This is a genomic window from Microbacterium pullorum (genome assembly GCF_014836535.1).
Classification (GTDB): Bacteria; Actinomycetota; Actinomycetes; order Actinomycetales; family Microbacteriaceae; genus Microbacterium; species Microbacterium pullorum.
Window position 1 is genome coordinate 1 of sequence record NZ_JACSQP010000011.1, and the last position, 57,671, is coordinate 57,671.

A 57,671-nucleotide genomic window follows, 5' to 3' on the forward strand; every position below is an offset into this window, starting at 1 on the left:
AGCACCGCCGCCAACTCCGCCATGCCATCGTCGAGGTCCCGCACCCACACCCGCCGGCCCGTGGCGGCGTCGGTGTGGCGTTCCTCGAGTGGGACGGGGTGCAGTTTCTGGGCGATCATCGCCACGATCGGTCGCGCCCGCCCCGGGGATTCCCGCTCACACACCACCAGCGCCGCCTGCTCGAACCGGGCCCGGGCCTCGGGGTCGGCGATGCGGGCCCCGGCATCCTGAATCAACCGCACATGCCCCATATCGATCCGCCCCGCCCGCAACGCACCGACGGTCGCCGCGAACCCGGTGACCAGCACCGTGGCATGGTGCAGCCGGTCCTGCATCACCCGGTCGGATCGCTGCAGCACGGCACCGACCTCGGCCGCGACCGCCCGCAACGGCATCTCCCGTTCCCGACCCGCCGACGACGGCACCCGGGCGGTCTGCTCCGCCGCGATGGCATCCAACCGCGCCAGCGCGTGCAGCACATCGGCCTCCGCCGCCGCCACCCGGCGCCGCGCGGCGGCCAGGTCGGACAGCACCGCACCCGGAGACCGGGTGTCGCTTCGGGGGCTGACCGACGAGGTGTTCATACCTCTAATGCTGCCGACCCCCTCCGACATTGCAGCCGCGCAAACCCCAGCCCAACAGCCAAATAAGACGAATCTGTGGACGACTCAGGAAGGTTGCACGCTGGGGAGGAGACGCGGCCACGGCCGCACACTCCGGCATCCCAGGCGAGGGCGAGCGGGATGATGTGGTCGATCTGCACCTTCGCGTTGGTGGCGGCACCACGCTCGAAGGTGATGGTCTTCCCGGTGTACGGGTCGTCGAGGGTGCCGGTGAGGATCTTGCACCCGCCCTTGTCAGCAGCCACCGAGGTGAGGTCGCGGCGGAGGATGTCATTGCGGGTGTCGCAGCCGTTGCCGTCGGTGTCGAGCCAGCCGTCACCGAACGCGGCGCGCTCGTACGCGGGACGCCGCTCACTGGTGGGCTTGGTGATCCCGCCCAGCAGGCTGTCCAGCGTGGGTTGTGGAGGTGCCCGAAGGCCCGTCGTCGTGCCGTGCCCGCGCCGGCGGTCGGGGTGCTCGGGGTCAGCGGGCCTCTCGGCGGCCGGCGCGCGCGGCGAAATCGTCGATGGCGGTGAGCACCTCGTCGCTGCGGTAGAACGGTCCGAGCTGGTGCTCGGCCTTCGACTGGACGATCTTCGCTTCGGTGAGTGCCTTCAGCGGCGGGTAGATGTTCGGCGCTTTCACTCCCAGCTCGCGGGCGGCGCTGGCAGCGTCGAGTACGGGGCGGTGGGTGAGGATGTCCAGGAGCTTCCACGCGTTGCTGTCCCGGCGGGCGCTGAACCGCTCATCCCAGCCGGCCCGGATCTGGTCGATGTCCTCCACGAGCTGTCGCGCGTTGGCGACAGCACGCAGCGAGGCGTTCGCGAAGGACAGGACGATGGGGTCGATGTCGCCTGCCCGGTATGCGGTGAGCGCCTGGTGGTAGCCGTTGACGTCGGCGAGGAGGCCGGCGGAGACGGGCACGGCGACGGAACGGGTGACCCCGTAGTGGCGGAGCATCGACTGCGCGAGCGCGCGGCCGGTGCGGCCGTTGCCGTCGGTGAAAGGGTGGATGGTCTCGAACTGAGCATGGGCAAGCGCAACAGCGACCAGCGCGGGCACGTCAGTGCGGCCGGCGAACTCAGCCAGGTCGTCGATGCCCGCCTCGATCCGGGTGTGGTGCGGGGCGACGTACTCGGCACCGACCGGGGTGTCTGTCCGCGTTCCGATCCACACCGCCTCGGTCCGCCACTCCCCCGGGGCGTGCCTCGGCTGGCCGGCCATGAGCACGGCATGCATCTGGCGGATCGCCTCGGGGGTGATCTCCCGGGACAGGTCGATGGCTGCCTGCATCGATCGGGTGTTCGCGGCGATCTGCTCTGCGTTGCGTCCCGTTTTCGCTCCGAGCTCGGCACTGAAGATGGCTCGCGCCGACGCGGTGAGGTTCTCGATCTGCGATGACGACGCCGCTTCGGATCGCAGCAGCACGGGGGCGAAGTTGTTCACCCGCGCACCCAGCTCAGCGTCGAAAGCGGTGAGCGCGCGGGAGGCGTCGTCGGCGGCGGCGAGGGCTTCAGCGGACGGCCGCGGGTCGAGGCCGGCGATCGGGGGCATGATCGCTGCCCGGTAACGTACGTTCCCGGTATCACGGTCGGCGCGCACGCCTTGCTGCGCTGCGGGCACCCACGTGTGCTCTTCCCATTCGAGCGCGGGCCATGCTGGAGCGGCCAGACTTTCGGCCGGGGCGTCGCGTGAGTGGCCGGCGTACCTGCCTCCGGTCGGGTGGCCGCCGGGCTGCCGCGGCTGATCGGTGCTCATAATCGACTCCCCGGGTTTATGACTTAGATGCTTAGCTCATAATCGTATGCTCGGGGCTTATGAGCTAGGCATCCGCGTCAGATCGTCACCGATCCCACTCACGGCGGGTCTTGTCGACCTTCTTCTGCACTTTCGCGGTGAACTCCGCCAGCACCGCTTCCTCGCTCATCGCGCGCTTGTGCGCGATCGCGGCGACCAGGGCATCGCGCCACCCGGCGTGCTCCGCGAGGTACTCGCGGTTGGAGTACGCCTTCGCCTGCTCGTCGATTCCGATGGTGTGCAGGACGTCCGTCAGCTCGCGCTGCGCGGTCACGAGGGTGCCGATGGCGCCGAACCGGCCAAAGGGCAGGCTTTTCTTACTTCCCCTGATGCCGCTCCGTCGCGCTACGTTCGTGATCATGACGAAGCGCGGCGCAGGATTGCTCATCTCCGGAGGGCTCATTGCGGCATCCGTCGGGCTCGTCGCCACGGCCATCTTCTTCTTCCAGCCATGGCGGTCGTGTGAGGATGACGTCGCGATAGCGTGCTCAGTTCTCCCTCAAGATGCCGCGCTGACAATCGCGGCAATGCTCGTTCTGGTCGCGGGTGTTGTCGCCGTATTCTGCGGCTCGCTGCTGCACAAAGCAGCCAACAAGTAGATCTGCGCCGCCATCGTTCTCGCATCTGGCCACTGCGTCATCGCACCGTGGGTGGTTGCCGCCGCACGTGTGTGGGTATGACCCACTTCGATGCAGCGCAGCACCCCCGCGGCCAGGCCGCCAACGCCGGCAGGTCCGCGCCAAGGAGAACGCCGCACCTTCCGGCGGCCTCGCCGTCCGTGACCGCATTTGCGCATCGCGCACGCCGACGGCGCCTACACCGCCACCCTGGCGACGGACGACGGCGAGCAGACGTTCATCCACCGCTCCGGGCGGTCCTCCGCCCCGCTCGCACGGAAGGTCGCGGAGGTCGCCACGGACCGGCGCGCATCGCTGTTCGCCTTGGCTGTGAACTGCCCGCCGGTCGGCGTGCCGCGCTTCACTCGGCCCTGAGCGTTGGCAGAGCCCGTCGCGCTGGTGCGCGGGGAGCGGCGGGGTGCGGCGCGCGTCCAGGAACGATGCGATGTAGGCGTTGACGGTCTTGGCGGGGTAGCGGACGAGTCCGTGGATCTTGATGTACCGAGGCCCCATCTTCTTGAACCTCCGCCCTTCCAGCGTGCGCGGCGAGACGCCGAGAATGTCCGCGAGCTCCTCCTGCGTGAGCAGGCAGTGCACCAGCTCCATCTCTTCCACCTGACCCGGCAGGCGGTGGTGTTTGGGGGGCCTTTGCTGGGCCGGTGCTCGCGCCGATCAGCTGGTCGACCTTCGTCTTCGCTCGCTTGCCGGCGCCCTTCTTGGCCGCCTTGTTGGACTTCTTCTTCGTGGTGTCGTTCTTCGCCATGTGCCCCACATGCACGGTATTGCCGCTTCGTGTGCGTGGGGGTACTTCCGGACTCGCTGGCACCGCCCCGCGGGCGTACTCCAGCGAAGATCGACGCACCCACTGACCCGGCAGCACATTCTGCGGGGAGTCTTGCGGGGATACTGAGCCCCGGGGGCCGTGCTGTCTGCTGCCCAAAAGCGAAAACTCCCTTGAAAAATCAAGGGAGTTTCGGAGCCTGTGGCTCCCCGGCTTGGACTCGAACCAAGAACCTATCGGTTAACAGCCGATTGCTCTGCCAATTGAGCTACCGAGGATCATGACCACCTTGCGGCGGGCAACTCGTCAATCCTAGCAAACCCGAAAGGGTGCTCGTGACCTCACGACACCACGAGTTTCTGGTTGCCGTCGTCTCCCGGGGTCCACAGCAGATCGCGGGTGCCATGGCCGGCCGCGACGACGTGCCCGCCCCGCAGAACCAGCACATCCGCGTCGAGCTCGTCGACCGCGGTGGCGTCGTTCGTCACGATGAGCGCGGCCATGCCGTACTCCTGTCGACGTCGCAGGATCGCATCCCGGGCGGCGTAACGCACTTCGACGTCGAGGTTGGCATACGGCTCGTCCGCGACGAGCAGCCGCGGGCGCAGCACGAGCGCCCGTGCGAGGGCGACGCGCTGACGCATGCCGGCGCTGAGCTCGTACGGGTACTTCTCCGCCGCACCCAGTGGCAGATGCAGTTCGTCGAGGAGGGCTGCCACCCGCACCGCGAGAGCGCGCTGGTTGACACGTCGGTCGCGGCTCGTGATGGGCTCCCCCACGACCTCGGCGACCGTCATGCGTGCCGGCAGGTCGGCACCGGCGCGCTGAGGCAGGTACCCGGTGAGGTAGGTGTGCACGCGATGGGACCGCCCACGCCGCCCCACGCGCACTCCTTCGACGACGGCGCTGCCTCCGACGAAGCTGAGGCCTTCTCCTCCCCGCCCCGCGAGCACCGCCGCGAGGGTGGACTTTCCCGATCCCGTCGGGCCCATGAGCGCGAGCGTCCCGGCCCGCGGGAGGGTGAAGGTGACCCCGTCGACCACGCGCTCCGCCGATGCGGCGTGCGCGATCGAGAGGTCGTCGCACCGGATGGAGATGTCGGCATCGGCGCTCGTCGTCATGCCTTCATCCTGCCTGGTCGCCCGCGCGCAGGCTACTCGGCGACGAGCCGGGCGCGTTCCCTGTCGAGTTCGCGCAGCCGCAACCGCACGGCTCGACCCCCGTCGGAGTCGGGCGCGACGCGCTGGATGTGCCGCAGCAGCTCGGACTTCTCCCGTTCGATCACCCGCAGTCGCAGCCGCCGCGCCAGATCGGCGGTCGACGCGATGGCGCCGGCCTCGGTGCGCGCCGGGAAGTCGGCCGTGAGCAGTTCGGCGGCCAGGGTGCGGTACGGCTCGCGCACGGCCTCGACGGCGGCGCCCGACCAGCCGATGCGGGTGCGGTCGGGCTGTTCGACGACGGCGCGGCGCACGGCCTCGAGTGCGGGGTGCTCGAACGGCAGCGCGAGGGCGGGGTCGAGGATGGCGGCATCCACCGCGTGGCCGTACTGCAGCACGCCCATGATCGCGTCGCGCTCCAGCGCCACATCGGCGGTGCGCGGCAGCGAGGCGAGCGTCACGCGGGGCGCGGGAGGCGCGGCGACGGTTCCGTCGCCGGCGGCCGCGGGCGGCGCAGATGCTGGGGCGGCAGCGGGGGCCGACGGATGCCGCGACGCGCCGCTGCGCGCGGCCCGTTCCACCGCCGAGCGCACCTCCCCCAGTTCCAACCCGAGCTTGCGGGCGAGCACGCGCGTGTAGCCGGGGCGCAGCGCCGGGTCGCGGATGTCGGCGACGATGGGCGCGGCGGCTCGCAGCGCCCCCACTCGCCCCTCGACGGTGGCGAGGTCGTAGCCGGCGAGGCGCTGATCGATGACGAACTCGAACATCGGCGCCTTCGCCTCGAGCAGGGCACGCACCGCGCCGTCGCCGCGCTGCACGCGCAGGTCGCAGGGGTCGAGCCCTCCGGGCGCGACGGCCACGTAGGTCTGCGCCGAGAAGCGCTTCTCCTCCGAGAACGCCCGCAGGGCCGCCTTCTGGCCCGCGGCATCCGGGTCGAAGGTGAACACCACTTCGCCCGACACGTCGCTGTCGCCCATCACGCGGCGGAGCACGGTGATGTGCTCGGAGCCGAACGCCGTGCCGCACGTGGCGATCGCGGTGGTGATGCCGGCCAGGTGACACGCCATCACATCGGTGTACCCCTCGACGACGACGACGCGGTGCTGACGGGAGACGTCGCGCTTGGCGAGGTCGAGGCCATACAGCACCTGCGACTTCTTGTAGATGATCGTCTCGGGGGTGTTGAGGTACTTGGGGCCCTGGTCGTCGTCGTAGAGCTTGCGGGCACCGAACCCGATCACCTGACCGGTGACGTCGCGGATGGGCCAGATGAGACGCCCGCGGAACCGGTCGTAGACCCCGCGCTGCCCCTGCGACAGCAGCCCGGCGGCGACCATCTCGTCGTCGGTGAAACCCTTGGCCTTCAGCGCGTCGCGCAGGTTCGACCACCCCTTGGGCGCGTACCCGACACCGAAGTGCGCGGCGGCGGCGGCGTCGAAGCCGCGCCCTCCCAGAAAGCTGCGGCCGGCTTCGGCCTCGGGGATCGACAGCTGCGCGCGGAACCACTCGGCAGCGGCGGCGTTGGCGGCGTACAGCCGCGCGCGCCCCGAGGTCTCGGGTGCGGCGGCGCCGTCTTCGTAGTGCAGCGAGTAGCCGATGCGGCCGGCGAGCCGCTCGACGGCCTCGGTGAAGGACACGTGGTCCATCTGCCGCAGGAAGGTGTAGACGTCGCCCGATTCACCGCAGCCGAAGCAGTGGTAGAAGCCGGCCTGCGCGCGCACGTTGAAGCTCGGGCTGCGCTCGTCGTGGAAGGGGCACAGGCCCTTCATCGAGCCGACGCCGGCGGGCTTGAGCGCCACCCGCTCCCCGATGATGTCCGCGATGTTGGTGCGGGCCTTGACCTCGTCGACGTCCGCCTGCCGGATGCGACCCGCCATCAGAGCCCCTCGAGGGGCTCCGGCAGCGCGAACGCGTGCGAAGCGGTGACGCGTGAGTCGGGTGCCCAGATGCCCAGGCTCGAGAGATCGACCTGCCCGACCAGGCGCGAATGCCACGAGATCGCGAAGCGGTCGGTGAGGCTGGCGACCTGATCGACGACCACCCGGCGCCGCGCGGCATCGGTCTCGGCCCGGGCGAAGTCCTCGGCGTGCACCATGTCGAGGTGCTCCGGGCGCTCCCACAGCACGGTCGCGAGACGCTTGAGCAGGCGGCGCTGCTCCTTGTAGAGGCCCTTGCGCCCTTCGATCGAGACGACGAACGCGCCGATCGTGCCCTTGAGCACCGCCATCTCGGCCTCGATCACCCGCGGCACGACGACGTGGCCGCGGTAGCGGGTGAGCACAGGTGCCTCGTAATGCTCGCGCGTGGCAGAGGTCGCCGCGCGGGCGAAACGGCCGATGAGGTCGGAGGTGAGGTTCTTCAGCCCCGCCATGGCGGCGCGGGACCCGTCGAAGGACGTGATCCACTCCGGCATCCGCATGAGGCGGAACAGGGCGTCGTCGAGCTCGTCGCGGGCGAAGTCGTAGCCCACCCAGGTCTGGATCGCGGTGAGGATCGACTCGTGCTCGCGCGGGTCGGCGAGGCGGCGCGGGTCGAGGTAGCCGTTGACGACGGCATCTTCGAAGTCGTGCACCGAGTAGGCGATGTCGTCGGAGAGGTCCATGACCTCCGCCTCGATGCAGCGCACCCGGCCGGGGGCGCCGGCGCGCATCCAGCGGAACACCTCTTCGTCCTCGGGGTACACGCCGAACTTCAGCCGCCCGCCGGGGTCGGGCACCGGCTGGTCTGCCGTCCAGGGGTACTTGCACGTGGCATCGAGGCTCGCGCGGGTGAGGTTGAGCCCGTAACTCTGCCCCGCCTCGTCGATGACCTTCGGTTCGAGACGCGACAGGATGCGCAGCGTCTGCGCATTGCCCTCGAACCCGCCGATGTCCTCGGCCCAGTCGTTGAGCGCGCGTTCGCCGTTGTGCCCGAACGGCGGGTGACCGATGTCGTGGCTCAGGCACGCGGTGTCGACGACGTCGGGCGACAGCTGCAGCGCGATCGCCAGTTCGCGGCCGACCTGCGCGACCTCGAGCGAGTGCGTGAGCCGGTTGCGCGCGAAGTCGATCGGGCTCGCCGGGCTCAGCACCTGTGTCTTGGATGCCAGTCGTCGCAGCGCCGCGGAGTGCAGCACCCGGGCGCGGTCGCGCGCGAAGCTGTCGCGCTGGGACCGGTGCTGCTCGGGATGCAGCCGCGCGGCATCGTCGTCGTCGTATCCGGCGGGGCGTCCGGGCGCGACGCCCACCCCGCTCGCCTGCTCAGCCGCCACTGTGGTCGAGCTCCGCTTCGGCGAGGAAGGAGCATGCCTCGGGGGCGAGATCGCGCGAAGCGAGCCAGCCGTCGGGCAGGGCGGGACGCTTGGGGGTGCCGGCGCGGCCGCGCTGGCCCTCCGCTGCGGTTCCCGGGTAGGGCGCGTCGAGGTCGAGGGTCGCGATGAGCTCGTCGATCTCGGCGAGGCTCGACACGGTCGCGAACCGGGCGCGGGTGTCACCACCCACCGGGTAGCCCTTGAAGTACCAGGCGACGTGCTTGCGGATGTCGCGGCATCCGCGGTCTTCGTCCTCGAAGAACTCCACGAGCAGCTCGGCGTGACGGCGGAACGCAGCCGCGACGAACCCGAGGGTCGCATCGACGGTGGGCCCGCGGTCCCCTTCGCCAGAGAACGCGGCGGCGAGGTCGCCGAACAGCCACGGGCGCCCGAGGCAGCCGCGGCCGACCACGACGCCGTCGCACCCGGTCTCGGCCATCATGCGCACGGCGTCGTCGGCCGACCAGATGTCGCCGTTGCCGAGCACCGGGATGCTCGTGACGGTCTCCTTGAGCCGTGCGATCGCCGGCCAGTCCGCCTGGCCGGAGTAGAACTCCGCCGCCGTGCGGGCGTGCAGGGCGACCGCGGCGACGCCGGCGTCCTCGGCGATGCGGCCGGCATCGAGGTAGGTCAGGTGGTCGGTGTCGATGCCCTTGCGCATCTTCACCGTCAGCGGGATGTCGCCGGCGGCGCGGGCCGCGCGCGTGACGATGTCGCGGAAGAGGTCGAGCTTCCACGGGAGGGCCGCTCCCCCGCCCTTGCGGGTGACCTTCGGCACCGGGCAGCCGAAGTTGAGGTCGATGTGGTCGGCGTGGTCCTCGTCGACGAGGATGCGCACGGCCGCCTCGACGGTGGCGGGATCCACGCCGTACAGCTGGATCGAGCGGGGCGTCTCGGACTCGTGGTGGCGGATGAGGCGCAGCGTCGTGGCGTTGCGCTCGACGAGGGCGCGGGTCGTGATCATCTCGCTGACGTACAGCCCGGCGCCGTATTCGCGGCAGAGCCGCCGGAATGCGGTGTTGGTGATTCCCGCCATGGGTGCGAGCACAACCGGCGCATCGAGCGCGATCGGCCCGATGCGCAGCGCGGGTGCGGGTGCGACGGTGGAAGACATCCTGTCCATTCTCCCAGACTCGGGACGTGCCGAAGGTGATGCCGCAGCCCTATCGTGGACAACATGGCCGATGAGCTGACCCAGGACATCCGTGAGATCCCGTTCCGCACCGCCGAGGGCGAGGAGAAGACCCTGGCCGACCTCGGTGAGGGGCCCTTCCTCGTCGTCAACGTCGCCTCCCGATGTGGGCTGGCCCCGCAGTACGAGCAGCTCGAACAGTTGCAACGAACCTATGGCGACCGAGGGCTGACCGTCGTGGGCTTCCCCAGCAACCAGTTCATGGGCCAGGAGCCCGGTTCGATGGACGAGATCCTCGAGTACTGCTCGACCACGTGGGGGGTCACCTTCCCCGTCGAGGAGAAGGTGCACGTCAACGGCCGCAACGCCGCACCGCTGTACAAGGCGCTCAAGCGCGCGAAGAACCCCGAGGGCGCGCGAGGCCCGGTCATGTGGAACTTCGAGAAGTTCCTCGTGACCACCGAGGGCACCGTGCACCGGTTCCGCCCGCACACCAAGCCCGACGCCCCCGAGGTCATCGAGGCGATCGAAGCAGCGCTCGCGCGCTGAGCGTGATCAGGACGCGGCGGGAACCGGGTTCTGACGCTCGGCCCACACCTGCCGGGCGATCTGCGCGAACGCCTCGGCGGGCTGCGCACCGCTCACGCCGTACTTGCCGTCGATGACGAAGAACGGCACACCCGTGATGCCGTAGGCCTGCGCCTGCTGCTGGTCCGCGCGCACGTCGGCGAGGTGACGCTCTGACTCGAGCGCTTCGCGCACGGCGGCGGGATCGAGACCGACCTCGGCCGCGAGCTCGACGAGGTCGTCGATACGGCCGACGTGGCGACCCTCGGTGAAGTACGCGGCCATCAGGCGCTCCGCCATCTCGTGCTGGCGGCCGGCGGCCTTGGCGAAGTGCAGCAGCTCGTGGGCCTTCACCGTGTTGGTGTGCTTGAGCAGGTCGAACCGGTACTGCAGTGCGGCCTCGGCGGCGACACCGGTCACCCGCTCCAGCATCTGCTGCACCTGCTCGCGCGGCATCCCCTTGTGGTCGGAGAGGAACTGCAGCTCGTCGCCTTCGAAGTCCACGGGGGTGTCGGGTGAGAGCTCGTACGAGTGGAAGGTGACCTCCACCCGGGGTGCATCGTCGTCGACGGATGCCGCGGCCAACCCGTTCTCCAGGTTTCGCTTGCCGATGTAGCACCAGGGGCAGGCGATGTCGCTCCACACGTCGATCTTGATGGCATCCGTCATGTCGGTCACAACGTCCGCACCGGGGCGATCTATTCCCGCACGTTCATACAGTCGGCGCGTCGATGGCGCCGCCGAACCGACGCTCGCGGTCGAGGTAGATGCCGATGGCCTTCCACAGCTCGGCGCGGGTGAAGTCGGGCCAGAGCGTGTCGAGGAACACCATCTCGGCATACGCCGACTCCCACAGCAGGAAGTTGGAGGTGCGCTGCTCGCCGCTCGAGCGCAGGAACAGATCGACGTCGGGCATGTCGGGCACGTACAGGTGTCGGCGGATGAGCTTCTCGCTCACCGCTGACGGCTTGATGCGCTTGGCGGCGACGTCTTCGGCGATCGCGCGCACGGCGTCGACGATCTCCACCCGGCCACCGTAGTTGACGCACATCGTGAGGGTGAGGGTGTCGTTGCCTGCGGTGAGCTTCTCTGCGTACTGCAGCTCCTTGATGACCGAGCCCCACAGCCGGGGCTTGCGTCCCGCCCACCGCACCCGCACGCCCCACTCGTTGAGCTGATCGCGGCGGCGGTGCAGCACGTCGCGGTTGTACCCCATCAAGAAGCGCACCTCTTCGGGCGAGCGGGCCCAGTTCTCAGTGGAGAACGCGTAGACCGACAGATGCTTCACGCCCGCCTGGATCGCCCCCGCGACGACATCGAGCAGCACCTCTTCGCCGGCCTTGTGGCCCTCGATGCGCGTGAGTCCGCGGCGGTTCGCCCAGCGGCCGTTGCCGTCCATGACGATCGCGACGTGCCCCGGCACCGAGCCCTTCGGGAAGGCGGGAGGCTGCAGCCCCGTCCAGTCCAGCGGCCGGTACGGCACGGCATCGCGATGCGTGTAGGGCTTGGGGGTCATCGGATGCCTTCCGGTCGGGGCGACTGAAGGGTCGACACGTGCGAGAGCGAGCGGATGCCGCGCTCCAGATGCCACTGGGCGTATGCGGCCACGAGGCCGGAGGCGGCGCCGGCGGATGCGGGGGTCGCGGCATCCACCACCTCCCACTCGCCCGCCAGCAGCGCGCGCAGCTGCGCGCCGGTGTCGGGGTGCACCCGGGCGGAGCCGGCCGGCGCGCACGACGCGCACACCATGCCGCCCAGCTGAGCGACGAACCACTCGTGGGGTCCGGCTGCGGCGCACCGCGCGCACTCGTGGAGCCCGGGCGCCCAGCCGGAGAGCGACATGACTCGCAGCAGATAGGAATCCAGCACGGCGCGGGAGGCGTGCTCGCCGCGCGACAGCGCGCGAAGGCCGCCGACCAGCAGCAGATACTGCTGCGGCGTGGTCTCCGCCTCGTTGAGGCGGTCGGCGGTCTCGACCATCGCGCTGGCGGCGGTGTAACGGTCGTAGTCGGCGGCGATCTCTGCGCCGTAGGTGCCCAGCGACTCGGCCTGTTGCACGATGTCGAGGGACCGACCCTGGTACAGCTGCACATCGGCCACCATGAAGGGTTCGAGGCGCGCACCGAACCGCGACGATGTGCGGCGCACGCCCTTCGCGACGGCGCGGAGTTTGCCGTGGCGGCGGCTCAGCATCGTGACGATGCGGTCGGCTTCACCCAGCTTGTGGGTGCGCAGGACCACGACTTCGTCGCGATAGGTGGGCACACACCCATTATCGACCGCAGAGCGGCGGTCGCGGCGCATCGCGGCGGCGGCGACAATGATGTGGTGAGCGAATCGACCTTCATGATCCCGCTGTGGGCCGACCTGCTGGCCGTGGGCCTGGGCGGCGTGCAGGGCGCTCTTTTCGCCTCGGGGTTCACCGGTCGCCGGCTGGACTTCCTGGGGGTCGCGATCATCGGCCTCGTGATGGGGATGGGCGGCGGCATCATCCGCGACCTGCTGCTGAATGCGCCGCTGGCGACTCTGCAGAACAACTGGTACCTGATCACCGCGGTGGCAGCCTCGCTGGTGGGCATGCTGCTGGCCGGGATCTTCCAGCGGCTGAACCGCGTCATCATTGCGCTCGATGCCGTCGTGATCGGCCTGTTCGGCGCCTTCGGCACCAGTAAGGCGCTCGCCCTCGGCCTGCCGCCGGTGCCGGCGGTGTTCATCGGCGTGTGCGCGGCGGCGGGCGGCGGCATCCTGCGCGACGTGATCATGGGTCTGCCGGTGGCGATCATGCACGTCGGATCGCTCTACGCGGTGGCTGCGGCCGTCGGCTGTGCGGTGCTGGCGATGATGGGCGAGCTCGGTGTGCCGCTGACGGCCGCGGCCGCGACCGCGGTCATCGTCACCACTGTGATCCGCCTGCTCGCGGTGATCTTCGACATCTCGCTGCCCGAGCAGCGCGCGCTGCATCGCCGCAAGGTCGCCGTGGAGACCGCCGCCATCCCCACGATCAAGCCCGACCCGCCCCGGCGCTTCCGGCTGCGCCCTCCCCCGCGCCGTCCCTGACCGCGCCCGGCGCCAGCCCGCCCCGCCGCACCCGTCGCTGAAACGAATACCGGCGGCCGAGACAGTGGGTACCACCCGCCGTCTCGGCCGCCGGTATTCGTCTCACGGGCGGTGGATGCCGCGGCGGCGTCAGACGGCGGCGAGGGTGGCGGTGCGGGGACGGGTGCGGATCGCGCGGTTGACGCACGAGACGACGGCCTTGAGGCTTGCGGTCGAGATGTCCCCGTCGATACCGACGCCCCACAGGCGTTCCCCGTCGACCTGCAGCTCGACGTAGGCGGCCGCCTGCGCGTCGCCGCCGGCGCTGAGGGTGTGCTCGACGTAGTCGTACAGCGAGATGTCGAACCCGCGGCCCTGCAGAATCGCCAGGAACGCCGCGATCGGGCCGTTGCCGACACCCGAGACGTCCTCGGTGCCGTCGCCGTCGCGCAGAGTCACGTCGAGGGACACGTTGCCGGACAGGTCGCTCTGCGTGCGCGTGCGCAGCAGCTCGAACCGGCCCCACTTCTCGTCGCTCGACGTCGAGGGCAGGTACTCGTCGGTGAAGATGTTCCAGATCTGCTCACTCGTCAGCTCGCCGCCCTCGGCATCGGTCTTCGCCTGCACGACGCCGGAGAACTCGATCTGCAGCTTGCGGGGCAGGTCGAGGGCGTGGTCGGAGCGCAGCAGGTACGCCACGCCGCCCTTGCCGGACTGCGAGTTGACGCGGATGACCGCCTCGTACGAGCGTCCGAGGTCCTTCGGGTCGATCGGCAGGTACGGCACGGACCATTCGATCTCGTCGACCGAGACGCCGGATGCCGCAGCGCGGGCTTCCATCGCCTCGAAGCCCTTCTTGATGGCGTCCTGGTGCGACCCGCTGAACGCGGTGAACACGAGGTCGCCCGCCCACGGACTGCGCTCGGGCACCGGCAGCTGGTTGCAGTACTCGGCGGTGCGCTTGACCTGATCGATGTCGCTGAAGTCGATCTGCGGGTCGATGCCCTGCGTGAGCAGGTTGATGCCGAGGGCGACCAGGTCGACGTTGCCGGTGCGCTCACCGTTGCCGAAGAGGCATCCCTCGATGCGGTCGGCGCCGGCCATGTAGCCGAGCTCGGCCGCAGCGATCGCGGTGCCCCGGTCATTGTGCGGGTGCAGCGAGAGGATGACGTTCTCGCGGTGCGCGAGGTGGCGGCTCATCCATTCGATCGAGTCGGCGTAGACGTTGGGGCCGGCCATCTCGACCGTTGCCGGCAGGTTGATGATGACCTTGCGCTCGGGGGTGGGCTCGAAGACCTCGATGACCTGGTTGCAGACGTCGGCGGCGAATTCGAGCTCGGTGCCGGTGTAGCTCTCGGGCGAGTACTCGTAGAAGACCTGCGTCTCGGGGATGCGCTTCTCGAACTCGCGACACAGGCGCGCACCCTCGAGGGCGATGTCGATGACGCCCTGCTTGTCGGTGCGGAACACGACCTCGCGCTGGAGCACGCTCGTGGAGTTGTACAGGTGCACGATGGCGCGCTTCGCGCCGGCGATGGACTCGTACGTGCGCTCGATGAGGTGCGCGCGCGCCTGCGTCAGCACCTGGATCGTGACGTCCTCGGGGATGAGGTCTTCTTCGATCAGCTGCCGCACGAAGTCGAAGTCGGTCTGGCTCGCCGAGGGGAACCCGACCTCGATCTCCTTGTATCCCATGCCGACGAGCAGCTCGAACATGATGCGCTTGCGCTCGGGGCTCATCGGGTCGATGAGCGCCTGGTTGCCGTCACGCAGGTCGACGGCGCACCAACGAGGCGCGGTCGTGATGCGCTTGTCGGGCCACGTGCGGTCGGGCAGATCGACGTGCAGCTGCTCGTGGTACGGCCGATACTTGTGGATCGGCATGCCGGAGGGCTTCTGGGTGTTGTCCATGGTGGTGGCTTCTTCTCTCGCCGCGGACGGCGGTCTCTCAGATGATGCGGGCCGACGACGAGCTCCGCGGCGAGAAGGCCCTAGAACGAGGACTCGCCGCGGCAGCTAAGGAGGAGAAGCGAGCCAGCGCGCATGGGTCGATCTTAGCAGGATGCCGTGTTGCTGGCGCGGCGGATCGCAGACTGCCCGCAGGCTCGGGTGATGAGATCCGCCGCATCAAGCAGAATGCTCAGCGCCAGTGGTGCGCAGCGCAGAGGGAGTCAGCCGGGGACCCTACATCGTGCAGGGTACTGGGATGGCGAGCGGATGACGGTGACGCAGCAGCCCGTCGCGGTGTCCAGGTCACCGAGCGGCTCGGCACGCGCATGACGTCGACCTACACCGGCCGCGGCTACGTCTGGGGCAGGGTCCCCTGGGATGACGGCACCCTCCAGAACGCAGCCGACGCGGAGTACGGCCCCGGCGTCGTGCGCGTCGTGTCGGCGCTCGAGCCCGTCACCTGACCCGGCCGGCGGCCGGCGCGGATCAGAACCCGAGGCGACCGAGCTGCTTGGGGTCGCGCTGCCATTCCTTGGCCACACGCACATGGAGCTTGAGGAACACCCGGGTTCCCACGAGCGGCTCGATCTGCTTGCGCGCCCGTGCGCCCACATCGCTCAGTCGAGACCCGCGGTGGCCGATGATGATGGCCTTCTGGCTGTCGCGCTCGACGATGACGCTGGCGAAGATGTCGGTGAGGTCGCTGTCCTCACGCTCGGCGATGTCGTCGACGGTGACCGCGATGGAGTGAGGCAGTTCGTCACGCACGCCCTCGAGGGCTGCCTCGCGGATGATCTCAGCGATGCGGTCCTCGATCGACTCGTCGGTGACGACGCCCTCCTCGTAGAGCGACGGCCCGGGCGGCATGAGTGAGAGCAGCTCGTCGGCGAGCACGTCGAGCTGGTCGTGCGTGAGCGCCGACAGCGGGATGACGGCATGCCAGTCCTCACGCAGCGCGTCGACTTCGACCAGGCGCTCGGTGATCTGCTCACGGCTGCCGGCGTCGGTCTTCGTGACGATCGCGACCTTCTTGGCACGCGGGTAGTTCGACAGCGATTCGGCGATGCGGCGGTCGCCGGGTCCCACCTTCTCGGTCGCGGGTACGCAGAACGCGATGACGTCGACGTCTCCCAGCACCTGCTCGACGAGGTCGTTGAGCCGTTCGCCGAGCAGTGTGCGGGGGCGGTGGATACCGGGGGTGTCGACGATGACGAGCTGTCCGGTCGGGCGGTTGAGGATGCCGCGGATGGCACGGCGCGTCGTCTGCGGCTTGTCGCTGGTGATCGCGACCTTCTCCCCGACCAAGGCGTTGGTCAGGGTCGACTTGCCCACGTTGGGGCGCCCGACGAAGGTGACGAAGCCGGACCGGTGGGGGGACGAAGAAGTGTCGTGCGCGTTCAATTCAGCATTCGAATCTGTTGACCTTTGATCAGGGGGTAATCCACGAGTCTACTTCCGTCCAGATCCTCGGCACGCATGTCGACGCCCGTGATCTGGCTGTTCTCGTAGGTCGTGTAGTAGTAGATCCCCTTGTCGGTGTTGCAGCACGACGAGTACACGGTGATCTCGTACGTGTCGCCGGCGCGCACCGAACCCCGCGGGTGAGCGACCGATCCGAGGATGTGGAAGAACTGGCTGAGCGATTCGGACTCACTCGACCCCGACACCGAGTTCAGCTTCGTGAACGCCGCCTTGACGAATCGTGAGGCCGACGACAGGTCACCGGGCAGTCCGATCGCGCCCATCCCCTGCGTGTAGACGTCGAACGTCACCCCGGGCGCGAACCTCTGCTCGGGCGGATCGACCGACAGGTGCATGTAGTCGTTCAGACGGAACAGCTGCATGTCGAAGGTGGGGTTGTTGGTGAGGACCCCGATCGGGTTGTCGTAGACCTTCAGTCCCTCCGCCACGCTCTCGACGGTGAGCGATGCGGTGCGATCGGAGATGATCCAGTGCAACGGCGCGAGCGGGAAGGCGTCACTGAACGCGACGTCCACGAGGTTGAGGGTCGCGAGAGCCTCAGCGACCTCGGCGACCGTCTCGTACTGCCCCAGGACCCAGGGGATGAACTCGAACGGCGTGATGTTGGTGAGCCCGTCGGTGTGAGGCTTGTAGTCGGCGTTGCCGGGGAAGTTGAGCCCCGCCATGCTGAGGCCCTTCTCATTGGTGGCGTCGTAGTACAGCGGGTAGCCGTCGGAGATCGTCGCCATGCCGATGAGAGCGTGATGAGTCGTCAGCGTCGGGGCGCTGCGGAACTCGAACGGGAAGCTGCGCGGGGTGACGGCGACGGTCTCGGCATACGAATAGTTCAGGTCGAGGTTGCGACCGAAGTAGTGATCCCGCGTGGTGTAGCTGACCCCTGTGCACATCGGACGACCTCCGGCTCTGGTCCTGCGTCCTCGTCGACGCGTGGAACCGCGAACACTATCACTGCTGCGTGGTACCCGCCTCGACTCTGCGGTGCACGCGGATCTCCCCCGTGCGCGGCGCGCGCGCGAAGGCATCGGACGCGGCATCGAAAGCTTCGCTGCGCTCGACGAACACGGTGGCCAGGCCCCGGCCGCGCCCGCGGGAGGCGCCCCCCGTGATGTGGAGTCCGTGCGTCTCGGCCGTCGCTCCGGGCATCGGAACGCGTCCCAGCGCCTTGCCGAGCAGACCGCCGATGGAGTCGACGTCGTCGTCTTCGAGTTCGAGCCCGAACAGTTCGCCGACCTCATCGAGCCCGAGACGCGCACTCACCCGGTAGCGGCCGTCGCCGAGGTCGACGACCTCCGTGGCGCGGGCGTCGTACTCGTCGGAGATCTCGCCCACCAGCTCCTCGATGAGGTCCTCGAGGGTGACCAGGCCAGACACGCCACCGTACTCGTCGACGACGAGGCACACGTGCACCGCGTCGCGCTTCATCTGCTGCAGCAGGGTCTCGGCCTTCATCGACTCGGGGACGAACACGGCCTTGCGGGCGATGGTGCTCACCGAGACGTTGCGCCACGCGCTCTCGTCGCGGAACGCGAACTGCACGAGGTCCTTGAGGTACAGCACCCCCACGACGTCGTCGGCTTCGTCATCGACGACCGGAAGGCGCGAGACACCGCGGTCGAGGAACAGCGACATCGCCTCGTTGGTGGTGGCCGTGGCATCCACCGACACCATGTCGGTGCGGGGCACCATCACGGCGCGCACGAACGTGTCGGTGAAGTCGAACACCGAGTGGATGAGTTCGCGGTCATCCTCCTCGATGAGGTCCTGGGATGCGGCCTCGTCGACCATGCTGAGCAGCTGCTCCTCAGACGCGAACGAGGCGTTGCGAGAGACACCGGGGGTGAACCGGTTGCCGACGATCACGAGCAGGTGCGCGAGGGGACCGAGCACGATGCGGGCGCCGCGCACGATGGGCGCGGCGCCACGCAGCAGCCCCGCGGCATGCTGACGGCCGGCCGAGCGTGGGCTCGCGCCCACCAGCACGAACGACACCACCGTCATCAGCATCGCGGCGGCGAGCATCGCCCACCAGATGTTGTCGAAGGCCAGCATGAACGCGGCCGTGACGAGCACCGCCGCGGTGGTCTCGGCGAGGATGCGGATGAAGACGACGGCGTTGCCATGGGCTTCGGGGTCGTCGGCGATCTTGCGCAGCGCCCCGGGTGACCGCGACGTGGCGGCGAGTTCCGCGAGCCCCGCGCGACCGGTGACGGCCAGGGCTGCATCGAGGGCGGCCATGAGCCCGCCGAGGGCGACGAGCAGGACAGCCGCGACGAGCAGGAGGATCTCTGTCATGGGCGGGGGCGGCGTCGCTCGGACGCCGCGAAGTCGAGGATCAGCTGCTTCTGCAGGCCGAACATCTCGCGCTCCTCTTCGGGCTCGGCGTGGTCGAAACCGAGCAGGTGCAGCAGGCCGTGCGTGGTCAGCAGCACCAGTTCGTCCAATGTCGAGTGATGCGCGGCCAGTGCCTGCGCCTCGGCGACCTGCGGGCACAGCACGATGTCGCCGAGCAGCCCGGGCGGGGTCGGCATGTCCTCCGTGCCCGGGCGCAGCTCATCCATCGGGAAGCTCAGCACGTCGGTGGGGCCCGGCTCATCCATCCACTGCACGTGCAGCGCCTCCATGGCGCCTTCATCGACCAGCAGGATGGCGACGTCGGCGTCGGGGCTGACGTGGAGCTCGGCGAGGTTGTGCTCCATGAGCCGCAGCAGCACGGTCTCATCGACCGGCACGGCGGATTCGTTGCTGATCTCGATGGTCATGAGTGTCCTCGCTTGGGCAGGTGGTCCCGCGGGCCGGCCGGGCGGTGGCCGCCCCGGCGGTCGACGCGGTTGGCGAATTCGGATGCCTCGTCCCGCTCGCGCCGGTGGGCGAGACGCTCCTCGTCGTACTCCGTGTAGGCGTCGACGATGCGCCCCACGAGCGAGTGTCGCACGACGTCGTCACTCGTGAGCCGCGCGAAGTGGATGTCGTCGATGTCCTTGAGCACACGGGTCACGAGCCGCAGCCCCGAGGTGCCCTGGGGCAGGTCCACCTGGGTGATGTCGCCGGTGACGACCATGCGGGTCCCGAACCCGAGCCGGGTGAGGAACATCTTCATCTGCTCCGGCGTGGTGTTCTGCGCCTCGTCGAGCACGACGAACGAGTCGTTGAGGGTGCGCCCGCGCATGTATGCCAGCGGAGCGACCTCGATCGTGCCGCTGGCCATGAGCTTCGGGACGAGTTCGGGGTCGAGCATCTCGTTGAGCGCGTCGTAGAGCGGCCGCAGGTAGGGGTCGATCTTGTCGGTGAGGGAGCCGGGGAGGAACCCCAGCCGCTCCCCCGCCTCCACGGCGGGACGCGTGAGGATGATGCGGTTGACCTCCTTGCGCTGCAGCGCCTGCACGGCCTTGGCCATGGCGAGGTAGGTCTTGCCGGTGCCGGCGGGGCCGATGCCGAAGACGATCGTGTTCTCGTCGATCGCGTCGACGTAGGCCTTCTGGCCGGCCGTCTTCGGGCGGATGATCTTGCCGCGCGAAGAGAGGATCGCCTCGCCCATCACCTCCGAAGGGCGCAGACCCTCGTCGCGGATCATGCGGTTGGAGGTGGTGACATCGGCCGGGTCCAGCCCCTGGCCGGCGCGGGTCATGGCGATCAGCTCGTCCACGAGCGCACGGGCCGCGGTGACCGCGGCGGGCTCGCCCGAGAGGGTGATCTCGTTGCCGCGCACGTGCACGTCGACGTCGGGGTGTTCGCGCTCGATGACGCGCAGCAGCCGGTCCTGCGGGCCGAGCAGCTGCACCATCGCCACGCCGTCAGCCCAGATGTGCTCGACGGCGCCGTCCGCGGGGGTCTCCTGTGCGTCAGCCACCGACGCTCGATTCCGGCAGTCCTCCGGCGAGCACGTGGGCGTGCACGTGGAAGACGGTCTGCCCGGCATCGGGGCCCGTGTTGAACACGAGGCGGAAATCGCCCTCGGCGTGCTCTGCGGCCAGGCTCGAGGCCAGGCCCACCAGTTCGGCCAGCAGCGCCGGGTCGCCCGCGGCGAGTTCGGCGACGTTGCGGTAGTCCTGCGTCTTGGGGATGACGAGAAGGTGCACGGGTGCCTGCGGTGCGATGTCGCGGATCGCGAACGCGTGCTCGGTCTCGGCGATGATCTCCGAGGGGATCTCCCCGTTGAGGATGCGCGTGAACACGCTCGGTTCGGTCATGGCTCCAGTCTACCGAGCCGAGGGGATCCGGCCCCGGGTGCGCGTGCGCGCGTTCACCACCGGCGGAGCGCCGCGTTGACCAGCGCCAGCGCGGCGGGGCCTGCGGTGGAGGTGCGCAGCACGGTGGGGCCCAGGCGCACGAGCGTCGCGCCGGCGGCATCCAGCGCCTGCAGCTCCTCGGGCGAGATGCCGCCCTCGGGGCCGACCACCAGCAGCACATCGCGGTCGTCGCCGTCGAGGTCGAGCGCGGTGAGGGCCACGGATGCCGTCGGCTCGAGCACCAGCAGGTGAGACGTACCGGCGCGCTGCACCAGCTCCCGCGTCGAGACGACGCCGGTGACCTCCGGCAGCCACGCGCGGTGCGCCTGCTTGCCGGCCTCGCGGGCGATGGTCGCCCAGCGCGCGCGCCCCTTCTCGGCCTTCGCGGAATCCCACCGCGAGATGCTGCGCGCGGCCTGCCACGGCACGACCTCGTCGACGCCGAGCTCGGTGGCCGCCTGCACCGCGAGCTCGTCGCGGTCGCCCTTGGCCAGTGCCTGCACGAGCGCGACGCGGCGTGCGGGAGCGGGTTCGTCGCGGCGTTCGGTGACCTCCACCACGACCTCGCGAGGGGCCACCGACGCGCAGGTGCCGCTCAGCCATGCCCCCCGGCCGTCGCCGAGCGTCACCGCCTCGCCCACCCGCACACGCCGCACTGCGGCGGCGTGGTGGGCCTCTGCCCCGGTGAGGGTGACGACGTCACCGGGGCGGGCCGACCCGGCGGCGTCATCGACGAAGTGCAGCGCCATCGCTCAGCCGCGGAAGCGGTCGCGGAGCTTGGAGAACAGGCCCTGGTGGAACTGGGCCAGCTGGGGACCGGGGGCCTTGGTCTTCTTGGCGAAGTCCTCGATGAGCGCCCGTTCCTTCGCGTCGAGGCGCGTCGGCGTCACCACCTGCACACCCACCCGCAGATCACCGCGCTGCGAACCGCGCAGCGGTGTGATGCCCCGGCCCTTGATCGTCAGCACATCGCCGGACTGGACGCCCGCGCGCACGTCGAGGTCGACGGGGCCGTCGAGGGACTCAATGGTCGTCGACGTGCCGAGGATGGCGTCGGGCATCGAGACCTCCAGGGTCGCCAGCAGGTCGTCGCCGTCGCGGCTGAAGACCTCGTGCGAGGCGACGGTGACCTCGATGTAGAGGTCGCCGTTGGGGCCGCCGGCGGGGCCGACCTCGCCCGAACCGGGCAGCTGCAGGCGCAGGCCCGTCTCGACACCGGCGGGGATGTCGAGGGAGACGGTGCGGCGGGCGCGCACGCGGCCCTGACCCTGGCACGTGGAGCAGGGGAACGGGATGGTCGTGCCGTAGCCCTGGCACACGTTGCACGGCTGGGAGGTGACGACGTTGCCCAAGAGGCTGCGCACCGTGCGCTGCACGTGCCCGGTGCCGTGACAGATGTCGCACGTGGCGGGCTGGGTGCCCGGCTGGCAGCACGAGCCGTCGCACGTCTCGCAGAGCACGGCGGTGTCGACCTCGATGTCGCGGTGCACGCCGAAGACGACGTCGCCGAGCTCGAGGGTCACGCGGACGAGGGCGTCCTGGCCGCGCTCACGGCGCGATCGCGGCCGGCCGCCGCGCGTGCCGCCGCCGGCGGCACCGAAGAAGGTCTCGAAGATATCGCCGAAGTTGCCGAAGTTGCCGGCGCCGGCGCCGAACGCGCTGTCGCCGCCCATGTCGTAGCGGGCACGCTGGTCGGGGTCGCTCAGCACGTCATAGGCGTGCGTGACGAGCTTGAACCGCTCGGATGCCTCTTCGCCGGGGTTGACGTCGGGGTGCAGTTGACGCGCCAAACGCCGGTACGCCTTCTTGATCTCCTCGGCCGTCGCATCGCGCGACACCCCGAGGACGTCGTAGTGGTCAGCCACATTCGCCTTTCGTGCCGCGCGGTGGCGGCGTCGGATCGGTCAGCGGGCGCGCTCGTCTTCTTCGAGCAGCCGACTGAGGTAGTGGGCGACGGCGCGGACCGCCGCCAGGTTCGTGGGGTAGTCCATGCGGGTGGGGCCCAGCAGCCCGACCCGGGCGCGGGACCCGGTCGCGTCGTACTCGCCGGTGATGACGGATGCCTCGGCGAGCCCGAACGGCTCGTTCTCGCGCCCGATGCTCGCCGCCAGACCCTGGTCGTCGGCGACCATCTCGGTCATGAGCCGCAGCAGCGTCACCTGCTCCTCGATCGCTTCCAGCAGCGGATAGATGCTGCCGCGGAAGTCCTGTTCGCGCCGCGCGAGGGTGGCGCTGCCGGCGAGGACCATGCGGTCCTGGCGGAACTCCTCCAATTCTTCGGCGACGACGGCGGCGATTGACCGCACAGCGGCGTCGAAGCTGCCCGGCTGTGCGGGAGAGGCCAGCAGATCGGCGATCGCCTGCGAGCCGACCTGCACGCTGTTGCCGGTGAGCATGCTCGCCAGGCGCGCGCGCACGCGGCTCATGCCCTCGTCGCCCAGGTCGGGAGGCACCGTCGCGATGCGCTGGGAGACGCGGCCGATGTCGGTCACGACGATGACGATGATGCGGCCGGAGCCGAGATCGACGAGTTCGACGTGGGTGACGTTGGCGCGCGAGAACGAGGGGTACTGCACGATCGCGACCTGGCCGGTGAGCCGGGTGAGCGCGCGCACCGTGCGGGAGAGCAGATCATCGAGGTCGCCCGAGCCGTCGAGGAACGAGCCGATGGCGGCTCGCTGGGCGGGAGTGAGGGGGCGCAGCTGCGCGAGGTGATCGACGAAGACGCGGTAGCCCTTGTCGGTGGGAACGCGACCCGATGAGGTGTGCGGGGCGACGATGAGCTCTTCATCCTCGAGCAACGCCATGTCGTTGCGGATCGTCGCTGCCGACACCCCGAAGGCGTGCCGTTCGACGATGGCCTTGCTGCCGACGGGCTCGTGGGTGTCGACGTAGTCCTGCACGATGGCTCGCAGTACCTGCAATCCGCGTTCGCTGACCATGTCACTCCCCTCTGTTGGCACTCGTCATGGATGAGTGCCAATTCTATCGCGGACGGCCGACCGGCGCGTCACGCGGTGAGGGCACGGACCACGGCGTCGGCCAACAGGCGTCCGCGCAAGGTCAGCACGATACGGCCGCGCAGGGCATCGGCGCCCTCGATGAGGCCGTCGGCGATGAGACCGGCCACCGCGGTGCGTCCGTCGGCGGACAGCCGCGCGATCTCGATGCCGTCGCGGATGCGCGAGCGCAGCAGCACGTCTTCGAGCTCCCGCGATGCGGCATCCGGGCGCTCGCGCCCGGCGGCGGGCGACTGACCCGAGCCCACGCGCTGCGCGTACGCGGCGGGATGCTTGACGTTCCACCAGCGCAGGCCCGCGACGTGGCTGTGGGCGCCGGGGCCGAAACCCCACCAATCGGTGCCGCGCCAATAGGCGAGGTTGTGCCGGGAACGATGGTGATCACCCCGTGCCCAGTTCGACACTTCGTACCAGTCGAACCCGGCGGCGGCGAGCGTGCCGTCGGCCAGCTCGTACATGTCGGCCTGCAGGTCGTCGTCGGGTGCGGGGACCTCGCCGCGCCGGATCTGGCGGTGCAGCTTCGTGCCCTCTTCGATGATGAGGGCGTAGGCCGAGATGTGGTCCGGCTCCAGCGCGACCGCGGTCTGCAGTGACCGCCGCCAGTCGTCCAGGGTTTCCCCCGGTGCGCCGTAGATCAGATCGACGCTCACATCGAGTCCGGCTCGGCGGGCGGCCGCGACGGCCGTGGCGACGTTGTCGGGGTCGTGCGTGCGGTCGAGGGCTGCCAGCACGCGCGGGACGGCGGACTGCATGCCGATCGACAGGCGCGTGACGCCGGAGGCGGCGAGCTCGGCGGCGACCGCGTCGGTGACGGTGTCGGGGTTGGCCTCGACCGTCACCTCGGCGCCGGGGACCAGGCCGAAGGTGCTCTGCACGCCGGCGAGCATGCGGCCGAGGTCGCCCGCGGGCAGCAGGGTGGGCGTGCCGCCGCCGAAGAACACCGTCGTGGCGGGGCGGAGCGCGCCGGCGTCGGCGAGCACGCGGCGGGAGAGCGCGACCTCGTGCAGCAGCGTGTCGGCGTACTGGTCCTGACGGGCCCCCTGCAGCTCGCTCGAGGTGTAGGTGTTGAAATCGCAGTAGCCGCAGCGCACCCGGCAGAACGGCACGTGCAGATACACGCCGAAGTCGACCGCGGGGTCGATCGTCAGAGCCGCGGGCAGACTGCCGTCTGTCGGTGCGGGGTCACCGATGGGGAGGGCGGAGACCATCAGGGAGCGGTCGTGTACAGCGGCGAGATGGCGCGCAGGTAGCCGCGGAAGAGCTCGCGCCGGCGGCGGCGCACGAGCGGCGGCAGCAGGCGGTACAGCGGCGAGGTGGGCGCATCGAACGCCCGCACCGTGAACCACACCTCGTCGTTGTCGCGCCACTCGATCATGAACGACTCCTCGCCGCTGACGACGGAGCCCCCCACGGTCCCGAGCGCGTAGCCGATGCGACGCGCCTCCTCGATGCAGAAGATCACGCGCAGCTCGGCATCCGCCCGCTGTCCCTTGACGCGCCCGTGCACGTGCACGGTGGTGCCGGCGCCGACGTACGGGGTGCCGTCGGCGTCGTAGCGCTGCTCGGTCTCGTGGCGGCTGGGCGTGACGGCGTTGCCCTCGGCGTCGAACGCGACGCCCGAGTACATGGGACCGGATGCCGGGCGCACATCGCTCAGCGCGAGCCCTGCCCCGCGCAGCGCCCCCCACGACAGCAGTGCGTCGCCGGCGGTGCGGAAACGACTCTCGCCGCTGCCGATGCGCCACGCCTCTGCCGCGGGGATGCTGCGCTCGGGCGGGTACTGCAACAGATCGGAGGCCTGCGTCGCCCCGACGGCGGCGTAGTCGACCGTCTCGTCTCTGAAGGTCCCGCGGCGCATGGCATCCAGCCTACTTCCTGGCTGTTCGTTGACGGAGTGCAGTTACTTCTTCTCCTTGCCCTCGACATCGCCCGACAGCGCGGCGATGAACGCCTCCTGGGGGACTTCGACGCGACCGACCATCTTCATGCGCTTCTTGCCCTCCTTCTGCTTCTCCAGCAGCTTGCGCTTGCGGGTGATGTCGCCGCCGTAGCACTTGGCGAGCACGTCCTTGCGGATCGCGCGGATGTTCTCGCGCGCGATGATGCGGGCACCGATCGCGGCCTGGATGGGCACCTCGAACTGCTGGCGCGGGATGAGTTTGCGCAGGCGCTCGGTCATCATCACGCCGTAGGCGTAGGCCTTGTCGCGGTGCACGATCGAGCTGAACGCATCGACGGCCTCGCCCTGCAGCAGGATGTCGACCTTGACGAGGTCGGCGGTCTGCGAGCCGGCCGGCTCGTAGTCCAGGCTCGCATAGCCCTGCGTGCGGCTCTTGAGGTGGTCGAAGAAGTCGAAGACGATCTCACCGAGCGGCATGTTGTAACGCAGCTCGACGCGGTCCTCGCTCAGGTAGTCCATGCCCAGCAGCGTGCCGCGGCGGCCCTGGCAGAGCTCCATGACGGTGCCGACGTATTCCTTCGGCAGCAGGATGCCGACCTTCACGACCGGCTCCGACACCTCCGCCACGCGGCCGTCGGGGTACTCGCTGGGGTTCGTGACGGTCACCGTCTCGCCGGTGTCGGTGGTGACCTCGTACGTCACCGACGGCGCGGTGGTGATGAGATCCAGCCCGAACTCGCGAGAGAGGCGCTCGGTGATGATCTCGAGGTGCAGCAGCCCCAGGAACCCGGCGCGGAAGCCGAAGCCGAGGGCGACGGAGGTCTCGGGCTCGTACTGCAGCGAGGCATCCGAGAGCTTGAGCTTGTCGAGCGCCTCGCGCAGTTCGCCGTAGTCGCTGCCGTCGATCGGGTAGATGCCGGAGAAGACCATGGGCTTCGGGTCGGTATAGCCCGGCAGCGCGTCGGTCGCGGGCTTGCGCGCGGTCGTGACCGTGTCGCCGACCTTCGACAGGCGCACGTCCTTCACGCCGGTGATGAGGTAGCCCACCTCGCCGACGCCGAGTCCCTTGGTGGGTACCGGCTCGGGGCTGGAGACACCGATCTCGAGCAGCTCGTGGATCGCGCGCGTCGACATCATCTGGATGCGCTCGCGCGGCTCGAGGTTGCCATCGACCATGCGCACGTAGGTCACCACGCCACGGTAGGAGTCGTAGACGGAGTCGAAGATCATCGCGCGAGCCGGCGCGTCGGGATCGCCCACCGGCGCCGGGATGTCGCGCACGATGCGATCGAGCAGCTCCTCCACGCCCACACCGGTCTTGCCGCTGACGCGCAGCACGTCGTCGGGGCTGCCGCCGATGAGGCCGGCCAGTTCCGCGGCGAACTTGTCAGGGTCGGCGGCGGGCAGATCGATCTTGTTGAGCACCGGGATGATGTGCAGGTCGTTCTCGAGCGCGAGGTACAGGTTCGCGAGCGTCTGCGCCTCGATGCCCTGGGCCGCGTCGACGAGCAGAATGGCTCCCTCGCACGCGGCGAGCGACCGGCTCACCTCGTACGTGAAGTCGACGTGACCGGGCGTGTCGATCATGTTGAGCGCGTAGGTCTGGTCGCCGCCGGCCCACGGCATCCGCACCGCCTGCGACTTGATCGTGATGCCGCGCTCGCGCTCGATGTCCATGCGGTCGAGGTACTGGGCGCGCATGTCTCGGTCTGAGACGACGCCGGTGATCTGCAGCATGCGGTCGGCCAGGGTGGACTTGCCGTGGTCGATGTGGGCGATGATGCAGAAATTGCGGATCTGCTCGGGCGGCGTAGCGGCGGGAGCGAGAGGCTTCAGGGCACGGGGTGACATGTCGCGTCGAGTCTACCGGCGCGCGACTGAACGGCTGTCGTGCGCCGTCTGCGGCGTGCCAGTGCGCAGCGGACCGCACCCGTCCGTTGACACGCAGGACATCGATTCGTGAGAAGAAGTTAACCAATCTGACCCTTGCCCCCGGTGCACCTCGCACCGAATGCTCAATACGGCGGACGGTGTCTGCGCGTATCCCCCGCGCCCGAGCCGCTCGGAGATGACCGTGACCCAACGCACCGCCACCGTGCCCGCGCGCCGCCTCGCGCGCCGATCCGTCGCCGCCCTCGCGGCCTTCGCCACCACCGCCGCGAGCCTCGCCCTCGTGCCGACCGTCGCCTCGGCGGCCGTCTCCGCCGAGGCGCCGGTCGTGATCTCGGAGGTGTACGGCGGCGGCGGCAATGCGGGCGGCGCGGTTAACCGCGACTTCATCGAGCTGGCGAACGTGTCGGATGCCGCCGTGGACCTCTCCGGCTACAGCGTGCAGTACGCCTCCGCCACCGGCGGCAACTGGCAGCTGACGCCGCTCACGGGCATGACCCTGCCTGCCGGAGCGCAGTTGCTCATCGGTGCCGCGGCGGGAGCGGACGCCACCCAGCCCGCGATCACGCCCGACGTCGACGGCGGGCTCGCCCTCAGCGGCAGCCAGGGCAAGGTCGCACTCGTGTCGACGCAGACGCCGCTCACGGGCTCCGCCGGCCTCGTCGACCTCCCCGAGGTCGTCGACTTCGTCGGGTGGGGCGCCGCGAACCACTTCGCCGGCACTGCGCCGGCACCGGCGACGACCAATCCGCAGAGCATCAGCCGCGACGCGGAGTTCGGCAACACCGCCGACAACGCCGCGGACTTCGCGCTCGCGGCCCCGACCCCAGTCGGCCTCGGCGGCACCGATCCCGATCCCGATCCCGATCCAGACCCGGAGCCCGAGCCGGAGGCCGTCGCGATCCGCGACCTGCAGGGAACGACCGACGCCTCGCCGTACGCGGGCCGCACCGTCACCACCAGCGGCGTCGTGACCGCGCACTACCCGACCGGCGGCTTCGGCGGCTACGTCATCCAGACCCCCGGCACCGGTGGCGCGCTGGATCTGTCGACCCATGTGGCATCCGACGCCGTCTTCGTCCGCGCGCCGCAGGCCGCGGGAGAAGTCGCCCTCGGTGACACGGTGCAGGTCACCGGTGTGGTCGGCGAGTACCAGGGGCTCACCCAGATCGAGGTGGCACCGGGTGCGGCGACCGCACTCGAGCCCGCCGCCGCTCCCGCGCCGGCCACCCTCGGCTGGCCGACCGACGCAGCGCAGCGCGAGGCACTGGAATCCATGCTGATCGCCCCGCAGGGCACCTTCACGGTCACCAACACCTACACCACGGGCCAGTACGGCGAGGTGGGTCTCGCCGCCGGCGACGAGCCGCTGCGCCAGCCGACCGACATCGCCCGGCCCGGCTCCGCCGAGGCGGCCGCGGTGGCCGCCGACAACGCCGCGCGCGCGGTCACCCTCGACGACGGTGCGAGCACCAACTTCCTGAACGCCGCCAACAGTGCGCTGACCCCGGCTTACGTCTCGCTCGTCGAGCCGGTCGTGGTGGGTGGCACGGCCGCCTTCGCCGCGCCGCTCATCGTCGACTTCCGCAACGGATCCTGGAAGCTGAACCCCACGACACCGCTCATCGGCGATGGTTCGGGCGACGACACCGTGACCTTCTCGAACCCGCGCACCGCGGCACCGGAGGACGTGGGCGGCGACGTGTCGATCGCGTCGTTCAACGTGCTCAACTACTTCACCACCCTCGGCGCCGACACCCCGTCCTGCGTGGCGTACACCGACCGCTTCGGCGACGGTGTGACCGTACGCGAGGGCTGCGACCAGCGCGGCGCCTGGGATGCCGATGACCTCGCGCGCCAGCAGGCGAAGATCGTCGCCGCGATCGAGCAGCTCGACGCGGACGTGGTGGGCCTCATGGAGATCGAGAACTCCGCTGCGTTGGGTGAGCAGACCGACGAAGCGACCGCGACGCTCGTCGCGGCGCTGAACGTGGCGGCCGGCAGCGACACCTGGGACTACATCGCCTCGTCGGCTGATCTGCCCGACCCCGCGGGCCAGGACGTCATCACCAACGCGATCATCTACCAGCCCGCCGCCGTCTCCCCCGTGGGCGCCGCCCGCGCCCTCGGCGACCAGAGCGGTGACGACCAGGCCTTCGGCAACGCCCGCGAGCCCATCGCGCAGGTGTTCGAGCCGACCGGCGGCGGCGAGCCCGTGCTCGTGGCGGTCAACCACTTCAAGTCGAAGGGATCGGCAGGCCCGTGGCCCGGCGACGCCGACACGGGTGACGGGCAGGGTTCGTCCAACGAGTCGCGCGTGCGTCAGGCCACGGCGCTACGTGACTGGATCACCGAGATCCAGGGCGACGTCGACGCCGTCGCGCTCGTCGGCGACTTCAACTCCTACGGCCAGGAGGACCCGCTGCAGGTGCTCTACGACGCCGGTTATGTCAGCGCCGAGAAGGCGTTCGACGTGGACACGCGTTCGTACAGCTTCTCGGGTCTGTCGGGCTCGCTCGATCACGTGCTGTTGAACGGCCAGGCGCGCGCCCGTGCGACCGGTGCCGACATCTGGAACATCAACTCCGGCGAGGCGCTCGCCCTCGAGTACAGCCGGTTCCGCTCGCACGGCACCGAGTTCTACGCCGACGACGTCTACCGCTCGAGCGACCACGACCCGATCAAGGTCGGGCTCACCGCCGATGCCGCCCCCGTGGCGCTGACTCTGCTCGGCATCAACGACTTCCACGGCCGCATCGACGCCAACACGGTGAAGTTCGCCGGCACCGTCGAGCAGCTGCGCGACGCGGCATCCGGACCCGTGCTCTTCCTCTCGGCCGGAGACAACATCGGTGCGTCGCTGTTCGCGTCCTCCGTCGCGCAGGACCAGCCCACGATCGACGTGCTCAACGCACTTGACCTGCGCTCCAGTGCGGTCGGCAACCACGAGTTCGACCGTGGCTGGGCCGACCTCGAGGGGCGGGTGCAGGATGCGTTCGACGCACCGCAGCTCGGTGCGAACGTCTACCTCGCCGGCACCGAGACCCCGGCTCTGCCGGAGTACGCGCTGCACGAGGCCGACGGCCTCACGGTGGGCGTCATCGGCGCCGTCACCGAGGAGACCCCGTCGCTGGTCTCCCCCGGCGGCATCACCGACCTCGAGTTCGGGGACCCCGTCGAGGCGGTCAACCGTGTCGCGGCCCAGCTGAGCGACGGTGACGCTGCCAACGGCGAGGCCGACGTGCTCGTGGCGCTCTACCACGAAGGCGCCGGAGCGGGCACGCCCGACGGTGCCACGCTCGAGGAGGAGCTCGCCGCCGGCGGACCGTTCGCGGCCCTCGTGAACGACACCGCCGCCGAGGTCGACGCGATCTTCACCGGCCACACCCACAAGGAATATGCGTGGTCGGCGCCGGTGCCCGGTACCGACCGCACCCGTCCCGTCGTACAGACGGGCTCCTACGGCGCGCGCGTCGGCGAGATCACCCTCACCGTCGACCCGAGCACGGGCGAGGTGTCGGCCCACACCGAGCGCAACGTCGCCCGCACCACGACGGCCGACGTGGACCTCATCGCGCAGTACCCCCGTGTGGCCGAGGTCGACCGCATCACGAAGGCGGCGCTGGCCGCCGCGGCCGAGATCGGCAACACCGGTGTCGGCGAGGTCGCGGCCGACATCACCACCGCGCACGCGGGCGGATCGTTCGTCGACGGCGTCTGGACCGGCGGCACCCGCGACGACAGGGCATCCGAATCGGCACTCGGCAACACCGTGGCGAACATGCTGCGCGACTCGCTCGCCGAGCTTCCCAACGGCGCCACGATCGGCGTCACCAACCCCGGCGGCCTGCGTGCCGAGCTCTGGGACACGCAGGCGGAGTTCGGCGCACAGGCCGTGCCGGGGCTTCCCGACGGCACGGTGTCGTTCTCGCAGGCCAACGCGGTGCTGCCGTTCAACAACACGCTGGGTCTCGTGACGCTGACGGGCGAGCAGTTCATGACGATGCTCGAACAGCAGTGGCAGACGAACGCCGACGGCACGGTGCCGCAGCGCCCGTACCTGCAGCTGGGACTCTCGGACAACGTCACGTACACGTTCGATCCCGCGCTGCCTGCGGGCGAGCGCATCACCTCGGTGACGATCGACGGTCAGCCGCTGGACCCCGCGGGTGAGTACCGCATCGGGACGTTCTCGTTCCTGGCGTCGGGCGGCGACAACTTCCGCGTCTTCACCGAGGGTGCGGACTACGTCGACACCGGGCTCCTGGACTACGAGGCGTGGATCGACTACATCGCCGACTCGTCGCCGCTGGCGCCGTCGTTCGCGCGTCACGCGGTGCAGGTGAGCGGTGTTCCCGAGCTCGTGGAGCCGGGGGCGAGCGTGCAGTTCGCGGTGGCCGGCCTCAACCTCACCAGCCGCGGGGCGCCCGAGAACACCGTGCTCTCGGTGGCGCTGGGCGACACCGTGCTCGGCGAGGTCCCGGTCACGGGCGGTGCGGCGACGGTCGCCGTGACCCTGCCGGCGGACGTGCCCGCCGGCGCCGCGGCGCTGACGCTCACCGCACAGCCCTCGGGCACCGTCGTGACCGTGCCGATCGAGGTGGCGGAGCCGGTCGTGCTGGCCGAGACGTCGACCCGTCTCGTGCCTCTCCTGCCGGTGCACGTCAACCGTTTCCTGCCGACGACGCTCGTCGCGTACGTGCAGCAGAGCGGTGCGCGCCCGGCTGGTGTCGTGGAGTTCCGCGAGGGCGGCGCCGACGGCGCGGTCGTCGGGACCGCCACCGTGCGCAACGGCCTCGCGTCGCTGCGACTCGGGACGCTCAGCCGCGGCATCCACACCTACACGGCGGTGTTCGTGCCGGCCGATCCCGGCACCGTGGCGGGCTCGTCGAGCCGCACCGTGACGGTGCGCGCCATCGGCTGATCGGATCGTGCCGACCGGCGGCGGGTGGGGAGCACTCCCCCTCGCCGCCGGTCGCCTCGTAGGCTGAGGGCATGACGGTGCAGGTCGTGCTGGTGCATGGGATCCGCACGTCGGCGAGCATGTGGCGCGCGCAGGTCGCTCACCTCGCCGAGCACGGCGTGACCGCGAATGCGCTCGACCTTCCCGGTCACGGCACGCGCATGTCCGAGACGTTCACCCTCGACGGTGCGTTCGCGACGATCGATCAGGCGGTGCGGGATGCCGCGACCCGCGGGCCCGTGCTGCTGGTCGGTCACTCGATGGGCGGCCTGCTGACGACGGAGTACGCGGGGCGTGAGCAGCGCCCGCCGCTGGCCGGTCTCATCGGGGCATCGTGCACCGCGATCCCGCGCGGCGTGGGCCTTGCCGCTTACCGGCTCATCGCGCGGGGATTCGATGCACTGCCCGGGCGGGGCATGTGGTTCACGCAGCAGATGCTCGCGCGCACCCTGCCGGAGCAGACACGCGCCGATTTCGGCGCCGGCGGCTACGCCTTCGACGCGCAGGACGTGGCGTTGCGGAGCCTGTCGGTTCTCGACCTGCTCACGGCGCTCGGGCGCATCGAGGTGCCCACCTGGTTCGTCAACGGTCAGTTCGACCAGCTGCGCCTCAACGAGCGGCTGTTCGTGGGTCTCGTGCCGGGGGCCGAGCTCATCGTCGTGCCGCGCACCACGCACCTCGTCACCGCGATGCGCCCCGACGTCTTCAATGCGGTGCTGCACCTGGCGATCACGACGATCGAGCGGGACGCACCCGCGCCGTCATGAGCGCGCCCGCGACCGAGCATGCCGCGGCCGCGGCGAACAGCAGCCAGAACCCGCCGACGGCGGCGACCAGCAACGCGCCGATGAGCGGGCCCAGCAGCTGTCCGAGGTTCGCCGCGACGTTGACGATGCCGAGGTCTCGCGCGTGGTCGGCGTCGCTGGGCAGGAGATCGGTCGCCAGCGCCAGGCCGACCGACGTGAAGGCGCCGTAGCCGACGCCCAGCAGCGCCCCGGCGATGAAGGTGGTCCCGTAGGCGGGCGCCACCGCCAGCAGCACGGCTGCGACCGCCTGGATGAGTGCGGAGGCCACCACGATGCCCGTGCGCCGCTGGGTGCGGTCCGACACCCAGCCGCCGGCGACCGAGGCGAGGACCACGAACACCGTGTACACGAGGATCAGCAGCAGCAGGTCGTCTTCGGCCCCGGCGGCGGGGCGACGGAGGCCGTAGAGCAGGAAGAACAGCAGCAGCGCGGTGCCGAGCCCGTTTCCGACGTTCACGACGAGGCGTCCCGACACGACCCAGAGGAAGTCGGGGTCGCGGAGGGCCGCGAAGCGGTGGGTGCGGGTGCTGTCGGGGTGGGCGGGGGTCGCCGTGTCGGTGTCCGGGCGGTGGGCGCGGTGACCGCGTGCCGGCGGGACGTCGACCACGGGGTCGGGCAGCAGCAGCGCCGCCGCCGTGCCGACGACCGCCATCAGGGCGGCCAGCAGCAGATAGCCCGTGACGATGTCGAGTTGCAGCAGTGCGATCACGCCCACCCCGACGACCAGCCCGAGCGCCTGCGCGGAACCGACGGCGCCCGATGCGGCGCCGCGCTGGGTGGTGAGCTGGTCGGCGATGAGGGCCGTGAACGCGGCGGATGCCGCGGCGAAGCCGACGGACACCCCGATCCACGCCGCGCCGATGAGCCAGGGCCCCTCGGCGAACGCGGTCGCGACGAGCGCTGCGGCGGCCAGCCAGCTGCCACCCAGCGCCCAGGGGCGTCGGCGGCCGAGACGCGAGCGCGTGCGATCCGACAGGGCGCCCGCGATGGGACCGACCACGATCGCGGCGACTCCCCCGGCGGCGAGCACGATCCCCGACCAGATCACGCCTGAGATCCAGCCGTCGGCGTCGTCAGGTGTGTCCAGCTGCAACGGGAGCAGCAGCTGGATCGGTACGAGCTGCACCGCCCACAGCGCGAGCCAGGCGAGCGTGAACAGGGTGAACCAGCCCGCGCCGACGCGCGGGCGGGGTGGGGTGGGGTGCGTCATCCCAGTCCTCCCCCGGCTTCTCGGCCGGGCGGCGAGCCGGTCGGGTGCCGGCGCGACCGATCATGCCGCACCGGCTGCCCCTCGCGCGAGGGGTCGCGCGTGACGGGCTGACGCCCCGGACCTGCTAAACTCGCTACTTGACTTGCGTGTGGGCTTCCACTCTCACACGACCGTCGGGCGGCATCCCTCTACTGGTGCCCGACATTCCACCGATCACTCCGAACGAAAGATACGTCGAACGTGGCGAACATCAAGTCGCAGATCAAGCGCAACAAGACCAACGAGAAGGCGCGCGAGCGCAACAAGGCCGTCAAGAGCGAGCTGAGGACCGAGGTGCGTCGCACCCGCGAGGCCATCGCCGCAGGCGACAAGGCCGCAGCCGAGAAGGCTCTCGCCAAGGCGGCGAAGAAGCTCGACAAGGCCGTCAGCAAGGGCGTCATCCACGAGAACCAGGCGGCGAACCGCAAGTCGGCCATCGCCAAGAAGGTCGCCGCGCTCTGAGCGCAGCCGTACCGAAGGCCCGTCCCCACGCGGGGGCGGGCCTTCGTCGTTCCCGGGCCGCGCCCCGCAGCCAGGGCTGCTCCGGTGTCGCTGATGGCGGGTGTTCCCGCGCCGCACTATGCGTAACGGCCACCCGAACGGCCCCCGTGACGGCGCCCGGCGGGTCAGCGGCTCGTCCGGTGTCGCTTGTGGTGGGTGTTAGCGCGCGGGACTGTGCGGAAGCGACACTCGAGCGGCTCCGGCGCGCGCGGGAGCGCGGGCGCGCGGGAGCGCGGGAGCGCGGGCGGGGTGCGCGGGAGCGCGGGAGCGCGGGCGGGGCGCGCGGGCCCGCGGGCGGGCGGGTGGGTCAGGAGCCGAAGGGCTGCCGGGTCGCGATCACGGTGACGAGACGCTCGACGGCGAACACGGCATCGCGGGAGCCGCCCTTGACCTCGGCATCCGCGCGTGCCGCCGCCTGGATCGCCATACCCAGCGACGTCTCGTTCCAGCCCATCAGGTCACGGCGGGCACGATCGATCTGCCAGTCCTTGAGCCCCAGGCGCCCGGCCAGCGCCGACGACGACTCGCGGTGACCTGCGACCCGCGCCATCGTGCGCAGCTTCGACGCGATCGCGGCGACCATGGGGACGGGGTCCGATCCGGATGCCAGTGCCTGCCGCAGCGCCAGCAGCGCCTCGCCGTACCGGCCGGCGATGGCGGTGTCGGCCACCGCGAACGCGGAGGTCTCCACGCGGCCGCCGTAGTACCTGGTGACGATGGCCTCGGTGATGTCGTCGGGGACGTCGGCGATGAGCTGCTGGCAGGCAGCTGCGAGCTCGGTGAGATCGTCGGCGAACGCCGAGACGAGGGCACGCAGGGCGGGCGCCGCGATGCGCTTACGTGCGGCGGCGAACTCCCCCGCGGCGAAGTCGTAGCGGTCGCTGTCGCGCTTGACGGCGGGGCATGCGACCTCGACGCCGCCGCCGGTGCCCGCACGGATCGCGTCGAGCAGCTTCTTGCCTCTCACGCTCGACCCGGTGTGCCGCAGCACGACCGTGGCACCCTCCTGCGGATGCTCGAGGTATGAGATCGCCTCGGCGAGGAACGTGTCGGAGCACTTCTCGACCCCCGACACGCGCACGAGACGCGGCTCGCCGAACAGCGACGGCGACGTCACGCCCAGCAGCGTGCCGGCCGTGTAATCGTCGGCGCGGATGTCGGTGACCTCGAGGCTCGGATCCTCGGCGCGCAGATACTCGCGGAGGCCGGCGATCGCCCGCTCGGCGCAGACCTCTTCGGGGCCCGACACCAGCACGATCGGTGCGGGTTCGGGATTGCGCCACGAAAGCTGACGGATCTTGCTCGCCGCCGCCTTTCCCGCGGGCTTGCGTGCAGGGGGTCTGCGCGCGGGAGGTGCCATGCATCCAGCCTATCCCGGGCCGCCGACACCGCCGCCCGGCGGAGCGCGCTCGCGCCACACCGCGATGCTCCCTTGCTGCACGGCGACCACGATGACGCCGTCGCGGTCGGTGCGGGCGGTCGAGGCGCCGACGGATGCCAGCACGCGCAGGATCTCGGCACGCGGATGCCCGTAGTCGTTGTCCACACCGACCGTCACCAGGGCGACGACCGGCTGCAGCGCTCGGTACAGTTCGTCTGCCTGGTCGGCACTGCCATGATGGGCGACCTTGACCAGCTGATAGCTCGAGCGCAGCTCCCCCGACGCCAGCAGGGCGCGCTGCGGTGCAGCCGACAGGTCGCCGAGGAACAGGCTCGAGGGCATGCCGCCCCCGACCATCTCGATCACGACCGATGCGTCGTTGCCGGGAAGGAACGCCGAGCGCGCGGTCGGCCAGAGCACCCGCCACTGGGCATCCCCCAGCTCGCCTCGGAGACCCACGGTGGCATCGACCAGCTGCGCACCGCCGTCGGCGAAGCGCCGCAGGGCCACCTGCGCCGCGGCATCCGGGGCCGGTCCGTGCAGGACGACATCCGCACGACCGGCCACCGCCGCGAGCCCGCCGACGTGGTCCGCGTCGAAGTGGGTCAGCACGAGCAGATCGATCCGGTCGACCCCGAACCGGCGCAGGCAGTCCACCAACGGTTCCGGGTCAGGTCCCGTGTCGATCAGCGCGATGGCACGGGCCGAGCGCACGAGCACGGCATCGCCCTGACCGACGTCGCACGCCGCGACGGACCACGCCGTCGGCACGGTCGCGGGCGCCAGCACGCTGGACAGTGCGACGCCGCCCGCCCCGACCCCCAAGAGTACGGCCAGGCCTGCCGCCGCCAGCGCGCGGGTCGCTCGCACCGCGGGGGCGCTGCCGCGTGCGATGAGGACGACGCTGATCGCCGCGCTGACACCGGCCAACGCGGCGACGCCCCACCCGCTGTCGAGCCAGGGCATGCTCGCCCCGGGCAGACTCGCGACCGTGTGCGCTGTGCCCGCGATCCACGTCGCGGGGAGCCAGGCCACCGCCGCGAGGCCCGCTTGCAGCACCGGGATGGGAGCGGCGAGACACGCGGCGAGGCCGACGATGGTCGCGATCGGGGCAGCGGGTGCCGCGAGCAGGTTCGCGGCCACGCCGTAGAGCGGCACCGACGGCTCCACGATGATCAGCAGCGGACCGCAGGCGAGCTGCGCCGCCAGGGGCACCGCGAGGGCGAGCGCGAGGGGGCGCGGCATGAAGCGTGCGATCCCTTCGGCCAGCGGACCGCCGAGCAGCAGGAGGGATGCCGTGGCGGCGACCGAGAGCGCGAAGCCGATCTCCCCCGCGAGCCATGGATCGCCCACGAGCAGCACGACCACCGCGAGACACAGCAACGACAACCCCGCTCCGATGCGGCCGAGCAGCACCCCGAGCATCGCGACGGCCGCCATGACCGCCGCCCTCGCGACGCTCGGTTCCGGTGTCACCAGCAGCACGAAACCGCCGAGGGCCGCGAGCGCGATGATGACACGGATGCTGCGTGGCGCACCGCAGGCCGCAGCGGCCGCGAACGCGATGCCGACCACGAGCGCGCAGTTGGCGCCGGACACGGCGGTCAGGTGTGACAGCGACGATGCCTTCATCGCGGCATCGAGCTCGGTCGACACCGACGCCGTGTCACCCACCGCCAGACCTGGGACGAGTCCGGAACCGGGCGGTGGCAGATCGTGTGCGGTCGCGACGAATCGTTCGCGCAGGTGAGCTGCCGTCGCCAGCACCCCGGTCGGCGGCGTCACCACGTTCAGGCCGGTGGTCGCCTGCACGACGAGCACCGACCGCTCCCCCGGGTCGGCACGGAACGCGGTGCCGAACACCTCCACCCGCGCGCCCGGCGCGAGGTCTTCGAGGCCGCGGACATCGCCGGGCGAGACCCGTATGGTCACCGGCAGTGTCACGGCGTGGGCGTCGGTGCCGACGCTCACGCGGTCGGCTATCGCGTCGAAGCCCAACCCGCGCGCGGATGGTTCGACCTTGCCGGTCACCGTCGCCATCACGCTCAGCGCGCGGCCGCCCGTCACCGACAGGTGATCGATCGTGCGGCCGGGCTGGGCGAGCGCGAGGTGCGAGAGCACAGCGGCCGCCCCCGCGCAGGTGAGCGCAGCCACCGCGGCCGTGGTGCGCAGCGCGTGGCGTCGGGATGTCGCCGCCAGGGCGAGCGCACCGAGACAGACCGACCAGGCGACGAGCGCCACCGACGCGGCATCCGGAGCGGCGCGCGCATCGGCGAGCAGGGCACCGACCAGCGCCGCCGCCCACGCCCCCGCCGCGACCGGCACCAGACGCAGGTCGCGCCGCCGCGCCCGCCGCGCGTTCACACCGTGACCAGTTCCCGGAGCGCCGCGAGCATCTTGTCGCCGATGCCCGGCACAGCCAGCAGATCGTCCACGCTCGTGAACCGGCCGTTCTCATCGCGCCAGTCGATGATGCGCTGCGCCATGGCCGGCCCGATGCGCGGCAGGGTGTCGAGGGTCGCGATGTCCGCGGAGTTGAGGTTGACCTTGCCGCCGGGTGCGGTGCCGGGGCCTCCCGCGCCCGGGGCGAGCTCGGGTGGCGGTGCCTCGCCGATGACGGGCACATGCAACTGTTCACCGTCACTGATGACGCGCGCGAGATTGACCGCCGCCTCATCGGCGGCGTCCCCGAACCCGCCCGCGGCCGAGACCGCGTCCACGACGCGGGCGCCTTCGTCGAGACGGTACAGCCCCGGAGTCGTCACGGCACCCGAGACATGCACGTAGACGGGGGCAGCGGCGGGGGATGCGGCAAGAGCGGCATCCGTCTCGCTGATCGTGATCGTCTCGACCGGGGCGGTCGTCGTGCGCAGGATGCCGACGGCGACGGTGACCGCCAGTGCGGCGATCACGACGACCGTCACCGCGCCGACGCCGAGGCGCCGACGGGCGCGCGGTGCAGGATGCTCGCCGGTCACGCGGCCACGCTAGGCCGGGCGGGGCGGGCTCAGGATGCCGGTTGGCGGCATCCGTGGAGAGTTCGTGAGAACAGAGCCCGGTGGAGACGACGGCGGGCTGCCCTGCCGGGGCGCACCGCCGTGAGTCCGCGTCGCCGCTTCTTCGGAGATGTCCGCTTCTTCGGATCGAAACCGCCTGGCGGCTCCGAACTCGTGCAGATCTCCGAAGAAGCGGCGAAGGGAAGCCGCGACGCACCCCTCAGGACGACGACGGGGCCGCGGCACACCAGCCGCGACCCCGCCTCGCACCGGCCGGATCAGGCCGTGGTGAAGCTCACGACCTTCGGCGCCCGCACCACGGCACGCGCGATCTCGCGACCGGCCAGCGAACGCAGCACGCGCTCGTCGCTGCGGGCCATCGCCTCGAGCTCGGCGGCATCGATGCGCGCCGAGACCTCGAGGGTCGCGCGCACCTTGCCATCGATCTGCACGATGGCCTTGACGGTGTCCTCCACGAGCAGCGTCGGGTCGGCCTGACGCCACGGTACGAGACCGACGAACGGCTCGTACCCGAGGATCGACCACATCTCCTCCGCGGTGTGCGGGGCGAACAGGTCGAGCACCATCGCGGTCACTTCGGCGGCTTCGCGCACCGCCGGGTCGGCCGCCCCGGCACCGGAATCGATCGTCTTGCGGGTGACGTTGACGAGTTCCATCAGACGGGCGACGACGACGTTGAATTTCGTCTGCTCGACCAGGGCCGGCGCATCCGCGAGCAGGCGGTGGGTCACGCGGCGGAGCGCGATGTCACCGTCCGCCCAGACGACGTCGGGCTTGCTGCTGACGTCGCCGGCGATGCGCAGTGCGCGGGCCAGGAACTTCGCGGCGCCCACGGTGGAAACGTCGGCCCAGTCCTTGTCGTCCTCGACGGGGCCGGCGAACGCCAGGCCCACCCGCAGCGCGTCGGCGCCGTGGGCGTCGAGCTCCTGCTGGAACAGCACCAGGTTGCCCTTGCTCTTGGACATCTTGGCGCCGTTGAGGATCACCATGCCCTGGTTGATCAGGCTCGAGAACGGCTCGGTGAACTCGACGTGGCCCATGTCGTAGAGGGCCTTCGTGATGAATCGCGCGTACAGCAGGTGCAGGATGGCGTGCTCGACACCCCCGATGTAGAAGTCCACCGGTCCCCAGCGGTCGGCCTCGCGCTGCGAGAACGGCTGCGTCTGGTCGCCCGGCGAGAGGAAGCGCAGGAAGTACCACGAGCTGTCGACGAACGTGTCCATCGTGTCCGGGTCGCGACGCGCCGGCTCACCCGTCTCGGGGTCCACCGTCGTGACCCACTCGGTCGCGGCACCCAGCGGCGACGATCCCTTCGGTGTGAGGTCGAGGCCCTTCACCGAGGGCAGCTCCACGGGGAGCTGGTCTGCCGGGACCGGAACGATGCGACCGTCGTCTGTGTGCACCATCGGGATGGGCGTGCCCCAGAACCGCTGGCGCGAGATGAGCCAGTCGCGCAGGCGATAGGTCTTCGCGGCGCGCCCGGTGCCGGCGGCTTCGAGCAGCTCGATCGCGCGGGCGATGGCATTGCGCTTGTTCATACCGTCGAGAACGCCGGAGTTGATGAGGCGCCCCTCGCCGGTCAGCGCGATGCCGGTGACGGCGGGGTCGAGCTCGTCGGCGACGTCCAGGCCGCCTTCGGGGTCGATCGGCTCGCCGGCGGCATCCAGTTCGATCACGGGGATCGCGCCGGTCACGGGCGCGGTCGTGTCGACGACGACGCGCACCGGCAGGTCGAAGGCGCGGGCGAAGTCGAGGTCGCGCTGGTCGTGCGCGGGCACGGCCATGACGGCGCCGTGGCCGTAGTCGGCGAGCACATAGTCGGCGGCCCAGATCGGCAGCCGTTCACCGTTGATCGGGTTGATCGCGTAGCGCTCGAGGAAGACACCGGTCTTGGGCCGGTCAGTCGCCTGCCGGTCGATATCGGTGACCTTCTGCACCTTCTCCAGGTAGTCCTGGAACCGCATGCGCACCTCGGGCGTGGAGCCCGCGGCGAGCTCGGCGGCGAGGTCGGAGTCGGGGGCGACCACGAAGAACGTGGCACCGTGCAGCGTGTCGGGGCGGGTCGAGAAGACCGTCACCTTGTCGGCCCGGCCCTCGATCTCGAAGTCGATATCGGCGCCGACCGAGCGACCGATCCAGTTGCGCTGCATCTGCAGCACCTTGTGCGGCCAGAAGCCCTCGAGCTGGTTGAGGTCGTCCAGCAGCCGGTCGGCATACTCGGTGATGCGGAAGTACCACTGCGTGAGCTTCTTCTTCACGACCTCGGTGCCGCAGCGCTCACAGCGTCCGTCGACGACCTGCTCGTTGGCGAGCACCGTCTGGTCGTGGGGGCACCAGTTGACCGGGCTCTCCTTGCGGTAGGCCAGGCCTCGCTCGAACAGCTGCTGGAACAGCCACTGGTTCCACTGGTAGTAGTCGGGGTCGCTCGTGTGCAGCACCCGGCTCCAGTCGAACGAGACGCCGTACTGCCTCAGGCTCGCTTTCTGCTGGTCGATGTTGGCGTAGGTCCACTCGCGCGGGTCGGCGCCGCGCTTGATGGCGGCGTTCTCGGCGGGCAGGCCGAACGAGTCCCACCCGATCGGGTTGAGCACGTTGTAGCCGCGGTGGCGCCAGAAGCGCGCGACGATGTCGGAGTAGAGGTAGTTCTCGGCGTGACCCATGTGCAGGTCGCCGGAGGGATACGGGAACATTGCCAGCACGTACTTGCGCGGGCGGGTGTCGTCGTCACCGCCGGCGCGGAACGGGTCGGTCTGCTCCCAGAGTCGCTGCCACTTCTCCTGAATCGCGTGCACGTCGAATGCGGCGCTGTCGCCGGTGGAGTCTGGGGAAGGCGTGTGGGACACGGGATATTGCCAATCGTGGGGTACTCGGGTCGCGTGAAACGCGTCGTTCCACATTACCGGACCGGCTGTGTCACCAGCCGGAGGGCAGGTGTGCGCCGAGCGCGGCGAGCGGCGCACGCGCTTTCACGGCGACCTCTGCGACCTCCGCTTCGGGGTCGGACCCCCACGTGATGCCGCCGCCGGCGCCGACGTACGCGCCGCCCGGGTGTACCACGATCGAGCGGATCACCATCGCGAGATCCAGCGCACCGTCTGCCCCCACCCACCCGAAGCAGCCGGCGAACACCCCCCGCGGCGCGGCCTCGAGCTCGTGCAGGATGGTCATGGCCGACAGCTTCGGGGCCCCGGTCATGCTGCCGGCGGGAAAAGTCGCCGCGAGCAGCTCCGCGACCGTGACGTGCGGCAGCAGTCGCCCGCCCACGGTGCTGACCAGCTGATGCACCGCCGGGTAGGACTCGACCGCGAGCAGAGCGTCGACGGCGACGGATGCCGGTGCGCACACGCGTGACAGATCGTTGCGCATGAGGTCGACGATCATGACGTTCTCGGCGCGTTCCTTCGTGCTGGCCGCAAGCTCCGCCGCCGATGCGGCATCCGTGGCGGCATCCGTCCCTCGCGGACGGGTGCCCTTGATCGGTCGCGTGCGCACGACGCCACCGGCTGCCTCGAGGAAGCGCTCGGGGCTGGCCGAGACGAGTGCGACGTCATCGCTGCGGATGAGCCCGCCGTGGTGCGCGGGCGACGAGGCCCGCAGGCGCAGGTGCGCGGCAACGGGGTCGATCGGCTCCGCCCCGGCGACCTCGAACCGCGTGGTGAGGCACAGCTGATAGGCGTCGCCCTCGCGGATGGCGGCGCGACACTGCTCAATGCGGCGCGCGTACACGCGCGCGCTCACGCGGGCGCGCGCGATGTGGCGCGCCGCCGGCGAGACCGTCGGGCGCTCGGCACAGGCCCACACTGTCGCCTGCGCCGCGAACGCCTCGACATCGTCCGCGGGCGCGACGGCCCACATCCGGCGCTCCGCATGGTCGAACGCGACGAAGTGCGTGGCGCGCAGCCACAGCTGGTCGGGGGCGGCCGTGTCGTCACGGTGCGGGGCCCCGGCGCGGGCGGCGGCGTCGTCGTAGCCGATCCACCCGACCCATCCCCCGTGGAACGGGCCCCACGATGACGCCGCAGCACGGGGTGTTCCCAGTCCGACCGAGTGGACGACGGCGTGGTCGGGTTCGGGCTCGCCGATGCCGATCCAGCTCCAGCCGGTCACCGCTTCGGGGCCCGCATCCAGCCAGAAGGCGTGCGGTTCGCGCGCGGGGCCCCCGGCGAACACCGCAGCCGGATCGGCCCACGCGACAGGCAGGGCGGACAGGGTGGGGAGCACCTTCTCAGGCTAGAGGTCGGCTGCGGCGCCTAGGCTCTCACCGTGAATGAGTTCCTCACGTGGCTGCTCGACGCGGTGCAGAGCGTCGACCCGGTGTTGCGCACCGTGCTGGCAGGGCTCGCCATCATGCTCGAGACCAGTGTGCTCGTGGGACTCGTCGTGCCCGGCGACACCATCGTCATCGTCGCCGGCACCGCCGTCGCGTCGCCCCTGGAAGGTGTGCTGCTGGTGATCGCCGTGATCATCGGCGCGCTCGTCGGCGAGAGCATCGGGTTCTGGCTCGGCCGCGTGCTGGGGCCGCGCATCCGCTTCTCCCGGCTCGGTGCGAGGATCGGTGAGCACAACTGGGCGAAAGCGGAGATGTACCTGCGGCGGCGCGGGGGGCCGGCCATCTTCTTGTCACGGTTCCTGCCGGTGCTGCACTCACTCGTGCCCCTCACCGTCGGGATGAGCGGCTACGCGTACCGCCGCTTCATCGCCTGGACGCTCCCCGCCTGCGCGCTGTGGTCGGTGGCCTACGTGGGAGTCGCCGCCGCCGCCGCCGGCACCTACCGTGAGCTGTCGGACCGCATCCACTTCGCCGGATACATCTTCGTGGGCGTCATCGTCGGGTTCCTCCTGCTGGCTTACCTCGCCAAGCGCCTGATCGCCCGACGTGAGCGTCGGCACCTCGAGTCGCAGAAAGCACCATCGTCACCACATGCCGATGAGGGCATGGGAGACTGAACGGGATGCCCGGCACAGACCCCGCTCCCCCCCGTCCGAAGATCCTCTGGATCGCGCGCCTGGAATACAGCTTCCACTCGTGGCGCGAGCGTCGCGCGCGGCGGCGCGGCCAGCTCCCCACGGTGGCGGCATTCCCCGGCTACGGCGGCCCGGATTGGGTGCGCGTGCTCGGGCGCGTCCTCATGGTGCCGTTGGTGCGCACCGATTCGCGCGGCGAATACGCCAGCGTGCGCGGCTGGCGCAGCTTCGCGGCGGTGCCGGTGGGCTTCGCACAGGTCACGATCGAGATCGACGGCGTCGCGCACGAGGTCGTCGCCGATCGGGGCGGCGTCATCGATGCCACGCTGCCGGGAAGTCTCGCTCCCGGGTGGCAGCCCATCACGATGTCCGTGGAGGGGGGTGAACCGGTGGAGACCCGCGTGTTCATCGTCGCGCCCGAGGTGCGCTTCGGCATCGTCTCCGACATCGACGACACCGTCATGGTCACGGCTCTCCCCCGGCCCCTGGTCGCCGCGTGGAACTCGTTCGTGCTCGACGAGCACGCGCGCCAGCCGGTGCCCGGCATGGCCGTGCTGCTGGAGCGCATCGCACGCGACAACCCGGGTTCTCCCGTGATCTACCTCTCGACCGGCGCGTGGAACGTCGCTCCCACCCTTGTGCGGTTCCTCCGGCGGCACGTGTTCCCGCCCGGGGCCATGCTGCTCACCGACTGGGGTCCGACGCACGATCGTTGGTTCCGCAGCGGCCGGCTGCACAAGGCCGAGAATCTGACTCGGCTCGCCCGGGAGTTCCCCCACATCAAGTGGCTGCTGATCGGTGATGACGGCCAGCACGACGACTCCCTGTACACCGCCTTCGCGGCGCAGCACCCCGACCGCGTCGCCGCCGTCGCGATCAGGCGGCTCTCCGCCACCGAGGCCGTGCTCGCCGGTGGCCGCACCGTGGTCGACGACCACTCCGCGGCGGGCGTGCCGTGGGTGACCGACTCCGACGGTGCGGGCCTGCTCGACCGGCTCGCCGACGTCGGAGTGGTCAAGCTCGACCCGCCCGCCTGAGCAGTCAGTCGCCTGCGCCGCGCAAGCGGATCGCCTCGGTGAGCACCCGACCGTCGGCGCCCGCCGGTCCTTCGTAGCCCAGCAGCGCCGCGATGGTCGGCGCGACATCGATGTGGCGCGGCGCCTCGGGCGCGGCGTTGGGGCGCACGCCGGAGCCGGCGAGCACCAGGGGCACCTCGAGCTCGCGGCTCGTGCCGTGCACCCCGGCCGCGTCACCGGGAGTGGCGCCGAGCGACCAGCCCGCGACGGGTTCGATGACCAGTTCCCCGTACTTCGGGGACATGTGAAGCTCTGCCTGCTCCGACTTGTCGTACACCGCCGCGATGTTCGGCAACGCGCTGATGGCCGCGTCGATGCGGGCCGCCGCCGTCGGGTCGGCTGCGGCGTCGCCGATCAGATGCAGCGATCCGACTCCGCCCACGACGATTACGACGTCGGTGTCGGGGCGTGGTGCGCGTCCTGCCGTCAGCATCTCCGCCCGGAACCCCGCGGCGGCGACAGCATCGAGCAGCTCCGGCTGCATGCCCTGGGTGAAAGTGCCCATCCCATGATCGCCGGTGATCACGAATGCCGTGCGGCCGTAGATGCCCGCTTCCTTGACCGCCGCCACGATGCGACCGATCTGTGCGTCGACCTCGGCGAGAGCGGCGGGCATGCCCGCGGCATCCGCACCGTCGGCGTGGCCGAGCACATCCAACGTGTCGCAGTACACGGCGATGAGATCGGGGATGCCGTTGGTGGTGATCATCTGCCCACCGCTGTCGACCGGCTCGCCGCGCAGCACCGCGATCGCATCGTCGGCCCGGCGCTCGCACGTGCCGCCGGGCTGTGTGTAGAGCCCATCCGGGTCGCCGTAGGTGACGCCGTAGTTCTGCAGGATGAACCACTGCGACGACATGACGGTGGCACCCTGATCGCGCAGCGACTGCGCGATGGTCGGCACGGCGAGATCCCGCTGCTGACTGCGGGCGGTCCCCGTCTGCGTGTCGAACCAGTAGGCGGTGTTCTGGTGGGTGGCAGGCCAGGCGCCCGTCGCGATCGAGGACCACGACGGGTTGGTGATCGACGTCATCACACCCGAGGAAGTCGTCAGGCTGCCCCGCTTCACGAGCTGGCGGAGGTTCGGCAGGGGAGCTTCCTCGAGATAGGCCGCGTCGAAGCCGTCCAGCCCGATGAAGACCACATGTTCTGCGGGCGGCGGTGGCGAGGCGGCGGGCGCGGCGAGCGGTGCACCACCGATGACGCCGCCGGCGGCGACGGTCGCCACAGCGACGGCGAGGAGGGAACGGAACCGGATACGCATCGTGAAGACTCCAGAGGTTCGACCAACACCGGGAATACCGGATGCCACGACGCTGAGGCCGCTCGGCGCGATCGGTCAACCACCCCGCTGCGGCGTGCAAGGAACCGGGATCGTCACCATGGCTCCTGACGGGAATCTGCCACCGCGTCGGTCGTCGCGATGTTGAATCCTTGCGACAACGGCGCACCCCATGCCGATCCCTCTCAAACCGGCGGGGCGCTCTGGCGGGGTCAGTCGGCTGCCGATTGGGTGCTCAGAAGGCAATCGGCGACGAAGCGGAGTGTGGCGATGACGGATCTGAACGCAGCGGCGAGTGGCGGCGTGGGGCGTGTGAGCAGGCGGGGCTTCCTCGGTTTGTCTGCGCTGGGACTCGGTGTGGGTGCGGCGGCAACCGGGTGGGGTCCGTGGCCGGGTGCGGCGGTGGGAGCTGCCCGGGCCGACGACGGGGGCGCGCTGCGTTTCGTCGTGCTCACCGACACGCACGCCAACGAGGAGGAGGGCGAGCGAATGGCGAACCTGGCGCGCGTCTTCGCCGCCGTTGAGCCAGAGGACCCCGACTTCGTGTTGCACTGCGGCGACATCACCGACTTCGGCGACGAGACCGGTTTCGCGGCCTACCGCGCCGCGATCCCCGCGGGGCTCTGGAGTCGTATCAGGCACACGCCGGGAAACCACGAGATCCGCTGGGATATCACGGCGCGCGAGAGGTTCCAGCGGTGGTTCGGCCCGACCAGCTACAGCTTCGACGCCGGCGGTGTGCACTTCATGGCGCTGGATCCCACCCAGACACTGCAGGAGCCTGGCCTGTTCGGCGGGGATCTCGACGACATCCGAAGCGACCTGGATGCCGCGGGAGACGTCCCGAGCGTGATGTTCCTGCACTTCCCGCTGGCCGGTCGCAACCACTACGTCAACGACGACGACGCGCTGCTGCAGACGATCGCGCCGTACCGGGTGCGCGGCATCTTCGCGGGACACATCCACCGAAGCGAGGTCGATCGCTTCAACGGGCTCACTCAGGTCGCCGCCATCAACACGCGCAGCGGTCCCTTCTACCTGCGCGTCACGGAGCGCCGCGACGCCGAGGACCGTGTGCTCGTCGTCGAGCAGGTCACGCTCGGTGCCCTCGACACCGACGCGCCGACAGTGCAGCCTGTCGCCGAGATCCCGCTCGGGGTCGGCCCCGGCCGCACCGCTGGACCGGTATCCGGCGGTGCACGGATAGATCGCGGCACGCTGACCCTCAGCGCGGTCGCCGGGCCGGGAGCTGTGGAGGTGGCTGCCCAGATATATGCGCAGGATGTGTTCGGTGCGGTCTTCGACGGCGAATGGGTGCCGCTCACTCGTACCGGCGGCTCGTGGAGCGGCACGCTCGACGGCAGCGCGCTCCTGCCGGGCGTCCATCGTGTGCGGTTCCGTGCCGTCGACGGCACCGGAGCATTCTGGTACGAGAACGTCACGGTCGATCACCGTGGCAAGTCGCGGTCCACCCCGAAGTGGGAACTGCCGATCGGCGGCCAGATCCAGGGCGCGCTGGCCGCGTTCGGGAGCACGGTGGTCGCGGCATCCAGCTCGGGTCGCGTGGCGGCGCTGCGCATCACCGGCGCGGCGCGGCATCGACTCTGGGAGCGCGATCTCGGCCCCGTGCACCGCGCGGCGGCGTTCTCCACCGACGGCACGGTCGTGTTCGTCCCCTCTGCGGATCACACCCTCAGCGCACTCACCGCGACGAACGGCCAGGAACGCTGGGTGGTCGACCTCGGCCGCCCCGTGCTGTCCACCCCGGCGGTCTTCGACGTCGGCGGCGTCGATCGCATCGTCGTCGCCGCCGGTGACCGCCTGTTCTGCCTCGACGGTGCCGGCGCGATGCTCTGGGAATCTGAGGTGCCGCGGCTCTCGGCGGGGCGTGCCGCCTCTGACGGGCAGCGGGTTTTCGTGGGTGCCGGCGACGGTCGCGGCTACGCCTATGACCTCGCCGACGGGAGCGCGCTGTGGTCGGTGCTCACCAACGTGCGCCCCGACACCTACCGGCAGCTGATCTATGGGCCCTGGGACGACTGGATCGAGGTGCTCCCGACCGGCGCGGTGCTGTTCAGTACCGTCGCCAACGCCATCGCCGTCGACCCGGAGACCGGTGCGGAACGGTGGCGCATCGACGGCAGCTACATCTTTGCGCCCGCACTGCTCATCGACGAGGGGACGCTGCTGCTCACCACGGAATGGGGCATCGTCGACGCGATCGATCCCGTCACCGGAGCGAGGCGCTGGAGCACCCAGGCTGTGCCGCGCGCGCTCAACGCGGGGCCCGTGCGGGATGCGCGAAACGGTACCGTGTGGCTGTTCGGCACCGGCGGGCGCCTCGTCGCGATCGATCCGGCGACCGGAGCGGTGACGGCCGATCGGCAGCTGTTCACCGCGAACACGTTCTCCACGCCCGCGATCCTCGGACGTCAGCTGATCGTCGGCGCGCAGGACGGGGTGCTTCGGGGTATCACCGTCTGAGCTCGGGCGGGGTGGCGGGGGTGAGCCCGGCACGCTTCACGGACTGCAAAGCGACTGCGACGTCGGCGTGCTGCAGCCCGGGCAGGCTGCCGATCGTGTCAGAAATGAAGGTGTAGAGCGCGGCATCCGATGGCAGTGCGATCTCGCCGCACAGATTTCGATCACCGGTGGTCGCCGCGATCATCAGCACGGACGGATGCTGGGCCAGTAGGTCGCCGGCGTGGCCGAGCTGGGTGGGATTTACGTTGAGCGAGACGAAGGCGTTGACCGGCAGGCCGATGCTCTCGGGTTCGACGACGGTGCGCATGCGCAGGGCGCCGGCCGTCATCATGGCCTCGGTGCGTCGTCGTACCGTGACGGGATTCGCGTCGCAGAGTTCGCCGAGACGCTGCCAGCCGAGCCGGCCGTCGTGCGAGAGCAGGTCGGCGATGCGCTCGTCGAGTGGATCCGTGGTTGCCGGCCGATCGGGAAGCGGGTCGTGCCACGGGTCCAGTCGCTGACCGCGCAGCTGCTCGACGAGGTCGGCGGCGAGGAGGTCGGGCAACCAGCTGTGGGGTGTAGCGAAGCGGCGGATCACCTGATTGCTCCACACCGCGAACACGCCATCGAGCGACGGCAGCTGCTCGAGGGTGATCGCGAGCAGATGCTCGTTGGAGGTGTAGCTGATCTCCGCGATGCAGTCGACGCTGCCGGTCAGCAGCTTCACCGACCCGCACTCCGGCCACGCCGCCAGTCGCGCCGCTGAGCGGTGCGCCTCGCCGGGACGACAACGCAGCCGCACGAAGAGCGAACGGGTGCGCCGGGTCGCCTCACCATCGAGCACTCCGATGACGCGCACCGTTCCCTCGCGCAGGAGTCGGCTCACGCGACGCGACACCGTCGCCTCCGAGGTGTAAACGACGTCGCTGACCTGGGCGTTGCTCGCACGCGGGTTGGCCATGAGGGCGCCGACGATGCGACGGTCGAGATCATCCAAGAAATGCGCCTTCGGTTCATGGGTACTGTCTCATCAGCAGGTTCCTTGCAAGATACCCGCAAATGTCGTCGATCACCCTCATCTCCCGAGAGGATCGGCGTACCCGTGCAGTGGCGCCAGGTCGCCCCTCACGAACCCACCGGCGCCCTGCGCCACGAACGAGGAGTGACGCATATGACCCAGCGTTTCCGGCCGCGCCTCGCGGCATCCATCGCGGCCGTCGCCGCAGTGACCCTGCTCGCGGGGTGCACAGGTGGCCAGGCCGAAGAGCAGGCAGCCGACCAGTCGGTCACCTTCTGGACGCCCCAGACCACGCCTGAGCGGCTCGCAGCCCAGGAGGCCGTCGCCGCAGCATTCACCGCAGAGACCGGGATCGACGTCGAGGTCGTCCCGATGGCCGGTGCCGACCAGGACCAGGCTCTGGTCACGGGCGCCGCCTCCGGCAACGTCCCCGACGTGATCCTCCACACCTCCACCCAGGCCGGCGCCTGGACGTCGCAGGGCCTGCTCGACACAGCGGCCGCTTCCGCGGTCGTCGCGACGCTGGGTCAGGAGACCTTCAACGAGCGCGCCATCGATGCCGTCACGCTCGACGGTGAGATCGCCGCCGTGCCCAGCGACGGCTGGACGCATGTCATCGCGTACCGTGCCGACCTGCTCGAGGAGGCCGGCGTCGACGTGCCCACGAGCCTCTCCGAACTCGCGGATGCCGCCGCCACCGTGAAAGACACGCTGGGCATCACGGGAATGGCATTCGGCACGCAGGCCGGAACCGCCTCGGCGACCGAGGGCATCCAGTCGCTCTTCCAGAGCGCCGGCTGCGAACTCGTCGTCGACGGTGAGGTGCTCATCGACTCCGCCGAATGCACCGACGCGGCAGAGGAATTCCTTACTCTCCGCAACTCCTCTGTCGCCGGCGACTTCGACGTCACCAGCGCTCGCGCCGCGTACATGAACGGCGACGCAGCGATGCTGCTGTTCTCCACTCACATCCTCGACGAACTCGCGGGTCTCGACTCCGCCACTCCCCCGACGTGCAGCGAGTGCGCTGCCACGCCGACGTTCCTCGCCGACCACACGCAGTTCATCACCGTGCTGGACGAGGACAACCCCGCTCAGTTCGGCGCCATGCTGAGCTACGGCATCCCGACCGGCGCCAACGTCGAGGCGGCACAGAAGTACATCGAGTACGCCATGAGCACCGGCTACGTCGACACGCTGGGTGTCGCGACCGAGGGCCGCATTCCGCTGCGCAACGGCACGGCCGACGACCCGACCGAGTTCCTCTCCGCCTGGGGCGGCCTCGGCATCGGCCCGGGCCAGAAGATGACCTCGGTCGAACTGTACGGCGAGGACTTCAGCACCGCGATCGAAGAGGGCATCAACGCGGTGTCCCTGTGGGGCATGGGCACCGACGACGCCACGCTCGCAGGCCTCGTGTCGAGCCAGGGCGTGCTGGCAGGGCAGATCGAACAGCTCTACTCCGGCACCTCCGCCGCCGACGTGACCGCAGCGATGCGCGCGGCGGTCGAGGAGGTCCAGGCAGGCCTGTGACCAGCACCACTTCACCGCGCACGACCCGGGGGCGGCAGCTCAGCCGCCCCCGGCGTGAGAACCGCAACGGCCTGCTCCTGACGGCACCGACGCTCGTCGTCATCCTGTTCGCCTCGATCCTGCCGCTCATCCTCGTCTTCGTCTTCGCGTTCAGCGAGATCCGGTTGGTGGACATCCCGCTGCTGGGCACACAGCCCATCGACTGGACCCTCGACAACTTCACCCGGGCCTTGGGCAACCCCTCGTTCTGGAACGCGCTGGGCACGACCCTGACGTACTCGACGCTCACGATGATCGGGTCGGTCACGGTCGGACTCATCCTCGCGCTCGCGCTGCGCCGACCGTTCCGTGGACGCGGAATCGTGCGCGCGCTCCTGCTCGTGCCGTACGTGCTGCCACTCATCGCTGCCGTGACCATCTGGCAGACGATGCTCAACCCGCAGTACGGCATCGTCAACGCGTTCGGTCGGGAAGTGCTCGGGTGGGAGAGCTCCATCGGCTTCCTCAACACAGCCCGCTATGAGGTGTTCGGCATCGAGGTGCCGCTCGCGCTGCTGGTCGTGGTCCTGTTCGAGATCTGGGCGTCGGCGCCGCTGGCTTTCCTGTTCATCACGGCGCGGCTCCAGGGCGTAACCCCCGGCATCGAAGAGGCCGCGGCGTTGGACGGCGCCAACGGCTTCCAGATCACGACACGTATCGTCCTGCCCCAACTAAAGGGCGTGATCCTGCTGCTGTGTCTGCTGCGGTTCATCTGGACGTTCCAGAGCTTCAGCGAGATCTACCTGCTCACCGAGGGCGCCGGCGGCACCCAGGTGATGGCGCTGAAGGTCTACACCGAATTGGTGACCCGTGCCGACATCGGCAGCGCCGCAGCCTATGGGCTCCTCATGTCGGTGGTGCTGGTCGCGCTGCTGGCGGTCTACGTCGTGCTCTCACGAAGGAAGGTGGATGTCGAATGAGCCGCCACCGCTCACCCCTCGCACCGAGCCCGGCCGCCAACGTCGGGCGGTTCCTGCTCATCGCCGCCGCCCTGGTGATCTCGATCGGGCCTGTCGTCTACGGGTTCCTGCTGTCGCTGCGGCCCTACTCCGCCATCGTCCAGGCGCCGCTGGATCTGCTCCCGTCCTGGGAGGAGCTCGACTTCACGGCGTACACGACGGCCATGCTCGACCAGTCGCAGGGCGGCTTCGGGCTCGGCCGGTTCGTGCTCAACTCCCTCGTGGTCGCGGTCGGCACCGTGGTGCTTTCGATCATCGTGTCGATCCTCGGCGCCTATGCCGCCGCCCGCCTGCGCTATCGCGGACGCAAGGTCGTGAACGCGATCATCCTCGGGATCTACCTGTTCCCCGGCATCGTCCTGTCGGTGCCGCTGTTCGTGCTCCTGGCCAAAGCGGGACTCACCGGGTCGCTCGTCGGCCTGTTCTTCGTCTACGTGGCCACGACCGTGCCGGTCTCGATCTACATGATGCGCAACTACTTCCTCGCCCTGCCCGAGAGCATCGAGGAAGCGGCGACGATCGACGGGGCGACGCTCCCCCAGATGCTGCGCAGCGTCGTGCTGCCGATCGCACTTCCCGGTGTCATCGCGACGGCGATCTACGTCTTCATGATCGCGTGGAACGAGTACTTCTACGCGCTGCTGTTCCTCGTGCAGGACCGTAACCTGTGGACAGCTCCCCTCGGCATCTCGCAGTTGGCCGACTTCAACGTGCCGGTCCCGGTGCTTCTCGCCGGTTCCATCGCCGTGACGGTGCCCGTCGTCATCCTGTTCTTCCTCGCCCAGCGATACCTCGTTGACGGCCTGACCTCCGGAGCGGAGAAATGAGTTCCACACCCCAACGGATCGTCATCATCGGTGCCGGAGGCCGCGGACGCGATGCCTACGGACGCTGGGTGATCGCCCACCCCGAGCTGGCGCAGGTCGTCGCCGTCGTCGACATCGACGCGACACGTCGTACTTCGTTGGCTGCGGCCGCCGGTGGCGCGATCGAGTACGCCGACTGGCGCGATGCGGTGGCCGACCTCGGCATGCTCGCCGCCGATGGCGTGGTGATCGCGGTTCCCGATGCCCTGCATGTGGACGTGGCGATCGCCGTCGCCGACGCGGGGGTGCCGTTCCTGCTCGAGAAGCCCGCGGCGCCCACGCTGGACGAGCTCGAACGGCTCGCCGCGCACGCCGACCGGGTGTCGGCGCGGCTCGCGATCGGCCACGTGCTGCGGTTCACGCCCTTCTGGCGGGCCATCAAGCAGGTGATCGATTCGGGGACGATCGGGCGTCTGATGACCATGGAGGTGCGGGAGAACATCGGGTTCTGGCACTTCGCCCACTCGTACGTGCGCGGCAACTGGCGCGACACAGCCACCTCGAGCGCCATGGTGCTCGCCAAGACCTGCCACGACCTCGACCTCATCCGCTGGATCGCCGGCGACGCGCCTGAGACGCTCTACAGCATCGGGGGGCTCTCAGAGTTCCGACCCGAGAATGCCCCCGCAGGAGCGCCGGCATTCTGCGTGGACGGATGCCCCGTCGCCGCCACCTGCCCGTACTTCGCGCCGCGCTACTACGTCGAGGCGCTCGCCGACGTCCACGGGCACCCGGTGCACCTGCTCGGTGACGACACCTCCACGGCCGGCAGACTCGAGGCGCTGAGCACTGGCGAGTACGGCCGCTGCGTCTACCGCAGCGGAAACGACGTCGCCGACCATCAGCAGACGACGATGCAGTTCCCTGGGGGCCTGACCGCGACGCTCACGGCATCCGCCTTCACCGCCGAGAACACCCGCACCGTGGCGATCACGGGGTCGGGTGGGCAGCTCACCGGTCACATGGAGAGCGGCGAACTCGTGATCGACCTGTTCTCGCCGGGAGCGACGCTGCCCGACGGACTGCCAATCGCGCAGCACGGCACGACGACGATGAAGCCCATGGGCCACATCCGGCACACGCTCACCGTGGCAGCGGCCGACGCGGATCTGGGTGACCACGCCGGCCACGCCGGCGGCGACGCCGGCCTCATGGCGGAGTTCGTCGCCGCGCTGGGCGACGGGACGGTCGGCGCGGGCGAACTGTCGTTCAGCACGGCCCTCGACAGCCACCTGATGGCTTTCGCCGCCGAGGAATCCCGGCTCAGCGGGTCGCGCATCGAGTTCGCGGAGTGGGTCAGCCGGCACGGCGTCACCCCGGAACCCGTGGTGTGAGGTGACCGGCGTGACGGAGCACGACGAGTTCGTCGAGGCGATCGGCGGCATCGTCGAGCGACTCGGGGGCGATGCCACTCGGGTGCGCGCGGTGCGGCTCGAGCCGTCCGACGATGCCGCAGCCTGCGGCACATACGCCGCGGCGGACGGCGTGCTCACCCTCGGCGGCACCGACGTCGTTGCCGCGGCCAGCGCCCTGGCGCGGTACCTGCAGGTGAACGGTCGTCGCATCACGTGGGAGACGCCGCTGCTCCAACCCGCCTTCGAGGCCTGGCCCGACGCGGCGCACACCGCGATCCGCACGCCGTTCACGGTGCGGTACTACCTCAACGTCGTCACCCATGGGTACTCCACCGCCTATTGGGACTGGCAGCGATGGGAGCGCGAACTCGACTGGATGGCGCTGCACGGCATCACGCATCCGCTGATACTGACCGCCTACGAGGTCGTGCTCGAAGAAACGCTCCGTCGGTCGGGCGTACCGGCCGTGCAGGCCCGGGCGTGGGTGGGCAGCGCCGCACACACGCCCTGGATGTCGATGGGCGGCATGCACGACTTCGGCGGCCCCCTCCCGGCCCACTGGGCGCAGCGGCGGGTGGATCTGGCTCGGCGCATCCTCGGTCGCGCGCGAGAGTTCGGGATGACACCGGTGCTGCCGCTGACCGGCGGGCACGTACCGGCTTCGCTCGCCGGCGACGGCGCACCGCAAATCGAATGGCAGGGGTGGCGAACGCCCATGCTCGAGCCGTCGTCGGTCGCTTACGCCGACCTCGTGCGCACGTTCCTCGAGGTACAGCGCGAGTACCTCGGCGACCCCGGTCCCCACCCTGTCATCGCCGTCGACCCGTACATCGAATCGCTGCCGCCGAGAGGTGATGAGGAGGCACTCGCGGCCGCAGGCCGTGGCATCCATCGCGCCATCGCCGCGGTACACCCCGGTGCGACCTGGCTGCTGCAGGGTTGGCCGTTTCACTATCACCGCGACTTCTGGACCCCGCAGCGCGTCAGCGCCTATCTCTCGGACGTGCCGCACGAGCGGCTTCTGCTGATCGACCTGTGGGGAGAGCACGCGCCGATGTGGCGCGAGGGCATGCACGGGCGGCGGTGGCTCTGGAGCGCCATCCACAACTTCGGGGGCCGCTTCGCCCTGTTCGGCGACCTCGAGGGACTTGCCGCCGACGTCGCGGAGCTGCGGGCACTGCGCCCCGAGCGGCTCGAGGGCATCGGTCTCGCACCGGAGGCGATCGAGAACAACACGGTCTTCTACGAGCTGGCCACCGACCTCGTCTGGGACACCGTCGATCCAGCGGAATGGCTCGATTCGTTCGCGGTTCAGCGCTATGGCGTGAGTGACGAGCGCGCGCGCCAGGTGTGGCGGCTGCTCGCGGCGACGCTCTACGGACCCGGCCGCACCCGTTCCATCCCGTCCCCGGTGTTCGCGCGGCCGTGGAGCGCGACGGCACCGTTCGCCGCCCAGCGGCTCGCCGGTGAAGCATTGCCGACAGAGCCCGCGCGCATGTCGGCCAACATCGACGCCGAGAACGATCCCACCGTGCAGGAGGACCTGCCGCGCATCGCACGGGCAGCACGTCTGCTGCTGGAGGTGACGGATGCCGCGGCGCACACCGCCGCTCTCGAACGTGACCTCGTCGATCTCACCGGGCACCTGATCGCGCAGCGCACGCGCGAGCATATCCGCGGCATCCTCGAGGCGTCGGGCCGGCACGATGCGCCGGCGATCGGCGCACACGCCGCCCGGCTGCGTGCCGCGCTCCTGGACCTCGATGCCCTCGCTGCCACCTGCCCCGAATCGCGGGTGTCGACCTGGATCGATGCAGCCCGCGCCTGGGCCGACGACGCGACGGAGGCGGCGGCGATGGAACACGATGCGCGCAGCCTGGTGTCGGTGTGGGGCCATCAGACCAGTGGGCTGCATGACTACTCGGGGCGGCATTGGTCGGGTCTTGTCCGCGACCTCTACCTGCCGCGCTGGGAGGCGTGGGCACAGTGGCTCGCGCAGGCGGCGGAGCACCAGACCGAGCCCGACGTCGCGGTGTTCCGCGACCGGATCGTCGCGATCGAGGAAAAGTGGCGCGCCGCCGTCGGCAGTGACGATCGTTCCGACGCGTCGCCGAGTGTCGTCGCCGCAGCCGCGCTGGATCGGGTGGGCTACTGACACCCTTCGCGTCGGTCGCCCACCCGACCGATGTCGGCGCCCCCGCGTACGCTTGCACCCATGTGTGGTCGTTTCGTCGTCGCCAATGTGGCATCCGAACTCGTCGGCGTTCTGCGCGTCGACGTCGAGGGTGAGGTGCTGCCCCCGCCCTCCTACAACATCGCGCCCACCGCGCGAGCGGCCATCGTGCTCGATTCCGCCAAGACCGAGCCCGCGACCCGTCGCCTGGAGTCGGCACGGTGGGGGCTGGTCCCCGGCTGGGCGAAGGATCCGAGCATCGGCTCGCGGGCGTTCAACGCCCGGGCTGAGGAGCTCGAAGACAAGCCGATGTTCCGCAACGCGCTCATCAAGCGACGCGCCGTGGTGCCGGCATCCGGCTACTACGAGTGGAAGCAGGTCGACGGCGGCAAGGTGCCGCACTACATCCATCCCGCCGACGACCAGCCGATGTTCTTCGCCGGGCTCTACGAGTGGTGGAAGGATCCGGCCAAGGCCGATGATGACCCCGACCGGTGGCTGCTGAGCTTCACGATCCTCACCCGCGATTCCGTCGGCCACTTGGGTTCCATCCACGACCGCATGCCGTTGTTCATCGAC

48 protein-coding genes and 1 tRNA gene (1 of these 49 running past the window's edge) are annotated in these 57,671 nt (G+C 70.2%); 16 read left to right on the forward strand and 33 right to left on the reverse strand.

From position 1 onward, the window contains the following. The 4 genes from H9651_RS13455 to H9651_RS13470 all read right to left on the reverse strand — a co-directional run. Positions 1-584: DUF222 domain-containing protein (locus H9651_RS13455; RefSeq protein WP_191719847.1), on the reverse strand; the 584-nt coding region annotated here is incomplete at its 3' end. Beyond that, positions 581-868: an HNH endonuclease domain-containing protein gene (locus H9651_RS13460; RefSeq protein ID WP_318244879.1), complete on the reverse strand. Its 288-nt coding sequence runs from the start codon at positions 866-868 to the stop codon at positions 581-583. The genes H9651_RS13460 and H9651_RS13455, both read right to left, overlap by 4 nt. A 217-nt stretch (positions 869-1,085) precedes the next feature. Beyond that, entirely contained in the window at positions 1,086-2,156 is a 1,071-nt protein-coding gene (locus tag H9651_RS13465) for a Fic family protein (RefSeq protein ID WP_225216795.1), read from the reverse strand. Between the two features lie 289 nt (positions 2,157-2,445). After that, a complete protein-coding gene (locus H9651_RS13470) occupies positions 2,446-2,829 on the reverse strand; it encodes a hypothetical protein (protein ID WP_191719849.1) in 384 nt (127 codons plus the stop codon). A gap of 358 nt (positions 2,830-3,187) precedes the next feature. Here H9651_RS13470 and H9651_RS13475 point away from each other — a divergent pair, with 358 nt between their 5' ends. Continuing rightward, entirely contained in the window at positions 3,188-3,391 is a 204-nt protein-coding gene (locus H9651_RS13475) for a hypothetical protein (protein ID WP_191719850.1), read from the forward strand. 608 nt (positions 3,392-3,999) lie between these two features. Here H9651_RS13475 and H9651_RS13480 read toward each other — a convergent pair. The 5 genes from H9651_RS13480 to dusB all read right to left on the reverse strand — a co-directional run bounded on the left by H9651_RS13480 (position 4,000) and on the right by dusB (position 9,357). Beyond that, positions 4,000-4,075, reverse strand: a tRNA-Asn gene (locus H9651_RS13480). A 63-nt stretch (positions 4,076-4,138) separates the two neighbouring features. Beyond that, the gene (locus H9651_RS13485; protein WP_191719851.1) at positions 4,139-4,918 is read right to left on the reverse strand and encodes an ATP-binding cassette domain-containing protein; all 780 of its coding nucleotides are present in this window, start codon (positions 4,916-4,918) and stop codon (positions 4,139-4,141) included. Between the two features lie 32 nt (positions 4,919-4,950). Further along, complete coding sequence (dnaG, locus tag H9651_RS13490) at positions 4,951-6,831, reverse strand: DNA primase (protein WP_191719852.1); 1,881 nt, start codon at positions 6,829-6,831, stop codon at positions 4,951-4,953. Next, the gene (locus tag H9651_RS13495) at positions 6,831-8,180 is read right to left on the reverse strand and encodes a deoxyguanosinetriphosphate triphosphohydrolase (RefSeq protein ID WP_318244880.1); all 1,350 of its coding nucleotides are present in this window, start codon (positions 8,178-8,180) and stop codon (positions 6,831-6,833) included. The genes dnaG and H9651_RS13495 overlap by 1 nt, the downstream gene beginning before the upstream one ends. Positions 8,181-8,193: 13 nt before the next feature. Then, entirely contained in the window at positions 8,194-9,357 is a 1,164-nt protein-coding gene (gene dusB, locus H9651_RS13500; protein ID WP_191719854.1) for a tRNA dihydrouridine synthase DusB, read from the reverse strand. 63 nt (positions 9,358-9,420) lie between these two features. Here dusB and H9651_RS13505 point away from each other — a divergent pair, with 63 nt between their 5' ends. Further along, a complete protein-coding gene (locus H9651_RS13505) occupies positions 9,421-9,924 on the forward strand; it encodes a glutathione peroxidase (RefSeq protein WP_191719855.1) in 504 nt (167 codons plus the stop codon). A gap of 6 nt (positions 9,925-9,930) precedes the next feature. Here H9651_RS13505 and H9651_RS13510 read toward each other — a convergent pair whose 3' ends face one another. Genes H9651_RS13510 through recO form a run of 3 tightly spaced genes read right to left on the reverse strand, consistent with a single transcriptional unit; the run spans position 9,931 to position 12,207 of the window. Then, the gene (locus H9651_RS13510; protein ID WP_191719856.1) at positions 9,931-10,611 is read right to left on the reverse strand and encodes a DsbA family oxidoreductase; all 681 of its coding nucleotides are present in this window, start codon (positions 10,609-10,611) and stop codon (positions 9,931-9,933) included. A 43-nt stretch (positions 10,612-10,654) separates the two neighbouring features. Continuing rightward, a complete protein-coding gene (locus H9651_RS13515; RefSeq protein WP_191719857.1) occupies positions 10,655-11,458 on the reverse strand; it encodes an isoprenyl transferase in 804 nt (267 codons plus the stop codon). Continuing rightward, the gene (recO, locus tag H9651_RS13520) at positions 11,455-12,207 is read right to left on the reverse strand and encodes a DNA repair protein RecO (protein ID WP_191719858.1); all 753 of its coding nucleotides are present in this window, start codon (positions 12,205-12,207) and stop codon (positions 11,455-11,457) included. The genes H9651_RS13515 and recO overlap by 4 nt, the downstream gene beginning before the upstream one ends. An 81-nt stretch (positions 12,208-12,288) precedes the next feature. Here recO and H9651_RS13525 point away from each other — a divergent pair, with 81 nt between their 5' ends. After that, a complete protein-coding gene (locus tag H9651_RS13525; protein WP_225216802.1) occupies positions 12,289-12,999 on the forward strand; it encodes a trimeric intracellular cation channel family protein in 711 nt (236 codons plus the stop codon). A 129-nt stretch (positions 13,000-13,128) separates the two neighbouring features. On the opposite strand, the gene leuA is transcribed toward H9651_RS13525, so the two are convergent. Next, positions 13,129-14,889, reverse strand: a complete 1,761-nt coding sequence (gene leuA / locus H9651_RS13530; protein WP_191719860.1) for a 2-isopropylmalate synthase — start codon at positions 14,887-14,889, stop codon at positions 13,129-13,131. A 365-nt stretch (positions 14,890-15,254) separates the two neighbouring features. Here leuA and H9651_RS13535 point away from each other — a divergent pair, with 365 nt between their 5' ends. Next, positions 15,255-15,392 carry a hypothetical protein gene (locus H9651_RS13535; RefSeq protein ID WP_191719861.1) on the forward strand — a complete coding sequence of 46 codons (138 nt, stop codon included), beginning with the start codon at positions 15,255-15,257 and terminating at the stop codon, positions 15,390-15,392. Between the two features lie 22 nt (positions 15,393-15,414). Here H9651_RS13535 and era read toward each other — a convergent pair whose 3' ends face one another. The 12 genes from era to lepA all read right to left on the reverse strand — a co-directional run bounded on the left by era (position 15,415) and on the right by lepA (position 27,407). After that, positions 15,415-16,329: a GTPase Era gene (gene era / locus H9651_RS13540; protein WP_191719862.1), complete on the reverse strand. Its 915-nt coding sequence runs from the start codon at positions 16,327-16,329 to the stop codon at positions 15,415-15,417. After that, positions 16,326-17,297: a choloylglycine hydrolase gene (gene bsh, locus H9651_RS13545; protein ID WP_191719863.1), complete on the reverse strand. Its 972-nt coding sequence runs from the start codon at positions 17,295-17,297 to the stop codon at positions 16,326-16,328. The genes era and bsh overlap by 4 nt, the downstream gene beginning before the upstream one ends. A gap of 58 nt (positions 17,298-17,355) precedes the next feature. Continuing rightward, a complete protein-coding gene (locus H9651_RS13550; RefSeq protein ID WP_191719864.1) occupies positions 17,356-18,702 on the reverse strand; it encodes a hemolysin family protein in 1,347 nt (448 codons plus the stop codon). Then, positions 18,699-19,169, reverse strand: a complete 471-nt coding sequence (ybeY, locus tag H9651_RS13555; protein ID WP_191719865.1) for an rRNA maturation RNase YbeY — start codon at positions 19,167-19,169, stop codon at positions 18,699-18,701. Before ybeY ends, H9651_RS13550 begins: the two co-directional genes overlap by 4 nt. Beyond that, positions 19,166-20,191 (reverse strand): PhoH family protein, encoded by a 1,026-nt coding sequence (locus H9651_RS13560; protein WP_225216803.1) that lies wholly within the window; start codon positions 20,189-20,191, stop codon positions 19,166-19,168. The genes ybeY and H9651_RS13560 overlap by 4 nt, the downstream gene beginning before the upstream one ends. A gap of 58 nt (positions 20,192-20,249) precedes the next feature. Then, complete coding sequence (locus H9651_RS13565; RefSeq protein WP_191719867.1) at positions 20,250-20,597, reverse strand: histidine triad nucleotide-binding protein; 348 nt, start codon at positions 20,595-20,597, stop codon at positions 20,250-20,252. A 53-nt stretch (positions 20,598-20,650) separates the two neighbouring features. Beyond that, entirely contained in the window at positions 20,651-21,385 is a 735-nt protein-coding gene (locus H9651_RS13570; RefSeq protein WP_191719868.1) for a 16S rRNA (uracil(1498)-N(3))-methyltransferase, read from the reverse strand. A gap of 3 nt (positions 21,386-21,388) precedes the next feature. After that, a complete protein-coding gene (dnaJ, locus tag H9651_RS13575; RefSeq protein ID WP_191719869.1) occupies positions 21,389-22,501 on the reverse strand; it encodes a molecular chaperone DnaJ in 1,113 nt (370 codons plus the stop codon). Between the two features lie 39 nt (positions 22,502-22,540). After that, positions 22,541-23,578, reverse strand: a complete 1,038-nt coding sequence (hrcA, locus tag H9651_RS13580; protein ID WP_191719870.1) for a heat-inducible transcriptional repressor HrcA — start codon at positions 23,576-23,578, stop codon at positions 22,541-22,543. Positions 23,579-23,646: 68 nt separating this feature from the next. Next, entirely contained in the window at positions 23,647-24,864 is a 1,218-nt protein-coding gene (hemW, locus tag H9651_RS13585; RefSeq protein WP_191719871.1) for a radical SAM family heme chaperone HemW, read from the reverse strand. After that, complete coding sequence (locus H9651_RS13590) at positions 24,864-25,514, reverse strand: DUF1990 family protein (protein WP_191719872.1); 651 nt, start codon at positions 25,512-25,514, stop codon at positions 24,864-24,866. Before H9651_RS13590 ends, hemW begins: the two co-directional genes overlap by 1 nt. Positions 25,515-25,556: 42 nt before the next feature. Continuing rightward, positions 25,557-27,407 carry a translation elongation factor 4 gene (gene lepA, locus H9651_RS13595; RefSeq protein ID WP_191719873.1) on the reverse strand — a complete coding sequence of 617 codons (1,851 nt, stop codon included), beginning with the start codon at positions 27,405-27,407 and terminating at the stop codon, positions 25,557-25,559. A 223-nt stretch (positions 27,408-27,630) separates the two neighbouring features. Between lepA and H9651_RS13600 the strand changes: the two genes are divergently transcribed. Next, a complete protein-coding gene (locus H9651_RS13600; RefSeq protein ID WP_318244881.1) occupies positions 27,631-32,370 on the forward strand; it encodes an ExeM/NucH family extracellular endonuclease in 4,740 nt (1,579 codons plus the stop codon). Between the two features lie 71 nt (positions 32,371-32,441). Next, on the forward strand, positions 32,442-33,176 hold the full coding sequence (locus H9651_RS13605; protein WP_191719874.1) for an alpha/beta fold hydrolase: 735 nt from the start codon (positions 32,442-32,444) through the stop codon (positions 33,174-33,176). Here the strand turns inward: H9651_RS13605 and H9651_RS13610 are convergent. Further along, a complete protein-coding gene (locus H9651_RS13610) occupies positions 33,139-34,425 on the reverse strand; it encodes an MFS transporter (RefSeq protein WP_191719875.1) in 1,287 nt (428 codons plus the stop codon). The genes H9651_RS13605 and H9651_RS13610 overlap by 38 nt on opposite strands. A gap of 240 nt (positions 34,426-34,665) precedes the next feature. On the opposite strand from H9651_RS13610, the gene rpsT reads away from it, so the two are divergent. After that, positions 34,666-34,926 (forward strand): 30S ribosomal protein S20, encoded by a 261-nt coding sequence (rpsT, locus tag H9651_RS13615; protein ID WP_191719876.1) that lies wholly within the window; start codon positions 34,666-34,668, stop codon positions 34,924-34,926. A gap of 346 nt (positions 34,927-35,272) precedes the next feature. On the opposite strand, the gene holA is transcribed toward rpsT, so the two are convergent. The 5 genes from holA to H9651_RS13640 form a co-directional block, all read right to left on the reverse strand. Then, positions 35,273-36,325 (reverse strand): DNA polymerase III subunit delta, encoded by a 1,053-nt coding sequence (holA, locus tag H9651_RS13620; protein ID WP_191719877.1) that lies wholly within the window; start codon positions 36,323-36,325, stop codon positions 35,273-35,275. Positions 36,326-36,334: 9 nt separating this feature from the next. Then, the gene (locus H9651_RS13625) at positions 36,335-38,710 is read right to left on the reverse strand and encodes a ComEC/Rec2 family competence protein (protein WP_191719878.1); all 2,376 of its coding nucleotides are present in this window, start codon (positions 38,708-38,710) and stop codon (positions 36,335-36,337) included. Continuing rightward, the gene (locus H9651_RS13630; protein WP_318244882.1) at positions 38,707-39,324 is read right to left on the reverse strand and encodes a helix-hairpin-helix domain-containing protein; all 618 of its coding nucleotides are present in this window, start codon (positions 39,322-39,324) and stop codon (positions 38,707-38,709) included. Before H9651_RS13630 ends, H9651_RS13625 begins: the two co-directional genes overlap by 4 nt. A 296-nt stretch (positions 39,325-39,620) precedes the next feature. Further along, complete coding sequence (leuS, locus tag H9651_RS13635; RefSeq protein ID WP_191719879.1) at positions 39,621-42,260, reverse strand: leucine--tRNA ligase; 2,640 nt, start codon at positions 42,258-42,260, stop codon at positions 39,621-39,623. Between the two features lie 16 nt (positions 42,261-42,276). Next, positions 42,277-43,584: an anthranilate synthase component I family protein gene (locus H9651_RS13640; RefSeq protein ID WP_191719880.1), complete on the reverse strand. Its 1,308-nt coding sequence runs from the start codon at positions 43,582-43,584 to the stop codon at positions 42,277-42,279. A 42-nt stretch (positions 43,585-43,626) separates the two neighbouring features. Between H9651_RS13640 and H9651_RS13645 the strand changes: the two genes are divergently transcribed. Together H9651_RS13645 and H9651_RS13650 are read left to right on the forward strand one after the other, a co-directional pair. Further along, positions 43,627-44,310 (forward strand): DedA family protein, encoded by a 684-nt coding sequence (locus tag H9651_RS13645; RefSeq protein ID WP_191719881.1) that lies wholly within the window; start codon positions 43,627-43,629, stop codon positions 44,308-44,310. A gap of 5 nt (positions 44,311-44,315) precedes the next feature. Next, positions 44,316-45,365, forward strand: coding sequence for an App1 family protein (locus tag H9651_RS13650; protein WP_191719882.1), 1,050 nt, complete (start codon positions 44,316-44,318; stop codon positions 45,363-45,365). A 4-nt stretch (positions 45,366-45,369) separates the two neighbouring features. Here the strand turns inward: H9651_RS13650 and H9651_RS13655 are convergent, their stop codons facing one another. Continuing rightward, positions 45,370-46,668 (reverse strand): alkaline phosphatase family protein, encoded by a 1,299-nt coding sequence (locus H9651_RS13655; protein ID WP_191719883.1) that lies wholly within the window; start codon positions 46,666-46,668, stop codon positions 45,370-45,372. A 288-nt stretch (positions 46,669-46,956) separates the two neighbouring features. Between H9651_RS13655 and H9651_RS13660 the strand changes: the two genes are divergently transcribed. Then, positions 46,957-49,170 carry an outer membrane protein assembly factor BamB family protein gene (locus H9651_RS13660; protein WP_191719884.1) on the forward strand — a complete coding sequence of 738 codons (2,214 nt, stop codon included), beginning with the start codon at positions 46,957-46,959 and terminating at the stop codon, positions 49,168-49,170. On the opposite strand, the gene H9651_RS13665 is transcribed toward H9651_RS13660, so the two are convergent. After that, a complete protein-coding gene (locus H9651_RS13665; protein WP_191719885.1) occupies positions 49,160-50,146 on the reverse strand; it encodes an Lrp/AsnC family transcriptional regulator in 987 nt (328 codons plus the stop codon). The genes H9651_RS13660 and H9651_RS13665 overlap by 11 nt on opposite strands. A gap of 174 nt (positions 50,147-50,320) precedes the next feature. Here H9651_RS13665 and H9651_RS13670 point away from each other — a divergent pair, with 174 nt between their 5' ends. The 6 genes in view from H9651_RS13670 to H9651_RS13695 are tightly spaced (at most 60 nt apart) and all read left to right on the forward strand, a layout consistent with a single transcriptional unit that may run on beyond the window. Further along, positions 50,321-51,700, forward strand: a complete 1,380-nt coding sequence (locus tag H9651_RS13670) for an ABC transporter substrate-binding protein (protein ID WP_191719886.1) — start codon at positions 50,321-50,323, stop codon at positions 51,698-51,700. Next, positions 51,697-52,659 carry a carbohydrate ABC transporter permease gene (locus tag H9651_RS13675; protein WP_191719887.1) on the forward strand — a complete coding sequence of 321 codons (963 nt, stop codon included), beginning with the start codon at positions 51,697-51,699 and terminating at the stop codon, positions 52,657-52,659. The genes H9651_RS13670 and H9651_RS13675 overlap by 4 nt, the downstream gene beginning before the upstream one ends. Continuing rightward, complete coding sequence (locus H9651_RS13680; protein WP_191719888.1) at positions 52,656-53,525, forward strand: carbohydrate ABC transporter permease; 870 nt, start codon at positions 52,656-52,658, stop codon at positions 53,523-53,525. The genes H9651_RS13675 and H9651_RS13680 overlap by 4 nt, the downstream gene beginning before the upstream one ends. Next, entirely contained in the window at positions 53,522-54,898 is a 1,377-nt protein-coding gene (locus H9651_RS13685; RefSeq protein WP_191719889.1) for a Gfo/Idh/MocA family protein, read from the forward strand. The genes H9651_RS13680 and H9651_RS13685 overlap by 4 nt, the downstream gene beginning before the upstream one ends. 10 nt (positions 54,899-54,908) lie before the next feature. Next, positions 54,909-57,074, forward strand: coding sequence for an alpha-N-acetylglucosaminidase TIM-barrel domain-containing protein (locus H9651_RS13690; RefSeq protein ID WP_191719890.1), 2,166 nt, complete (start codon positions 54,909-54,911; stop codon positions 57,072-57,074). A 60-nt stretch (positions 57,075-57,134) separates the two neighbouring features. After that, positions 57,135-57,671 carry the 5' portion of an SOS response-associated peptidase gene (locus tag H9651_RS13695; RefSeq protein ID WP_191719891.1) on the forward strand. Its footprint extends 180 nt past the window's final position, so the window shows 537 of its 717 coding nt (coding positions 1-537); its start codon is at positions 57,135-57,137; its stop codon lies off the right edge, out of view.

Bases quoted from the DNA above. Each gene is read 5' to 3' on its own strand.
- H9651_RS13550 (WP_191719864.1), bottom strand. From the start codon at position 18,702: ATGACAGAGATCCTCCTGCTCGTCGCGGCTGTCCTGCTCGTCGCCCTC.
- H9651_RS13590 (WP_191719872.1), bottom strand. From the start codon at position 25,514: ATGCGCCGCGGGACCTTCAGAGACGAGACGGTCGACTACGCCGCCGTC.
- H9651_RS13560 (WP_225216803.1), bottom strand. From the start codon at position 20,191: ATGGTGCAGCTGCTCGGCCCGCAGGACCGGCTGCTGCGCGTCATCGAG.
- H9651_RS13660 (WP_191719884.1), top strand. From the start codon at position 46,957: ATGACGGATCTGAACGCAGCGGCGAGTGGCGGCGTGGGGCGTGTGAGC.
- H9651_RS13485 (WP_191719851.1), bottom strand. From the start codon at position 4,918: ATGACGACGAGCGCCGATGCCGACATCTCCATCCGGTGCGACGACCTC.
- H9651_RS13565 (WP_191719867.1), bottom strand. From the start codon at position 20,597: ATGACCGAACCGAGCGTGTTCACGCGCATCCTCAACGGGGAGATCCCC.
- H9651_RS13655 (WP_191719883.1), bottom strand. From the start codon at position 46,668: ATGCGTATCCGGTTCCGTTCCCTCCTCGCCGTCGCTGTGGCGACCGTC.
- H9651_RS13510 (WP_191719856.1), bottom strand. From the start codon at position 10,611: ATGACGGATGCCATCAAGATCGACGTGTGGAGCGACATCGCCTGCCCC.
- H9651_RS13515 (WP_191719857.1), bottom strand. From the start codon at position 11,458: ATGACCCCCAAGCCCTACACGCATCGCGATGCCGTGCCGTACCGGCCG.
- lepA (WP_191719873.1), bottom strand. From the start codon at position 27,407: ATGTCACCCCGTGCCCTGAAGCCTCTCGCTCCCGCCGCTACGCCGCCC.
- H9651_RS13570 (WP_191719868.1), bottom strand. From the start codon at position 21,385: ATGGCGCTGCACTTCGTCGATGACGCCGCCGGGTCGGCCCGCCCCGGT.
- dnaG (WP_191719852.1), bottom strand. From the start codon at position 6,831: ATGGCGGGTCGCATCCGGCAGGCGGACGTCGACGAGGTCAAGGCCCGC.
- H9651_RS13465 (WP_225216795.1), bottom strand. From the start codon at position 2,156: ATGCCCCCGATCGCCGGCCTCGACCCGCGGCCGTCCGCTGAAGCCCTC.
- H9651_RS13505 (WP_191719855.1), top strand. From the start codon at position 9,421: ATGGCCGATGAGCTGACCCAGGACATCCGTGAGATCCCGTTCCGCACC.
- leuA (WP_191719860.1), bottom strand. From the start codon at position 14,889: ATGGACAACACCCAGAAGCCCTCCGGCATGCCGATCCACAAGTATCGG.
- H9651_RS13525 (WP_225216802.1), top strand. From the start codon at position 12,289: ATGATCCCGCTGTGGGCCGACCTGCTGGCCGTGGGCCTGGGCGGCGTG.
- H9651_RS13680 (WP_191719888.1), top strand. From the start codon at position 52,656: ATGAGCCGCCACCGCTCACCCCTCGCACCGAGCCCGGCCGCCAACGTC.
- holA (WP_191719877.1), bottom strand. From the start codon at position 36,325: ATGGCACCTCCCGCGCGCAGACCCCCTGCACGCAAGCCCGCGGGAAAG.
- H9651_RS13650 (WP_191719882.1), top strand. From the start codon at position 44,316: ATGCCCGGCACAGACCCCGCTCCCCCCCGTCCGAAGATCCTCTGGATC.
- H9651_RS13685 (WP_191719889.1), top strand. From the start codon at position 53,522: ATGAGTTCCACACCCCAACGGATCGTCATCATCGGTGCCGGAGGCCGC.
- H9651_RS13605 (WP_191719874.1), top strand. From the start codon at position 32,442: ATGACGGTGCAGGTCGTGCTGGTGCATGGGATCCGCACGTCGGCGAGC.
- leuS (WP_191719879.1), bottom strand. From the start codon at position 42,260: ATGTGGAACGACGCGTTTCACGCGACCCGAGTACCCCACGATTGGCAA.
- ybeY (WP_191719865.1), bottom strand. From the start codon at position 19,169: ATGACCATCGAGATCAGCAACGAATCCGCCGTGCCGGTCGATGAGACC.
- H9651_RS13535 (WP_191719861.1), top strand. From the start codon at position 15,255: ATGACGTCGACCTACACCGGCCGCGGCTACGTCTGGGGCAGGGTCCCC.
- bsh (WP_191719863.1), bottom strand. From the start codon at position 17,297: ATGTGCACAGGGGTCAGCTACACCACGCGGGATCACTACTTCGGTCGC.
- H9651_RS13670 (WP_191719886.1), top strand. From the start codon at position 50,321: ATGACCCAGCGTTTCCGGCCGCGCCTCGCGGCATCCATCGCGGCCGTC.
- dusB (WP_191719854.1), bottom strand. From the start codon at position 9,357: ATGTCTTCCACCGTCGCACCCGCACCCGCGCTGCGCATCGGGCCGATC.
- hemW (WP_191719871.1), bottom strand. From the start codon at position 24,864: ATGGTCTCCGCCCTCCCCATCGGTGACCCCGCACCGACAGACGGCAGT.
- H9651_RS13610 (WP_191719875.1), bottom strand. From the start codon at position 34,425: ATGACGCACCCCACCCCACCCCGCCCGCGCGTCGGCGCGGGCTGGTTC.
- hrcA (WP_191719870.1), bottom strand. From the start codon at position 23,578: ATGGTCAGCGAACGCGGATTGCAGGTACTGCGAGCCATCGTGCAGGAC.